This is a genomic window from Halohasta sp. A2 (genome assembly GCF_056175805.1).
Genome location: NZ_JAQFWV010000001.1, coordinates 109,733 through 161,618 on the forward strand (window position 1 = coordinate 109,733; position 51,886 = coordinate 161,618).

The 51,886-nt window shown below is 61.8% G+C and carries 50 protein-coding genes and 1 pseudogene (1 of these 51 only partly in view); 17 read left to right on the forward strand and 34 right to left on the reverse strand.

All coding sequences use genetic code 11. From position 1 onward, the window contains the following. Positions 1-1,103 carry the 5' portion of a monovalent cation/H+ antiporter subunit E gene (locus tag O2S87_RS00600; protein WP_475406851.1) on the reverse strand. 175 nt of this gene lie to the left of the window's left edge, so the window shows 1,103 of its 1,278 coding nt (coding positions 1-1,103); its start codon is at positions 1,101-1,103; the stop codon falls past the left edge of the window. 166 nt (positions 1,104-1,269) lie between these two features. Next, on the reverse strand, positions 1,270-2,451 hold the full coding sequence (coaBC, locus tag O2S87_RS00605; RefSeq protein WP_475406852.1) for a bifunctional phosphopantothenoylcysteine decarboxylase/phosphopantothenate--cysteine ligase CoaBC: 1,182 nt from the start codon (positions 2,449-2,451) through the stop codon (positions 1,270-1,272). Positions 2,452-2,555: 104 nt separating this feature from the next. On the opposite strand from coaBC, the gene rnhA reads away from it, so the two are divergent. Together rnhA and O2S87_RS00615 are read left to right on the forward strand one after the other, a co-directional pair. Continuing rightward, positions 2,556-3,146, forward strand: coding sequence for a ribonuclease HI (gene rnhA, locus O2S87_RS00610; protein ID WP_475406853.1), 591 nt, complete (start codon positions 2,556-2,558; stop codon positions 3,144-3,146). After that, positions 3,139-3,693 (forward strand): DUF7108 family protein, encoded by a 555-nt coding sequence (locus O2S87_RS00615; protein ID WP_475406854.1) that lies wholly within the window; start codon positions 3,139-3,141, stop codon positions 3,691-3,693. Before rnhA ends, O2S87_RS00615 begins: the two co-directional genes overlap by 8 nt. A gap of 2 nt (positions 3,694-3,695) precedes the next feature. On the opposite strand, the gene O2S87_RS00620 is transcribed toward O2S87_RS00615, so the two are convergent. After that, the gene (locus tag O2S87_RS00620; protein WP_475406855.1) at positions 3,696-4,055 is read right to left on the reverse strand and encodes a PadR family transcriptional regulator; all 360 of its coding nucleotides are present in this window, start codon (positions 4,053-4,055) and stop codon (positions 3,696-3,698) included. Between the two features lie 293 nt (positions 4,056-4,348). Here O2S87_RS00620 and O2S87_RS00625 point away from each other — a divergent pair, with 293 nt between their 5' ends. The 5 genes from O2S87_RS00625 (at position 4,349) to O2S87_RS00645 (ending at position 7,898) form a co-directional block, all read left to right on the forward strand. Beyond that, complete coding sequence (locus O2S87_RS00625; RefSeq protein WP_475406856.1) at positions 4,349-4,879, forward strand: inorganic diphosphatase; 531 nt, start codon at positions 4,349-4,351, stop codon at positions 4,877-4,879. Between the two features lie 148 nt (positions 4,880-5,027). Next, positions 5,028-5,177: a hypothetical protein gene (locus O2S87_RS00630; RefSeq protein WP_475406857.1), complete on the forward strand. Its 150-nt coding sequence runs from the start codon at positions 5,028-5,030 to the stop codon at positions 5,175-5,177. Positions 5,178-5,252: 75 nt separating this feature from the next. Beyond that, positions 5,253-6,173 carry a rhomboid family intramembrane serine protease gene (locus O2S87_RS00635; RefSeq protein WP_475406858.1) on the forward strand — a complete coding sequence of 307 codons (921 nt, stop codon included), beginning with the start codon at positions 5,253-5,255 and terminating at the stop codon, positions 6,171-6,173. Positions 6,174-6,176: 3 nt separating this feature from the next. Then, a complete protein-coding gene (locus tag O2S87_RS00640; protein WP_475406904.1) occupies positions 6,177-7,010 on the forward strand; it encodes an endonuclease V in 834 nt (277 codons plus the stop codon). 63 nt (positions 7,011-7,073) lie between these two features. Beyond that, positions 7,074-7,898, forward strand: coding sequence for an SDR family oxidoreductase (locus O2S87_RS00645; RefSeq protein WP_475406859.1), 825 nt, complete (start codon positions 7,074-7,076; stop codon positions 7,896-7,898). Between the two features lie 9 nt (positions 7,899-7,907). Here the strand turns inward: O2S87_RS00645 and O2S87_RS00650 are convergent, their stop codons facing one another. Together O2S87_RS00650 and O2S87_RS00655 are read right to left on the reverse strand one after the other, a co-directional pair. Next, positions 7,908-9,062, reverse strand: a complete 1,155-nt coding sequence (locus O2S87_RS00650; RefSeq protein ID WP_475406860.1) for an ArsA family ATPase — start codon at positions 9,060-9,062, stop codon at positions 7,908-7,910. A gap of 39 nt (positions 9,063-9,101) precedes the next feature. Next, positions 9,102-10,202, reverse strand: coding sequence for a pyridoxal phosphate-dependent aminotransferase (locus O2S87_RS00655; RefSeq protein ID WP_475406861.1), 1,101 nt, complete (start codon positions 10,200-10,202; stop codon positions 9,102-9,104). Between the two features lie 111 nt (positions 10,203-10,313). On the opposite strand from O2S87_RS00655, the gene O2S87_RS00660 reads away from it, so the two are divergent. Next, positions 10,314-10,805, forward strand: a complete 492-nt coding sequence (locus tag O2S87_RS00660; RefSeq protein WP_475406862.1) for a metal-dependent hydrolase — start codon at positions 10,314-10,316, stop codon at positions 10,803-10,805. A 33-nt stretch (positions 10,806-10,838) separates the two neighbouring features. On the opposite strand, the gene meaB is transcribed toward O2S87_RS00660, so the two are convergent. From meaB to O2S87_RS00700, 8 genes are all read right to left on the reverse strand, one after another. After that, complete coding sequence (meaB, locus tag O2S87_RS00665) at positions 10,839-11,930, reverse strand: methylmalonyl Co-A mutase-associated GTPase MeaB (RefSeq protein ID WP_475406863.1); 1,092 nt, start codon at positions 11,928-11,930, stop codon at positions 10,839-10,841. A 2-nt stretch (positions 11,931-11,932) separates the two neighbouring features. Further along, positions 11,933-12,352, reverse strand: coding sequence for a cobalamin B12-binding domain-containing protein (locus tag O2S87_RS00670; protein ID WP_475406864.1), 420 nt, complete (start codon positions 12,350-12,352; stop codon positions 11,933-11,935). Between the two features lie 46 nt (positions 12,353-12,398). Beyond that, entirely contained in the window at positions 12,399-13,058 is a 660-nt protein-coding gene (locus O2S87_RS00675) for a CAP domain-containing protein (RefSeq protein ID WP_475406865.1), read from the reverse strand. Between the two features lie 139 nt (positions 13,059-13,197). Continuing rightward, positions 13,198-13,347, reverse strand: a complete 150-nt coding sequence (locus O2S87_RS00680) for a hypothetical protein (RefSeq protein ID WP_475406866.1) — start codon at positions 13,345-13,347, stop codon at positions 13,198-13,200. Positions 13,348-13,442: 95 nt separating this feature from the next. After that, positions 13,443-13,637, reverse strand: a complete 195-nt coding sequence (locus O2S87_RS00685; RefSeq protein WP_475406867.1) for a cold-shock protein — start codon at positions 13,635-13,637, stop codon at positions 13,443-13,445. Between the two features lie 221 nt (positions 13,638-13,858). Next, positions 13,859-14,872 carry an amidohydrolase family protein gene (locus O2S87_RS00690; protein WP_475406868.1) on the reverse strand — a complete coding sequence of 338 codons (1,014 nt, stop codon included), beginning with the start codon at positions 14,870-14,872 and terminating at the stop codon, positions 13,859-13,861. A gap of 65 nt (positions 14,873-14,937) precedes the next feature. After that, a complete protein-coding gene (locus O2S87_RS00695; RefSeq protein ID WP_475406869.1) occupies positions 14,938-16,161 on the reverse strand; it encodes an HD domain-containing protein in 1,224 nt (407 codons plus the stop codon). 197 nt (positions 16,162-16,358) lie between these two features. After that, positions 16,359-18,167: an acetyl-CoA carboxylase biotin carboxylase subunit gene (locus tag O2S87_RS00700; protein ID WP_475406870.1), complete on the reverse strand. Its 1,809-nt coding sequence runs from the start codon at positions 18,165-18,167 to the stop codon at positions 16,359-16,361. 157 nt (positions 18,168-18,324) lie between these two features. Here O2S87_RS00700 and O2S87_RS00705 point away from each other — a divergent pair, with 157 nt between their 5' ends. Further along, complete coding sequence (locus O2S87_RS00705) at positions 18,325-18,546, forward strand: hypothetical protein (protein WP_475406871.1); 222 nt, start codon at positions 18,325-18,327, stop codon at positions 18,544-18,546. Between the two features lie 11 nt (positions 18,547-18,557). Here O2S87_RS00705 and O2S87_RS00710 read toward each other — a convergent pair whose 3' ends face one another. The 4 genes from O2S87_RS00710 to O2S87_RS00725 all read right to left on the reverse strand — a co-directional run bounded on the left by O2S87_RS00710 (position 18,558) and on the right by O2S87_RS00725 (position 23,486). After that, positions 18,558-19,496 carry a methyl-accepting chemotaxis protein gene (locus O2S87_RS00710; protein WP_475406872.1) on the reverse strand — a complete coding sequence of 313 codons (939 nt, stop codon included), beginning with the start codon at positions 19,494-19,496 and terminating at the stop codon, positions 18,558-18,560. A gap of 131 nt (positions 19,497-19,627) precedes the next feature. Continuing rightward, the gene (locus tag O2S87_RS00715) at positions 19,628-19,972 is read right to left on the reverse strand and encodes a DUF8022 family protein (RefSeq protein WP_475406873.1); all 345 of its coding nucleotides are present in this window, start codon (positions 19,970-19,972) and stop codon (positions 19,628-19,630) included. Position 19,973: 1 nt separating this feature from the next. After that, positions 19,974-21,518: an acyl-CoA carboxylase subunit beta gene (locus O2S87_RS00720; RefSeq protein ID WP_475406905.1), complete on the reverse strand. Its 1,545-nt coding sequence runs from the start codon at positions 21,516-21,518 to the stop codon at positions 19,974-19,976. Between the two features lie 156 nt (positions 21,519-21,674). Next, a complete protein-coding gene (locus tag O2S87_RS00725) occupies positions 21,675-23,486 on the reverse strand; it encodes a hybrid sensor histidine kinase/response regulator (RefSeq protein ID WP_475406874.1) in 1,812 nt (603 codons plus the stop codon). 158 nt (positions 23,487-23,644) lie between these two features. Between O2S87_RS00725 and O2S87_RS00730 the strand changes: the two genes are divergently transcribed. Next, positions 23,645-24,970: a sodium-dependent transporter gene (locus O2S87_RS00730; RefSeq protein ID WP_475406875.1), complete on the forward strand. Its 1,326-nt coding sequence runs from the start codon at positions 23,645-23,647 to the stop codon at positions 24,968-24,970. A 10-nt stretch (positions 24,971-24,980) separates the two neighbouring features. Here O2S87_RS00730 and O2S87_RS00735 read toward each other — a convergent pair whose 3' ends face one another. The 5 genes from O2S87_RS00735 to O2S87_RS00755 form a co-directional block, all read right to left on the reverse strand. Next, complete coding sequence (locus O2S87_RS00735; RefSeq protein ID WP_475406876.1) at positions 24,981-25,685, reverse strand: SDR family NAD(P)-dependent oxidoreductase; 705 nt, start codon at positions 25,683-25,685, stop codon at positions 24,981-24,983. 60 nt (positions 25,686-25,745) lie between these two features. Beyond that, positions 25,746-26,726 carry an NADPH:quinone reductase gene (locus O2S87_RS00740; protein ID WP_475406877.1) on the reverse strand — a complete coding sequence of 327 codons (981 nt, stop codon included), beginning with the start codon at positions 26,724-26,726 and terminating at the stop codon, positions 25,746-25,748. Between the two features lie 44 nt (positions 26,727-26,770). Beyond that, positions 26,771-27,220 (reverse strand): pyridoxamine 5'-phosphate oxidase family protein, encoded by a 450-nt coding sequence (locus O2S87_RS00745; RefSeq protein WP_475406906.1) that lies wholly within the window; start codon positions 27,218-27,220, stop codon positions 26,771-26,773. A gap of 62 nt (positions 27,221-27,282) precedes the next feature. Further along, entirely contained in the window at positions 27,283-29,223 is a 1,941-nt protein-coding gene (thrS, locus tag O2S87_RS00750; protein WP_475406878.1) for a threonine--tRNA ligase, read from the reverse strand. A 60-nt stretch (positions 29,224-29,283) separates the two neighbouring features. Further along, a complete protein-coding gene (locus tag O2S87_RS00755) occupies positions 29,284-29,466 on the reverse strand; it encodes a DUF5518 domain-containing protein (protein WP_475406879.1) in 183 nt (60 codons plus the stop codon). A 132-nt stretch (positions 29,467-29,598) separates the two neighbouring features. Between O2S87_RS00755 and O2S87_RS00760 the strand changes: the two genes are divergently transcribed. Continuing rightward, positions 29,599-31,605 carry a bacterio-opsin activator domain-containing protein gene (locus O2S87_RS00760; RefSeq protein WP_475406880.1) on the forward strand — a complete coding sequence of 669 codons (2,007 nt, stop codon included), beginning with the start codon at positions 29,599-29,601 and terminating at the stop codon, positions 31,603-31,605. A 23-nt stretch (positions 31,606-31,628) separates the two neighbouring features. Here the strand turns inward: O2S87_RS00760 and O2S87_RS00765 are convergent, their stop codons facing one another. Beyond that, positions 31,629-32,423: a lycopene cyclase domain-containing protein gene (locus tag O2S87_RS00765; protein WP_475406881.1), complete on the reverse strand. Its 795-nt coding sequence runs from the start codon at positions 32,421-32,423 to the stop codon at positions 31,629-31,631. A gap of 122 nt (positions 32,424-32,545) precedes the next feature. Beyond that, positions 32,546-33,298: a bacteriorhodopsin gene (locus O2S87_RS00770; protein WP_475406882.1), complete on the reverse strand. Its 753-nt coding sequence runs from the start codon at positions 33,296-33,298 to the stop codon at positions 32,546-32,548. 200 nt (positions 33,299-33,498) lie between these two features. On the opposite strand from O2S87_RS00770, the gene O2S87_RS00775 reads away from it, so the two are divergent. Further along, the gene (locus O2S87_RS00775) at positions 33,499-35,289 is read left to right on the forward strand and encodes an L-aspartate oxidase (RefSeq protein WP_475406883.1); all 1,791 of its coding nucleotides are present in this window, start codon (positions 33,499-33,501) and stop codon (positions 35,287-35,289) included. A 174-nt stretch (positions 35,290-35,463) separates the two neighbouring features. Here O2S87_RS00775 and O2S87_RS00780 read toward each other — a convergent pair whose 3' ends face one another. From O2S87_RS00780 to O2S87_RS00790, 3 genes are all read right to left on the reverse strand, one after another. Continuing rightward, positions 35,464-35,925 (reverse strand): hypothetical protein, encoded by a 462-nt coding sequence (locus O2S87_RS00780; protein ID WP_475406884.1) that lies wholly within the window; start codon positions 35,923-35,925, stop codon positions 35,464-35,466. Between the two features lie 94 nt (positions 35,926-36,019). Further along, the gene (locus O2S87_RS00785; RefSeq protein WP_475406885.1) at positions 36,020-36,784 is read right to left on the reverse strand and encodes a hypothetical protein; all 765 of its coding nucleotides are present in this window, start codon (positions 36,782-36,784) and stop codon (positions 36,020-36,022) included. Beyond that, positions 36,781-36,957, reverse strand: coding sequence for a hypothetical protein (locus tag O2S87_RS00790; protein ID WP_475406886.1), 177 nt, complete (start codon positions 36,955-36,957; stop codon positions 36,781-36,783). Before O2S87_RS00790 ends, O2S87_RS00785 begins: the two co-directional genes overlap by 4 nt. Positions 36,958-37,092: 135 nt before the next feature. Between O2S87_RS00790 and lpdA the strand changes: the two genes are divergently transcribed. Then, positions 37,093-38,493 (forward strand): dihydrolipoyl dehydrogenase, encoded by a 1,401-nt coding sequence (gene lpdA, locus O2S87_RS00795; RefSeq protein ID WP_475406887.1) that lies wholly within the window; start codon positions 37,093-37,095, stop codon positions 38,491-38,493. Between the two features lie 79 nt (positions 38,494-38,572). On the opposite strand, the gene O2S87_RS00800 is transcribed toward lpdA, so the two are convergent. Next, positions 38,573-39,640: a LolA family protein gene (locus O2S87_RS00800; RefSeq protein ID WP_475406888.1), complete on the reverse strand. Its 1,068-nt coding sequence runs from the start codon at positions 39,638-39,640 to the stop codon at positions 38,573-38,575. A 124-nt stretch (positions 39,641-39,764) separates the two neighbouring features. Between O2S87_RS00800 and O2S87_RS00805 the strand changes: the two genes are divergently transcribed. From O2S87_RS00805 to O2S87_RS00815, 3 genes are all read left to right on the forward strand, one after another. Beyond that, a complete protein-coding gene (locus O2S87_RS00805) occupies positions 39,765-40,538 on the forward strand; it encodes an ABC transporter ATP-binding protein (protein WP_475406889.1) in 774 nt (257 codons plus the stop codon). Next, positions 40,538-41,773 carry an ABC transporter permease gene (locus tag O2S87_RS00810; protein ID WP_475406890.1) on the forward strand — a complete coding sequence of 412 codons (1,236 nt, stop codon included), beginning with the start codon at positions 40,538-40,540 and terminating at the stop codon, positions 41,771-41,773. Before O2S87_RS00805 ends, O2S87_RS00810 begins: the two co-directional genes overlap by 1 nt. 70 nt (positions 41,774-41,843) lie before the next feature. Beyond that, the gene (locus O2S87_RS00815; protein WP_475406891.1) at positions 41,844-44,210 is read left to right on the forward strand and encodes a DEAD/DEAH box helicase; all 2,367 of its coding nucleotides are present in this window, start codon (positions 41,844-41,846) and stop codon (positions 44,208-44,210) included. Positions 44,211-44,232: 22 nt separating this feature from the next. Here the strand turns inward: O2S87_RS00815 and O2S87_RS00820 are convergent, their stop codons facing one another. The 5 genes from O2S87_RS00820 to O2S87_RS00840 all read right to left on the reverse strand — a co-directional run bounded on the left by O2S87_RS00820 (position 44,233) and on the right by O2S87_RS00840 (position 50,201). Next, positions 44,233-45,231 carry a PhoU domain-containing protein gene (locus tag O2S87_RS00820; RefSeq protein ID WP_475406892.1) on the reverse strand — a complete coding sequence of 333 codons (999 nt, stop codon included), beginning with the start codon at positions 45,229-45,231 and terminating at the stop codon, positions 44,233-44,235. Between the two features lie 368 nt (positions 45,232-45,599). Further along, the gene (pstB, locus tag O2S87_RS00825; RefSeq protein ID WP_475406893.1) at positions 45,600-46,526 is read right to left on the reverse strand and encodes a phosphate ABC transporter ATP-binding protein PstB; all 927 of its coding nucleotides are present in this window, start codon (positions 46,524-46,526) and stop codon (positions 45,600-45,602) included. Positions 46,527-46,531: 5 nt separating this feature from the next. After that, positions 46,532-48,166 (reverse strand): phosphate ABC transporter permease PstA, encoded by a 1,635-nt coding sequence (gene pstA, locus O2S87_RS00830; RefSeq protein WP_475406894.1) that lies wholly within the window; start codon positions 48,164-48,166, stop codon positions 46,532-46,534. 40 nt (positions 48,167-48,206) lie between these two features. Beyond that, a complete protein-coding gene (gene pstC / locus O2S87_RS00835; RefSeq protein ID WP_475406895.1) occupies positions 48,207-49,139 on the reverse strand; it encodes a phosphate ABC transporter permease subunit PstC in 933 nt (310 codons plus the stop codon). A gap of 78 nt (positions 49,140-49,217) precedes the next feature. After that, on the reverse strand, positions 49,218-50,201 hold the full coding sequence (locus O2S87_RS00840; protein WP_475406896.1) for a PstS family phosphate ABC transporter substrate-binding protein: 984 nt from the start codon (positions 50,199-50,201) through the stop codon (positions 49,218-49,220). Between the two features lie 419 nt (positions 50,202-50,620). Between O2S87_RS00840 and phoU the strand changes: the two genes are divergently transcribed. Continuing rightward, positions 50,621-51,292, forward strand: a complete 672-nt coding sequence (gene phoU / locus O2S87_RS00845; RefSeq protein WP_475406897.1) for a phosphate signaling complex protein PhoU — start codon at positions 50,621-50,623, stop codon at positions 51,290-51,292. Positions 51,293-51,695: 403 nt separating this feature from the next. On the opposite strand, the pseudogene O2S87_RS00850 reads toward phoU, so the two are convergent. Further along, positions 51,696-51,886, reverse strand: a pseudogene (locus O2S87_RS00850) (IS4 family transposase); the annotation flags it as partial.

Sequence of the window (51,886 nt, forward strand, 5' to 3'; positions counted from 1 at the left end):
ATCCAGCGTTCGAGCGAGCCGTCGAACAACCCCTCGCGGGCGAACGGCAACAGCGAGTGAACGTACAGGTCTTGGTTGCTTGCGGTTACCGTGAGCGTCCCCGGCGTCAGCGTGATACTGTTCGCAAGCGCTGTAAGCGGCGATCCCGAGCCAACCAGAACCCGGACTCTCGTCATCCGTGGATCGATCTCCATGGTAGGGTCCAAAATCACGCGGGCGACTACGAGGTTCGAGACGATGATCTCGTACAGCAGGTACGGCACGTACACCAATCCACGGAGGATTCGCTTGGGCGATTCGACGAGCGAGGGGTCGCGGTAGAAGCTCACTCCCGACAGCGTGAGCGCGACGACACCGGCCGATAGCAACCCCGTCACGAGGTCAAACGTCCCGCTAAACCCACCGAGAAGCTGATAGAAGACAAACGAGAGACCGAATATGGCCGAAAACCGCGTGAGGTTTGACTGACTCACCAGTCGACCGCGACGCGTCGGGCGTTCGACTGGGGCCTCTTCGATCCGGAGGTCGGTCTGTTCGAGTTCGAACTCCAGCGGTTGGAGCAGGGTCGTCTGGCCGACCAGCGAGTACTCGGGGTCGATCACGACGCGATGGAGGTCGTGTTCGGCGGCGTAGCTTGTTAGCAGATCGGCGTAGTCGGCGGGCGAAAAGAGGTAGGTATCGAGCCCGAGCAGGGCAGTCGTGACCGAGATCGAGTCGGGGTCGACGTCGGCGTCCTCACACTCGTAGCGCGCCCAGACCTCGATCTGTTCGAGCAGATCAGCCGCACGCTCGGTGTCGGCGGCCGTTCCCGGATCATCGTCGCGCCACGTCGCCAAAAACACGAAATGGACGGTCGGTTTTTCAGCAGCGTCGACCAGCACCCCATTGGCCGTCGCATCATTGACCATCTCCTCGTCGACCGTCGCACGGTCGGTTAGCGGTTCGTCGGCCGACGCTTCGTCAGCGTCAGCCTCAGTTTCCGCGTCTGTGGGAGGTTCAGCGAGGGCTTCGAGAAGCTCTTGGACGGCGTAGTCGACGGTCTGTCGGATCGTCGACGAGCGCTTGACAGGGACCAAGAGCCGCTCAGCGTCGTCACCCGCCATTGTCCTCCGACCCCGTGCGGTGGTTGGGTTCGCAGAGCGTCATAGAGATACTTAGTATATGAAACGAGGGCCGCCTCAAAACAATTCTTATCTGGGCTTCTCAGACTGTACTGGTTGGTATGTAAGGCTGGTTTCAGGATCCGAGTTGACACCTCGACGCCGCGAGTTATTCGGTCGACTCCGAGAGAAAGCGAGCCAGCCGACGGGCGATACGCTCGCCCAACAGCCCTTTCGACCCGTCGACGACCTCGCAGTCGGCGGGCGTCTCCGCGTCGTTGCTGACGAGCAGGGCGTGGGTTTCGTCGCTGCCCATCACGCTCGCGTCGTTGGCGACGACCAAGGCGAGATCGACGCGGTCTCGAAGTGCGACCGCGTGGTCGACGAGCGACTCGTCGTCGGCAGTCGTTTCGGCTTTGAACCCGACGAGTGCGAGACTCGGGTGGCCCTGTCGGATGGTGTCGAGCAGTTTTGGCGTTGGCTGGAGATCGAGCGTTCGGGGCTCGCCCGAGCGGATTTTGGCTGGCACCTCTTGGATCGTGAAATCCGAGATCGCCGCCGCCGAAATCAGGCCGTCGGCATCCGTGCAGGCTGCATCAGCGGCCGCCAGCATCTCGGCGGCGCTCTCGACGGCCACCGTGTCAGCGTAGTGGACGTCGGGACCGTCGTGGATCAGCGTCACCTCCGCGCCGCGGATGTGACAGGCGCGGGCAACCGCCCGGCCGGTCGACCCCGAGGCCCGGTTCGTGAGTACGCGAATTGGATCGATCGATTCACTGGTCGCCCCGCTGGTGACGACGACGTGTTTGCCAGCAAGCTCCTGGGGTGTCGACGCGCGTGCGAGGGCAGTGATGATAGCCTCCTCGGTCGCAATCTTGGCTTTTCGTTCTTCGATTCGGGGATCGACGAAGTCGACGCCCCACTGCTCGACGCGCTCGATCGCCTCGAGAACGCCGGGGTGGTCGTACATCGGTTCGTGCATCGCAGGGGCGATAACGACCGGAATTCCAGCACCGAGAGCGGTCGTGGCGGTGGTGGTGACGGGCGTGTCGTCGACCGCGGCGGCGATCTTCCCGACCGTGTTGGCGGTGGCGGGCGCAATCAAAAAGACGTCGGCCCACCCCTCCCGGCCACAGAGCTCGACGTGTTCGACGCGGCCGGTGATCTCTGTGATCACCTTGTGTTCGGTGGCGAACTCGACGGCCCATGGGTGGATGATGCCGCTGGCGCTGGGGCTCATCACGGCGCGAACGGTCGCGCCCTGTCGACGGAGTTCGTGGGCGAGTTCGACCGTTTTGACCGCGGCGATGCTTCCAGTGACGCCGAGTGCGACGTTCAGCCCCTCGAGCATTGGTTCGGAGTGAAGAGCGGCATATAAATAGTCGTTCGGGCTCGCTCTCGCCGAGAGTCGACCGGGAACGAACTACCTTTGAAGGCCGCCGACCGAGCGGTCGTATGCCAACAATCGAGTGTGATCCCGACCGCGCGGCCGACCAGCTTCGGGCCAAAGGGATCGAAATCGAGCCGGGCAACACCGCTCACGAGCAGTGGCGCGCCGAACGAAACGGGGCGGTCGCCGTTGCCTACGACGACAAGATCGTCGTTCAGGGCTCGGATCCGAGCTCGCTGACGCTGGTGCTCAAAGAGGGCGGTGGTCGCGCACACGTGTACTTCGACGGAGCCTCCCGCGGGAATCCCGGCCCGGCGGCGGTTGGGTGGGTGATCGTCACCAGCGACGGGATCGCCGCCGAAGGCAACGAGCGAATCGGCAATACCACGAACAACAAAGCCGAGTACCGGGCGTTGATTCGCGCGCTCGAGGCCGCCCGCGAGTACGGTATCGACGAGGTCGACCTCCGGGGTGACTCCCAGCTGATCGTCAAACAGGTCCGTGGTGAGTGGGACGCCAACGACCCCCAGCTTCGCGAGTACCGCGTCCGCGTTCACGAGCTGCTAGAGGCATTCGACCGCTGGTCGCTCGCCCACGTGCCCAGAGAAATAAACAGCCACGCCGACGAACTGGCAAACGAGGCACTCGATGAGTGAGCTCCCGACAGACGTCGTCGACGAGGCCGAACGACTGACGAAACTCGCCCGGAATGTTGGCGACGATGCCGAGGCCGAGCTGTACGCCGAGCGCCGCGACGAGACACTCGCCGACCACGGCTACACCGCGCGAGTCCGCGAGGAAGACGAGACGCTCGTGTTGTACCCCGACGAGTGGCTAGAGAATGGGACGGTCGTTCTCGACCGCATCGCCGACACCGACCGGGCGGTCGAGGTACCGCTGGCTGCCAGCGACGAGGGAACGTGGGAAGAGATCGAAGCCCACAACGCCGCGCTGGTCGTGGCGGTCGCCGAGGAGTATGGTGAGGTCCACGCCGCAAACGTGCGAGCGTTTGCGGATTTCATGGGGAATCACTATCTGGGGCGCGTCGACGCCGCGAGCGACGAACAGATCGAGGAGTTCACGAGCGAATACTTTCCGCGGAATGCGTGGCCCGATAAAAAACAGCAAGAGGTCGTCGAGACCTCCCTTCGATATCTGTGTACCGTATCCGATGCCGACTGCCCAAGTCAGCTATCAGAGTAGCCTTATTTGAGGGCGTCGACGAGGTCGTAGATGTCCTGTGCGCGGTCGTGGTTGGTCACGAACTTCGAGAGTTTCCACTCGAATTGACCGAGGATGGCTTCGTAGCCCTCGTGAGTCAGCTCGTACTGGTTCGTTCGTTTGTCGAGTTCGCTTTTGTCGACGAGATCCATCTCGACCAGATCGTCGAGGTTGGGATAGAGTCGACCGTGGTTGACTTCCGTCCCGTAGTAGGATTCGAGCTCGCGTTTGATTGCCAGCCCGTAGCGTGGCTCTTCGGCGAGGATCACGAGGATGTTCTGTTGGAACGCGGTCAGATCGCGTGCCAGGCCCGATTCGTCAGTAACTGATTGTGCCTCTGACATGGTTGGGTAAATGTCATCATGCTATTTAACACTTCGGAACTCGGAGGTTTTCTTGGGATTTTCTCGGACAGAGACACGCGTATTACCGGCTCAATCACCTGATTATCGCTTTTTTCGTTGCATTCGATGATATGCTGCCCATGGAATATGTCCGCTACGATATACCAACAGTAACCTTTCATAACAGTTGTCGGACAGTGTGGTCGACGAGCGGCCGCAAGTGTATGGCTATCATGCAGTGGTGATCGATTCCCGAAAGGACTTTTGCGTGGGTTTCAGAACGAGTAGATGTAATGACGAACCTCTGGAAAACGTTGGATGCGGGACCTGATGCGCCCGAGACGATTTACGCAGTTATCGAGTGTCTGAAAGGCGACCGGAACAAGTACGAGTACGACAAGGACATTCCGGCGGTCGTGTTGGATCGCGTGCTCCACTCGAACGTCCACTACCCATCGGACTACGGCTTTATCCCACAGACGTGGTACGACGACGATGATCCGCTCGATGTGCTCGTGTTGGTCGAAGACCAGACGTTCCCCGGCTGTGTGATCGAGGCCCGACCCATCGCACTCATGAAAATGGACGACGGTGGCGAACAGGACGACAAGGTCATTGCTGTCCCAACCGAGGACCCACGGTTCGACCACCTCGAAGACCTCTCGGACATCCCACAACAGCAACAAGACGAGATCACCGAGTTCTTCAACACGTACAAAAACCTCGAACCGGGCAAACAGGCCGAAATCCTCGGTTGGGAAAACAAAGCCGCTGCCGTCGACGCCATCGAACACAGCCAAGAACTCTACGAAGAGACGTTCTAACTGGTCGGTTGGAGCACCCATTTTCTGTACTGCAGTTGTTGTCGGCCGAAAGACGTCCAGCTATGTGTCTCGCGCATACTGGCACGGAACGTGATACGGTATGCGCATGAGTAATTATTTGCCCGTTTAGCCCGAAAGGAGAACTGTGATGGCTGTATCCCAATCAAGCTTCGGCATGCGTCATCCGACGGTTGTACCGACCAACTTCGATCCGTCGACCGATGCGGACGCAGATGACGAGGGCCAAGAATCCGAAACCGAGACCCCAACCGAGCTAGCGGCCGACGAGACGGGGTGAGGTCGACCCAAGAGGGCCAATGTTCGGCGCTGGGGAGCCAAACGCCTTTCAGCCCGCCACTGTTAGGTGTAGCTAATGGCGAAATGCGACGAGTGTGGTGCCAACGAAAACATGCCGTACCAGTGTCGACGCTGTGGGCAGACGTTCTGTGCGGACCATCGACTCCCGGAGAACCACAGCTGTCCGGGGCTCAACAGTTGGAACGACCCTGGCGGCGTTTTCGACAGCGGCTTCGACGAGTCGGTCGAGACTGGTGGCCGCAGATCGAAGGCCAAAGGGATGGTCGACAAGCTCACCGGAACTGGCGGACCACTGGGCTATTTCCGCGGGAACATGGCTTACACCATGTTGGGGCTGATGTGGATCACGTTCCTGCTCCAACTCATCGTCGCGGCGGTGTTCGGTGAAGCCGCCCAACGCGCCCTGTTTGCGATCTCCACGGAGAACCCCGAGTACGTCTGGACATGGATCACGTCGATTTTCGCCCACGGCGGGCTCTACCATCTGGCGGCCAACAGCATCGCGCTGTTCTTTTTCGGGCCGATCGTCGAGCGCTACACCGGATCGAAGAAGTTCGCACTCCTGTTCGTCGGTGCGGGGCTGGCCGCGGGACTCGGCCACACCGGCGTCGCGCTGCTCATGGGCGAACCCTCCGCGGTACTCGGAGCCAGCGGTGCGGTGTTCGCTATTTTGGGTGTGCTGACTGTGCTCAACCCAGACATGAAGGTGCTGCTGTTCTTCATCCTCCCGATCCCGCTCTACATTCTCACGTTCGGGTTTGCGATTCTTTCCGTCCTGTTTTTGGTCAGCCCGAGCGCCGCGGGTACCGCCGGCATGGCGAACGTCGCCCACTTCGCACACCTCGTCGGCTTGGTCATCGGACTGTGGTACGGTCGACAGCTCAAAGGCACCGTCCGCGTTCCGAACCAACTCCAGTTCGGCGGTCCCGGCGGCCCCGGTGGACCAGGTGGTCCCGGTGGCCGTCGACGGTTCTAAATGATGAACCCGGTTCACCCCGACCTACTCGCCGATCCAACACTTTCGCGTGCGGAAATGGAGTCACTTCAGCGCGAGATCGCCGCCGAAGCCGAGTTCACGGATCGACTGAGTTTCGATCCGACAACAATCACCGACCAGTTGGCGACATGGGAAAAATCGGCGGACGCAACGCAGTCGACACTGACCGGAACCGAGTCGACCGAGAGTACCGACCCACGTGAGTCACCGATCATCGCGGGTATCGACCAAGCCTTTGTCGACGGCCGGGCGATCAGTGCGATCGTCGCGCTCCGCAACGGCGAGGTGATCGAACGAACCCACGCGGCCACCGAACTCTCCGTTCCGTATATACCTGGCCTGCTGTCGTTTCGTGAGGGAGAGTCGATCGTCGACGCCTTCGCGACCCTCGACTGTGAGCCGGATCTCGTCTGTTTCGACGGCAGCGGTCGGATCCATTACCGCCAGGCCGGACTCGCTACCCACATGGGTGTCGTGTTCAACCTTCCGGCGATCGGCGTCGCCAAGAGCCTGTTGTGTGGCACACCCCGCGAGTCGGTCGACGACCGACCCGAAGGCTGGCGCACACCCATCGAGGCCACGAGTCGTGCCGACTGTCCCGATGGGACCGTGATCGGCTACGCCTACCAGTCGAGACAGTACGACTCCGGCAATCGGTATATAAATCCACTCTACGTGAGCCCCGGCCACCGAGTGAGTGCCGAGACCGCGGTCGACCTCGTGGCCGCCTGCTGTCAGGGATTCAAACTCCCCGAGCCGACACGGCTGGCCGACAGCTACGCTGACGAGGTGAAATCGACGGTACCAAGTGACTAACAAAGAGGGGAAGCCGGTCCAAAAAAGGCACATAATTAACACCCAGCGGACAGAATAGCCGGTGTGCAACCGAAGACGGTACTCATTACTGGCTGTTCGTCCGGCATCGGGCGGGCCACCGCCCTCGCGTTCGAAGCCGAGGGGTGGACGGTGTATGCGACCGCCCGCGACCCGAGTGATATCGAGGTGCTCGAAGACGCCGGCTGTCTGGTCGACCAACTCGACGTCACCAACCAAGCCGACATCGACCGCGTCGTCGACCGGATTCTCGACGAGAAGGGCGTGATCTCCTGTCTGGTCAACAACGCCGGTTTCGGCCAGTTCGGACCCATCGAGGATGTGCCGATCGAGCAGGTCGAAACACAGTACGAAGTGAACGTCTACGGCCCTCACCGACTCATCCGTGCCGTCTTGCCCCACATGCGACGCGAGGAGGCGGGGACGATCATCAACGTCTCCTCTGTCGCCGGGCGGGTCGCCTTTCCTGGCGGTGGCGTCTACTGCGGCTCGAAGTTCGCCCTCGAAGCGATGTCCGACGCCCTCCGCGCCGAGGTCGAACCGTTCGGGGTCGACGTCGTCGTGATTGAACCCGGTCCCGTCCAAACGAACTTCTCCGAACGGGCCACAAACGAGACCGACGGAAACGACCGCACCGAGGCCTACGATGACTTCTACAGCATTTTCGACGACACCGAAGCCATCGGTGGCGACGGCCCCGGCTCGGTCCCACCCCAGCGCGTGGCCGAGGACATCGTCAACGCCGCCAGCGCGACCAAACCGGTCGCCCGTGTCCCGGTCGGCACTGTCGCCCGCGTGAGTGTCCTTGCTCGATTTATACCGGATACACTCCGCGACCAACTCTGGTCGCTGGTCCGCCGGTTCACGTAGCTGTCCTTTTTAAGCCAAACAGGCTGCAACAACGCGGAGGGCTGCTTCGCCGCGCACCTCGTCGGCCAATAGCGGTACTCGTTTGACCTCGCGGCCGCGAAACAGATTGGTCGACTGCTGGAGCGCGTTTTGCTGGACCTGCCATCGACGCTGACAGAACTCACACTCGTCGAGATTCGGGGTGACGATCCAGTCGGAGTCGATCTCTTGGTCGGTGATATCGGCGAGATCCTCCATCACTCGATTGACGACGAGCGTCTGGACTGGAATCTCGAACGCGCTTAGTTGGTCGACCAGCCGTTCGGACTCAACGACGCTCATCTCCTCGGGAATCATCACTACTCGGAAGTCCGTCTGATCGGGATCACGAAGCACCGCCCGAAGCCGTTCGATTCGCTCGCGGAGCTGCTCCATATCCGCCATCGGATCGGTATTCTCGCTTCCGCCGCCGAACATCCCTTTAATACCATCAAACATCCCTTGCATTCGCTGGCGCAGCTTCATCACGCGGCCGACCATCGAATCCATCAGTTCGGGGAGTTCGAGCAGTCGAAGCGTGTGGCCTGTCGGCGCGGTGTCGACGATCACCCGGTCGAACCGTGGGTCGTCGAGATACTCCAGTAGCTGGCGCATCGCTGCCGCCTCGTCCGCGCCGGGCATCGAACCACCCATCCCCATCATCTCGGCCATCCCGCCCATCGCCTCATTCTCTCGACTCCCGCCGAACATATCGCCCATTTCACCCATCCCGCCGAGTGGGTCTTCGTCGGTGCCGAACATCCCCTCACCCATCGCTTCGTCGGGGTCGATTTCGGCGGCCCACAGCGGTAGGTCCTCGCGAATTCGAGTCGGTGTCGGCGGAATCGGTGTTTCAAGCGTATCCGACAGCGAGTGGGCCGGATCGGTCGAGACGACGAGCGTCGATACCCCACCAGCCGCACTCGACAGTGCGGTCGCGGCCGCCATCGTCGTCTTGCCGACGCCACCCTTGCCACCGTAGAGGACGTACTCGGGGGCGTCGACGCCCGCAGGCAGATCGGTTTTCGTCGCTGTGACCTCGACCGGCTGTGGACCGTCGCTTCGGACGTGGTCGTCCTCGGGCTCTGCAGCCTCCGACTCCTCGCCTTCGACCTCGTCGACGGCCTCGACATCGATCTCGCTCATACGGGAGGAGACAGCACCGGGGCTTGTGTACTCGTCGGTCTAGTTGAAGTAGTCGGCCAGCCGTTCGGCGGCCTCGGTCACCCGCGGCGTGACGAGCGCAAAGCGGAGCCAGTCGCCTCGCGCAGTCCCAAACGTCGCCCCCGGCATTCCGGCCACCCCAGCCTCGTCGATCAACGTTTTGACGTTGTCCATCGTCCCCGGAAAGTCGTCGAACCGCGCCATCACGTAAAATGCTCCGTCGGGGGTGGTGTATTCCGCACCCGCGGCATCGAGTGCAGTGGTAAACGCGTCGACGCGCTCTTTGAGGCGCTCGCGCGCGGCCGCATAGTAGTCGGGGCCTGTCTCGCGGTAGGCACTGTATACTGCCTGTTGGGCTGGTCGACTGGTTGCCACGTTGACCAGCATATGGCGGGTTTTGGCCGCCTGGATCTGTTCGGGTGGGAAGATCGCATAGCCCACACGGAAGCCAGTGATCGCCATCGATTTCGAGACGCCGCTGGTGACGATCACGTTCTCCGCGTCGAGTGTGAGTGCGCTCTCGAAGCTGCCAGAAAAATCGAAATGGTCGTAGACCTCGTCGACGACCACCAATGAATTGTGGTCGGCGGCAGTCTCGACGACCGCTCGAACCGAGTCGATGTCGTACACCGCGCCGGTGGGATTGTTCGGCGTGTTGAGCACGACGAGGGCAGTGTCAGGACCGATCGCCTCGCAGGTGGCCGCGGTGTCGAGGGTTCCATCATCGGCAGTCTCGACGAGTCGGCTCTCGCCGCCGAGCATCGAGACCTTGCCCGGATAGTAGGGGTACACTGGATCGATGAGTACGGCCTCGGTTCCGGCCTCGCGGTCGAGTGCACCCGCCATTCCGAGGTAGTTGGCTTCACCGGTGCCATTAGTGACGATGACGCGTGCGGTGTCGACGTTTCGGCGCTGGGCGATCTCCTCGCGGAGCGATGTGAGGCCGTCGCTCGGTGGATACTGAAACTCGCTAGCATCGCGGTCGGCGTACTTGCCCAGCCCCTCGCGGATCGCCACGGGTGGCTCCCAGTCGGGGTTGCCACTCACCATGTCGATGACGTCGCCGTCGGCAGCGGCCGCGTACTGCATCACGTGGAAGAACTGTGGCGTCTCGTAGTTCATAAGCGGTGATTCGACGCTGTTGCCCTCTTTCTTTCGCCATCGCCTGCTGGCGGTAGTCGATCCCTACTCGGAAACATACACATAGTTGGGCGGATACTCACGGAATAGAGAATGAACAAACGTGGGCACGTGATGAACGCGGTATTGCTGAGTATCGGGCTGGGGGCAGTGCTCCAGCCGACGTGGGATATAGCGACCGCCGAGATGATCCTCAAGCTCTCGGTGCCGGTTACGCTCGGGGCGCTGATGCCCGACGTCGACACCGCCTTCGGCAAACACAGAAAGACGTTCCACAACCTCCCGATGTTGGCGGTCTTCATGGCGTGGCCGCTCTACTTCGGGAACCTCCAGTACGTCTGGATCGGTGTGGCGACCCACTACATCCTGGATGTCGTCGGTAGCACCCGCGGGATCGCGCTGTGGTACCCCTTCTTGAGCCAGGAGTACAATCTTCCGGTCGGGATTCCGGTCTCTAGCAGCAAAGCCGATCTCGTGACGATTCTCGTCACCGGGTTGGAGATCGGTGCGTTCGCAGGTCTCCTCTATTACGTCTGGCCACAGGCACTCGTCTACGGGGACCAGGTCGTCGCAATGCTGCCGTGATTACAGGTCGACTACTCCGACAGTAACCACCGCCTATTTTTCAGTGTCGATAGGACCACGGTCTGTGGTCAGCGACGCTTCGACCGCCGATTCGAGCGGCTCTACGAGCTGTCCAACGACGGTGTAGGGATCTGTTTCTCGACTGGCAACTGAGTCGGCGAGCTGTTCGATCCCACCGTGGCTATCGAGTATGCGTTCGGCGATCTCCCCGAGGTCAGCCCGGAGAAGCCGTCGAATTTCGGTTTCGGCCCGCCGTCGACGCCGCCCCTCGCGTTCACCGGAATCATCGAGATACCGCCGGTGATCGTCGAGAGCCACCCGGAGCTCATCGACACCCTCGCTGGTGGTGGCTACGGTTTCGATCACCGGCGGCGTCCAGCCGCTGTCGTCGCCCGTGTCGCCTCCTTCGGGTTCGGAGCTTGCGGCGTCGGGGCCGTGGTGGCCGGTCGACAGCCCCGCCGCGGGCTTGGCATCCATGTGGATCATCGTTTCGAGATCAGCGACTGTGGCGGCCGTCTCGTCCATGTCGGCTTTATTTACGACGAACAGATCGCCGATTTCGAGGATTCCCGCCTTCAGCAGCTGGATGTCGTCACCCGAGCCGGGTTGGACCACGACGACGACCGTTTCGGCGGTTTCGACGATATCGACCTCGTTTTGGCCCGCGCCAACCGTTTCGACGATAATGCGATCCTTGCCGAACGCATCGAGCGCTTTGACCGCATCGGCGGTCGCCATCGACAGCCCGCCGAGTCGCCCGCGGGCGCTCATCGATCGAACGAAGACGTCCATATCGCCCGCAGTCGAGCCCATCCGGATTCGATCACCCAGTACCGAGCCGCCGGTGTAGGGAGAAGACGGGTCGACCGCGATGATGCCCACGGTCTCGCCGTGATCGCGGTACTGCTTGGTGAGCGCGTCGACCAGCGTCGACTTGCCGGTTCCGGGACTTCCCGTAATACCAACGACTGAGGCTGTGCCGGTTTCGGCGTGGAGTGCCGAGAGGAGTTGGCGGTACCCCGGCGTCCGATTCTCGATCCGTGTGATCACGCGAGCGAGTGCGCTGTGGTCACCTTCCAGAAGCGAGTCGTACAGGGCGGCGTTCTCGGCGCTGAGCTCAACCATTCTCACGCCTCGGTAGCGACGTGATCTCGGACGAACTCGACTGTCTCTCGAACCGACGTTCCGGGGCCGAACACCTCGTCGACACCCAACGCTTTGAGATCGGCGATATCGCCCTCTGGAACGATTCCGCCGACGATAATCAGCATCTCGTCGAAGGCGTCGTAGGATTTTAGCCCCTCGATGACTTTCGGCACGAGCGTGTTGTGTGCCCCCGAGAGAATCGAGATACCGAGCACGTCGACGTCCTCTTGGACCGCCGCTTGGACGATCTCTTCGGGCGCTCGGTGGAGTCCCGAGTAGATGACCTCGAAGCCCGCGTCTCGAAACGCGCGAGCGATAACGTGGGCTCCCCGGTCGTGGCCGTCGAGACCGACTTTCGCCACGAGACACCGGGTCGACCGCTGTGACTGATCCGCACTCATACCTGATTGTTTGTGAGAGATGGGTTTGATTGTACCGGAGCCATACTTACCGCAGCGTTCCGAACATCGAGCCTGCACAGAACTTCTGAGTCGCAAATACCTGGTTGTCCTCGGTTATCAGTACCCCGATGCCGCTTTCGGCGAACGAGTCACGCAAGATATTCTCGCGATGACCCGGCGAGTTCATCCACCCCTCGACGAGATGGGCCGCGAGCTCGTCTTCGGTTTCGACAGTGACCGTTTCGGAGCCCGTGTCGACGGGTTTGTCGAACCACGACTGGGCGACATTCTCACCGCCTGCCTGACAGCCCGCCTCCGCAAGCCGGTCTTTCGGTGTGATGCCATCTGGACTCTCGTGGCCAACGTAGCCGTCTTCGATCATATCGGCGCTGTGGCCGCGCGCAACGCGTTGGAGCTCCTCGTCAGTATCGAGTGGTTCGAGCCCTTCGGCAGCACGTTCGTCGTTAATCTCTTTGTGTATCAGCCGTTCGACCCGCTGTTCGTCAGCGACGGTTGCGTTCTGGTCGACGGTTTCGTCGTTGACCTCCGACGACTCAGAGTTCGATTCAGCCTCGCGGTCGACGAGTTCGTCGACCGACTCATCGGTGAGTGGGACGTCCTGACCGGCCAGTTCGTCGGCGAGCGGACCAACGCCGGCAAAACCACCGGTCGCGATGAGTCCGACGATGACGAGGTAGAACACCATCAAACGAACCACGATACGCAACAGCATGTCGACCAACCGAATCATCGTGCGTAATGCTGGCTATGGGGTGTGTCTGTCATTGGAGGGTGGTTCACTCGGTGAGTTGAGTGCGATACGTCTACTCGACGGCCAAGGCTCATTACTCTAATTCAGCACCCTTGAGACGTCCGTCTACGTACGTATCAGTGACGTCTGTATTCCAGTTCGTTATCTGTACGGTCGACAGCCGTGCTCGCGTCGACATCGTACGCGCGTCGACAACTGCAGCGTCGCTCTCGGGTTCAGTCATTCTCCCGGAGCACTACCGCTCAGGGCTCAAAAATCCGCAAAACGGATTTGCGTCGATACCGCGACGCGTCGTTTCCGCACAGTGGTCAAAACGCCTTATAGGCGTTCGACGTTGGCCGCTCGTGGACCCTTCGGGGACTGTTCGATGTCGAACTCGACGTCCTGACCCTCTTCGAGGTCCGGGCCGCCAACGTCTTCCATGTGGAAGAAGACGTCGTCGTCAGCATCGTCAGTGTCAATAAATCCGTAGCCGCCTGTGTCGTTGAAGAAATCAACGGTTCCTTTCGCCATTGCAAATAGACCATAACACCCCAGATTGATAAACCCCCCGTGAGATGCGATACCTTAGACCGCAAGCCGACTGTCGACCAGTAGTGACTGTCTACCGTTACGTGACTTCCTGAAAAGACGCCTAGTCACTCCAGTAGTCCGTCCCTACCGACGGTTTTCTGCCACTGACTGTTTACTGCCTTCCATCTACCGCCTACTGCCTGCTGGCCCTGGTCGACCGATCAGAGATGGACGCGTTTGATATCGGCGGGCCCTGCACGCCGAACCACCGCTCGAACGACGTCGTTGGCATAACAGAGGTTGTCCGAATCACCGTCGAGTACGAGCAGTTTGGCATCGCGACCCTCCTCGATGACGCCGCAGTTGAGCCCCGCGATTTTCGCGCCGTTGAGCGTCGCCATACGCAGGATCGTTTCGGCCGGTAGATCGGTCAGTTTGGCTGCAAACTCCATCTCGCGGAACATCGACGGGCTGTTTGTCATTACGTTATCCGTCCCCAACGCGACCGTCGTTCGCTCGGAGAGTTCGCGGATCGGCGGCACGCCGACGTTCGTGACGAGATTCGACCGTGGACAGACGACTGCTGGCGTTTGACTGTCTTCAATCCGGTCGAGGTGGAGCGTTTCGGCGTGGACGAGGTGGACGAGAAAATCCGGATCGAGGTCCAACGCAGGGTTGATATCCGTGGAATCACGCTCGCCAGCGTGTATCCCGAACAGTTTGTTGGCCCGCCGCGTGGCGTTTCGCATGGCATCGAAGTCGCCATCGCGCGCGCCCGACGCTCCAAACCCATCGCCAGCCTCCATGGCGGCTTCGGTCTCTCGGCCCAGGATCACGGGCTCGATCCGCCGACGTGCCAGCGCGTCCGTGATCATCTCGACGCCGTCGACACCACCCTCACGGAACTCGATGAAGGCGGCTGTCCCGGTTTCTTCCATCTGGTTCAGCGTGCGGGCCATCGCGTCGACGGTGGTCTCGCGGTCGGTACTGCGAAGCAGCCGGTGTTTGAGTCCGTCCGGCGGTGCAACGAGTTCGTCGAGCGAGAGGCCGCCACCGGCTTCTTTGGCGATCGAGTCGCCGATGTGGGTGTGGGCGTTGACGAACGCCGGAATCACGATCGAATCCGATCCCGTTTCGGTCTCCTCGATTGCCTGAATCTCGCCGTGTTCGACCAACACGCGGCCCGCAACCGGCTCGAACTCCGGGCCAACGAGGATGGTCCCCTCCACGTTCATAACCGTGGGTTTGGGGCCGGTGGCTTGAACCTCCCGAACTCAGGTGGCGACCGAACAGCAAACGCCTACTCGAAGTCGTCGAGCGTCGCATGGAGCCCGCGGCGGGTCTCGTGAATCAGCCCGTCGGGAAGTTCGAGACCGAGCTCCTCGGCGGCGAGTCGACCTACTCTTTCGGTGGCTTCCCGGCGCGTGTAGACGCCGAGCCGCCACTGGCCGCGCTGGGTGGTCCGTAAGGCACCGACTAACGGCGACTGATCGCCCAGATTTCGGATCTCGCCGTTGACGATCACGCGGCTCGTCGACTCCCGCATCGTCGGCTCGTCAGGTATTTCGACGATCACATCCGTTGTCGGGAGATACGCCCGGTTGGCAATAGTCGACTCCAGATCTCGAATCTTCTCGTGGTCAGCCTCGAGCAGCGAGTCAGGAACGTGCTGGAGTTCGGCCCACACCGCCCTTTTAAGTAGTTGCCGACTACCGTAGCGTTCGGCGAACCCCTCGGTCGCGGGTGTCTCACGGAGGACCGCGATGAGGTCATGGTCGTCCATCCGACGCAGGCGGTCGGCGTCGATGGCTGTCTCCTCAATGAGGCGCTCGCTTGCCCGACGCAACATTGCTTTGCTGATCCGGGCGACAGGGTGCATGTAGACGGTGGGGTTCATCAGGGCGCGCGCAAGCAGCAGGCTCTCGGCGGTTTGGACGTTCCCTTCGTCGAAGAGGAGTTCGCCGTCGACGAACGTCAACTCCCGAATGAGTCGCTCGGTATCGATCGTGCCGTAGGGGACGCCTGTGTGGTGGGCATCGCGGACGAGGTAGTCCATCCGGTCGACGTCGAGTTCGCCCGAAACGAGCTGGCCGAACTGCCCCTCGCCCGCGACGAGCCCTGCGATATGCGCGGGGTCGAGGTCGTGATCTCGGAGCGTCTCGCCGACTGCTCCGGCGGCGAGGAGTTCGCCGACGTCGTCGTGATACTTGCCGGTGTAGCGGGCGGTGAGTTCTTCGGTGTTGTGACTAAACGGGCCGTGGCCCACATCGTGGAGCAGCGCGGCCGCCCGGACGCGCTCGGCTTGAACGCCTTCGATACCGATCTCGTCTAGGGCTCGGTTAGCGAGGTGATACACGCCGAGGCTGTGTTCGAAGCGAGTGTGGTTGGCCGAGGGGTAGACCAGCTGGACCGTCCCCAACTGTTTGATATGCCGCAGCCGCTGGACGGTCGAGGTGTCGAGGAGATCCTCGGCGACGCCCTCGATCTCGATGTGGTCGTGGACGCTGTCCTTGATCGTGGCCATACGGTCGACTCGACGGCCAGCCTGAAAAACAGTTACTGCGAGGCAGAAGTGACTACTTCAAGAACTGCGAGGCAGAAGTGACTACTTCAAGAACTGCGAGGCAGAAGTGACTACTTCAAGAACTGCGAGGCAGAAGTGACTACTTCAAGAACTGCGAGGCAGAAGTGACTACTTCAAGAACTGCGAGGTGGAAGTGACTACTCCAAGACGACCAGCACGTCACCCATATCCACACTGTCACCTTCGCCGATCAGAATCTGGGACACGGTGCCGCCGCGTTCAGTCACCACGTCGTTTTCCATCTTCATCGCTTCGAGGACACAAACCACGTCATCTGGGGCAATCTCGTCGCCCACCGCGACGTCGACCGAGAGGATCGTGCCCTGCATCTCAGCAGTCACAGTGTCGCCACCTTCGACTGAAATCTCCTTGTCGCCTTCGTCCGCTTTGGCCTGTGGGGGTCGCTGCATTCCGCCGTTGTTCCCGCCTGGATTGGCTGATTCGACGGTGATCGGTGGTGCGCCACGTTCTTCCAGCGAGACGTCGAACCGTTTGCCGTTGACTTCGACCGTAAAGTCGCGCTCGGTCGACTCCTCGCTTTCGCCCTCGTCGCCCTCGTTGCCAGCGGTGGTCGGCCCCCACTGCGAGACCGCCTCCTCGATTCGACTGTGGTCGAGGACGTTGTCGAGATAGTTGGTCGTGTGCTCGCCGTTCGAAAACGCCTCATCGGTCAGCATCAGGCGGTGGAACGGAATAATGGTGTGAAAGCCGTCGATCTCGAACTCGGCGAGTGCGCGCTCCGAGCGAGTCAAACACTCCTCTCGATCACTGGCCGAGACGACCAGTTTGGCGATCATCGAGTCGTAGTCGCCGCCGATCTCGTCGCCCTGACGAATCGCATCGTCGATCCGAACGCCAATCCCGCCCGCCGGGTCGTAGGTTTCGAGCCTGCCAGAAGCGGGCTCGAACTCTTTGGCGGGGTTTTCGGCGTTGATCCGGAACTCCATGGCATGACCCTCGATCTCGACGTCTTCCTGGGCGAAGCTGAGTTCCTCGTCCGCGGCGATCCGTATTTGCCACTTGACGATGTCGAGGCCCGTGATCTGTTCGGTCACCGTGTGTTCGACCTGGATCCGCGTGTTGACCTCCATGAAGTAGAAGTTCCCGTCCTCGACGAGGAACTCGACGGTCCCGGCGTTGGTGTAGCCCGCGGCGTCGACGCCCCGTTTGGCGGCCTCGCCGATCTGCTCGCGGAGCTCGTCGGTGAGCGCGGGTGAAGGCGCTTCTTCAATGACTTTCTGGTGGCGGCGCTGCAGCGAGCAGTCGCGCTCGCCGAGATGTCGGACGTTGCCGTGATGATCGGCGATAATCTGGACCTCGATGTGGCGGGGGGCTTCGAGATACTTTTCGACGTAGACCGAATCGTTGTCGAAGTAGGCTTCGCCCTCGCGCTGGGCGGTCTCGAACTGTGATTCGACCTCGTCCTCGCTGTGGACGACCTTCAGACCGCGGCCGCCGCCGCCACCCTCAGCCTTGATCGCGACCGGATACCCGTACTCTTCGGCGACCGCTGTGATCTCCGCGACCGATTCGACTGGTTCGGTTGTTCCGGGGACTACCGGCACGTCGGCCTCCTGCATCAGCGAGCGGGCCTTGGTCTTCTCGCCGAGTGCTTCCATCGCCTCGGCGTCAGGACCGATCCACGTGAACCCGCGGTCGTCGACCTTGGCGGCGAACGTGGCGTTTTCGGCCAGAAAGCCGTAACCGGGGTGGATGGCGTCGGCACCGGCCTTTTCGGCGGCATCCAGAACGGCCTCGTGATCGAGATAGGAGTCGGCCGCGCGTGCGGGGCCGATGTTGTAGGCCTCGTCGGCATACCGGACGTGGCCGCTGTGCTTGTCGACATCGCTGTACACAGCGACCGTCCTGACTCCCAGCTCCTCGCAGGCGCGCATCACGCGAACCGCGATCTCTCCACGGTTGGCGACCAGAACCTTACTGAACATCTTTGCGAACTATTCGCCCATCGGCCACGTGATTCTATCGGTCGACGAACTCACCAAACCCGCCGTTTGGCCACGAATACTGATGCGTACTGACCGAATACCGGCCACCGGTCCTGTCGATCGGAACAGTCAGATACGTCGACTCGATTCGACTGGCATGGACCTCACGAAAAAGCAGGTACAGTGGACCGCGATCGTCGTCGGGGCGACGTGTTACTTCTTTCTGGGTGGATTGACCGACCTCGGCTTTCCGATCCAGCTCGGATCGTTCGTTGGCCTCGCAGTCGTCCTTCCGGCCATCGTGACGCGAACGGCCTCGTTCCAACGGCTCTTGACCGTCGACGGTTCTGGATCGTCGGACGACGAGTACCGGTTCTAGGTCGTTGGTAACTACTCGACTTCGTTGCGAAGCTGTTCGATCCGGTCGACCTGCGAACTCACGGAATCAGTAATCCGGTTGGCGGCGGTGTCGATCTCGTCGGCGTTGGTCGCCGTCTCATCGACCATCGACGCGACGGTGGTCGCACTCGCGGCCTGCTGGTCGGTGGCGGCGGCCACTTCGTCGACGCCCGCGGTGACCTCGCCGACCGCGTCGGTGATCTCGTCGAGACTCGACTGGGCCTCGTTGGCCCGGTTCATCCCGGTTTCGACCCTGGCGACGCTGGTTTCGAGGCTTCGAACCGCGCGCTCGGCGTCGGTGGTGATCCGCTCGACGGTGCTGTCGATTCCGGTGGCTTGCTCGCGGGACTCCTGGGCGAGTGATTTAATCTCGTCGGCGACGACCGCAAAGCCCGCGCCGGCTTCGCCAACTCGGGCGGCCTCGATCGAGGCGTTCAGCGCGAGCAGGTTGGTCTGGTCGGCGATCTCGTCGATCACGTCGGCCAGCTCGGTGATCTCCTCGATGCCCTCGCTAATCGTTCGGAGTTCGCCCATCGCCGCTTCGGTTACTGACTGGATCTCCTCCATCGCGTCGACGACCTCCTCGGTCGCCTCCTCGCCCTCGTTGGCGCGCTCGTCGGCCTGTTCGGCGGCGATGGCGACCTCCTCCGAGGAGGAGGCGATCTCCTCGACGGCGGCGCTCAGATCGGCGACCTCCGCCGAGACGTCGCGCATTCCGTTTGACTGCTCGTGCGCCCGGTTGGCGATCTCCTCGACGCCCTCGGCGATCTCGGCGGAGGTATCATATAGCGACGCCAGCGAGGAGGCGACGTCCGTGTTCTCGACGTTACCGAGATCCTCGCTGTCGACGTCTTCCAACTCCTCTGTATCGAGCGCCCCGACCTCTACCGGCTCCGTGGTTTCTGTCACAGCACCGTTGTTCGCGGTCATGATAACAATCCGGGAACCAGTTGTATATAACGAACGGACAAGTTATCATTTATGATAGTTGACACGCGTTACACGGGCGATGGCTTATAAATCAGCACCGAAGACGCGCTTTTCGACGCTGCGGTCGAGGGTTAAAATCGGTCGCTTCGACTGGCCGCCCGCCACGGGTCGGTCGGTGCGTTTGTGGGGGCTCTACGGGCTGGCTCGCCGATCGATTCGAGCCGGCCCGAAAACGCCCAGTTCCGGCGGCTTTTTTTCTCCTCGTCGACGGCTGCGGCCGCGGCGGCCTGGCGGTCTCGAAGGTGCGCGGCAATCGCCACCGCAATCGCCGCCGCCTCGCTGTCGTCGGCCATCGCGCGCCCACCGAGCGCGTCGACCGACACCGACGAGAGAGGGTCGTCGACGCTGGCTGGGTTGGCGTCTGTCGCGGTGGAATCGGTCGACGCCGCGTCGTCGACGGGGTGGTCGGTGGCCATCTCAGATCGGGATATTGCCGTGTTTCTTCGAGGGTTTGTCCTCGCGTTTCGACAGTAGCATCTCGAGGTCGTCGATCAGCCGCTGGCGTGTCTCACCGGGTTCGATCACGTCGTCGAGAAAGCCCCGGTCCGCAGCCGTGTACGGGTTGGCGAACTCCTCGCGGTACTCGTCGATGAGCTCCTGTCGACGGGCTTCGGGATCGTCGGTCTCGGCCAGCTCACGTCGATAGAGGATGTTCACCGCGCCTTTCGGTCCCATCACCGCAATCTCAGCGGTCGGCCACGCGTAGTTGACGTCACCGCCGATATGCTTCGAGGCCATCACACAGTACGCACCACCGTACGCTTTACGCGTGATGACCGTCAAAAGCGGAACGGTCGCCTCGGCGTAGGCGTACAGCAGTTTCGCGCCGTGGCGAATGATCCCGCCGTGTTCCTGATCGGTGCCGGGCATAAAGCCCGGAACGTCTTCGAGCGTCACGATGGGGATATTAAAGGCGTCACAGAACCGCACGAAGCGTGCGCCCTTCTCCGAGGCCGCGATATCGAGCGTTCCGGCGTTCACACGGGGCTGGTTCGCAACGATCCCCACCGAGTGGCCGTCCAAGCGTCCGAAGCCGACGACGATGTTTTTCGCAAAGCTCTCGTGGATCTCGAAAAACGAGCTTTCGTCGACGATCTCGTCGATCACCTGGGTCGCGTCGTACGGCTTTTTCGGGGCCTGGGGGACGATATTTTCCAGCTCGTCGGTCCGTCGCTCGGGGTCGTCCCACGGATCCATCCGTGGTGGGTCTTCGACATTGTTTTGCGGCAAATACGAAAGCAGGAGGGCGATCTCGTCGAGCGCCTGCTTTTCGGAGTCAACGGCGAAGTGGGCCGCCCCGGAGGTAGAGGCATGGGTGACCGCCCCGCCGAGTTCGTCGAAGCTGACCTCCTCGCCCGTGACGGTCTCGACGACATCGGGGCCGGTGATGAACATGTGACTCGTCTCTTTGACCATGAACACGAAATCCGTGATCGCGGGTGAGTAGACAGCCCCGCCCGCACACGGGCCGAAGATGCCCGAAATCTGGGGGATGACGCCGCTGGCATCGGTGTTGCGCTGAAAGATCTCGCCGAACCCGCCGAGCGAGCCGACGCCCTCCTGTATTCGGGCTCCTGCCGAGTCGTTCAGTCCGACGACCGGTGCGCCGACCTCCATCGCCTTGTCCATCACCTTGCAGATCTTTTCAGCAAAGACCTCGCCGAGTGAGCCGCCGAAAACCGTGAAATCGTGGGCGAACACGAAGACGGTTCGGCCGTTGACATCGCCATACCCCGTCACGACGCCGTCGGTCAGGAGCTGTTGTTCCTCCATGCCGAAGGTGTGGTTTCGGTGCGTGCGGAACTGATCGAACTCGTGGAACGTTCCGTCGTCAAGAAAGTAGTCGATCCGCTCTCTGGCGGTCATCTTTCCCTTCTCGTGTTGTTTGGCGATGCGGGCCTCGCCGCCGCCGCTGTTGGCTTCGGCTCGCTTTGCTCGAAGCTCCTCGATTCGGTCGTCCATCGTCATTTCGGACCACCAGTCATTGATCCATACCGACTACCAGCGGCTTCAAAAGGGTTCCGCAACAGCATACCTGACTGTCGACTATCTCTGGGTGATAACAGTGGGCGGCTGCGGCCACAGGCAGCGGTGATCGACGGTGGGCTGTGCGAGCCGTTACGCTGAGGCCGCTTTGAGGATGACCGCAACACACAACCCACCGGCTTCCGAGGAGCCGAGAGAAACCGACCCTCCGTACGTTTCGGCGATCTCGCTGACGAGATACAACCCGAGTCCGGTTCCGGCCGACTCGCCCTTCGAGACGCCCTGTTCGAGGAGCGCGTTGGCTTCGTCGGTTGGAAGTCCATCGCCGTCGTCAGCAACACAAACGACGAATTCGTCGTCCTCGCGTCGACAGCGGATTTCGATACGGTCCGCATTCGAGTGTTTCAACGCATTCGAGACGAGGTTCTCGAAGAGCGCCTCGAGCAGCGAGCCGCCGTAGACTACCCCGTTGCATCCATCGTACTCGAGTTCGACGCCCTCGGCTGTCGCCTGTGGCGAATAGCTGTCGACGACGTCCAAGAGCACCTCGTGAAGCTTACACCGTTCGGGGTCTTCCTGCGAAAGTCCACTCAGCATGCCGACGTTTTCGATTAACTCCAACGAGCCCGAAAGTGCACGGCCAGCAGTTTCCAAATGCGCTATCGCCTCCGGTGAACCGCCTTCATGGATGGCCAGTTCCATATAGCCGTCGGCGGTGTGGATCTTGTTTTTGACATCGTGACGAAGCAGTGATGACAGAAACAACTCGCGTTCTTGCATCCGTTTGCCTTTCGTGATATCCTTCGAGATAACGACGACACCGACATGTCCATCGGTCTCGGGGTCGGCGACCGGACTGTACGTTCGGTACGACCAGCGGTCTTCGGTCTGGAACTCGTACTCCTCGGTTTTCGGCTCTCCGCTTTCGATGATCACCTGAATAATCTCGGTGATACGTTTGGCTTCCGGCCCCGCGTGAATGTCGACGTACTTTCGGCCGACGACCTCGCGTTCGTCGGCCCGGGGAATCTTGCTGTCGGCTGCCAGCCGCGAGAGGTGTTCGGTGTTGGCGAACACGTACCGGCCGTCGGTATCGAGCATATAAATAGAGTCGTCGGAGCCCTCGACAGCCGTCGCGTACTGTTTGAGTGTGGACTCGCGACTGCGTGCGGCAGTAATATCGAGGATCATCGACATTACCTCGGCTACGCCAGTCTCCGAGCGTTCGAGCGGTGTGTTGTACCAGTGGCAGACGACGCGCTGACCGTCTTTGGTGACGGTTTCGAGGACTCGGTCAGTGGGAGCCCCGTCGGCCACCAGTGGTCCTGAGAACGCATCGAGTGTCTCTGTCGACTCCGGCGTGAACAACAGTTCGTCGAGGCGTCGGCCGCGAGCCTCCTCGGCCGACCACCCGTACAGCCGCTCGGCTCGGTCGTTCCAGTCGACGATCTCGCCGTCGGCGTTCCAGATGACCAGCGCGAGCGGGGCGTTTTCGTAAATACTGACGTACTTTTCACGGTTGCGTTCGAGCCCCGATCTCGTGTGTTCGTGCTCGATTTCGTTGAGAACGGCGTCCGCCAACAGAGTGTACTGGGCGTTGGGATCACCTCCCTTCTGCAGGTAGCGGTCGGCACCGAGATTGAGCGCCTCGATTGCGACCGCTTCGCGACCCTCGCCGGTGAACATAATAAATGGCGTCCGCTGGCCCTGTTCGTCACGGATCTCGGCAAGCAACTCCAAGCCGTTCAGCTTGGGCATCTGATAGTCAGAGATAACGGCGTCGTACGCAGTGGCCTCAATGGCGTCGGCTGCGGCCACAGGATCGGTCATCGTCTCGACGACCAGCCGGTCATCGTGGCCGCCCAGAAACTGCTCGGAGAGTGACAGCAGTTGTGGGTCGTCGTCGACGTGTAGGACAACGAACTCATCAGGACAACGACTCATTGGGGGTAGGATAAGATTAGAAGTGCTATATGTAAAGGTTACTGCCCGGATAACTTCGCTGGGCAGCACTGAATCACCCAGAATAATAATGTGGCCGGATATATAATTCAAATTTATCATCAGATGGATTTATTAGACTGAACAAAACACACGTTTGTATGAGTGTTAGAGAATCGTGGGCAACGCGTGTCGGATTCATCCTTGCGGCGACCGGAAGCGCCGTCGGGTTGGGAAACATCTGGCGGTTTCCGTTCCTGACGGCTGAGTCGGGGGGCGCAGCGTTCCTCGTCGCCTATCTACTGCTGGTGGTCGGCGTCGGGCTGCCACTGATGTTGGCGGAGTTCGTCATTGGTCGACGGGCAAAGCGGAACGTTATCAGTTCGTTCGGTGAACTCGGTCATTCGAACTGGAAGTTCGTCGGCGGGATCGGCGCGCTGGCGGGCTTTGTCATTCTCTCGTACTACAGTGTCGTCGGCGGCTGGGTGATTCAGTACATCATCGCCAGCGTAACCGGTGCATACGCGTCCGATCCGGCGGCCTACTTTGAGACCGCCGCCTCCGGCACCACCGCGGTTGCCTTTGACGCGCTGTTTATGGCGGTCGTCGCCGGTATCGTCGCCCTCGGGGTTCGCGACGGCCTCGAACGCGCCGCGAAGTTCATGGTGCCGAGCGTCGCCGTTTTGCTGGCCGTGCTGGCGGGCTACGGTGCGACCCTCGGCGGCGCGGGCGAGGGCTACGCCTTCTACCTCTCACCCGATCCAGCCACGCTACTCAGTGACGCATTCGGCCTGCTTCCCGACGCGGCCGGACAGGCCTTTTTCACCCTCTCGCTCGGGATGGGCGTGATGATCACCTACGGTTCGTATCTCGGTGAGGATCGTAGTCTCCTGAACGACAGTCTGCTCATTCTCGTCGTCGACACGTTCATCGCCTTGCTGGCCGGGTTGGCGATCTTCCCGTTCCTCTTCGCCGAAGGGGTCGACCCGGGCACCGGCGGGCCGGGTACCGTCTTCATCGCGCTCGGAACTGCGTTCGGCGAACTCCCGGCTGGCCAACTGGTCGGTACGGTGTTCTACATCGCGCTGTTCTTGGCCGCGCTCACCAGCGCGTTCAGCATTCTCGAAGTGATTGTCGCCTACGTCACCGAGACGTTCGATGTCGACCGGAAACCCGCGACGATCGGCATTGCAGGGATCATCTTCCTCATCGGCATCCCGACGGCACTCGATCTCGACGTGCTCGATGCATACGACGTGCTCGCAAACCAAGTGCTGCTCATCGGCGGCGGGCTCCTGTTGGCGATCTTCGTCGGCTGGGTCTTGTCGGGCGACGCGCTCGACGAGTTTACCGAGGGGATGGACGGCGGTGGTGCCATCAGTATCATCTGGATTTGGCTCCTCCGACTCCCCATCATCTTCGTGCTCCTGTACGTCCTTTACAACGGGATTTTGGCGACGAGCGAGGCTATCGCCGCGGTACTCTAACAAGGCCCTGTTAGGCTTCGCCGTAAACGGGCACCGCCGCGCCGCTGGTGACTTCGGCGGCATCTGAACAGAGAAACTGCATCACACGGGCGACCTGTGCGGGCTCGACCCACTCGTCTTTTGGTGTCATCATTTCACGGTTCATCGGCGTATCGAGGACGCTCGGCAGTACACAGTTGGCCCGAACCGTCCCGCGGTTCTCCTCGGCGATCGTTTCGGTCAGGATTTTTACGCTGGCTTTGGTCGACCGATAGATGCCGTCCCCCTCGCCGCCCTCAAGCCCCGACCGCGCAGAGACGCTGACGATGGAGCCTTCAGACTCCTGCAGGTGGGGCAGTGCGTGTTTCGAGGCCAGAAACATCGTCTTGAGATTGATATTAAACAGCATGTCGAACTGGCTGGCGTCGGTCTCCTCGATCGGGTTGCCGCCACGCCACGTCCCCGCGATATTCAAAAGGTAGTCGACTCGGCCGTGGTCGTCGACTACCTGCTCGATGGCCTCGGCGACGGCGTCCTCGTCGGTGAAGTCGGCCTGATAGAAGGTCACTTCGTCGCGCGGTTCGAGCAGGGAATCGTCGTTGTCGATGTCGACGATGTCGCAGGCGGCGACGGTCGCGCCCGCCTCGGCGAAGGCGTCGACGACGGCGCTGCCGAGTGCCCCGCAGCTTCCGGTTACCACGGCGACACGGTCCGTGAAGTCAAATTCGGCTGTCATATATGAGAGGTCGACGGCCGCGTTCATAAATCGATTGGCGTACCCGCCGACTAACCGACGTTACGGAGTGACTACGAGCTTCCCGAGGAAACTGTCTTCAAGCACTGCACGCTGAGCCTCGCCTGCTTCCTCTAACTCGTAGGTCTCGTCGACCTGGATTTCAATCCCACCGCTAGCCATCAGCGACGCCAGTTTCGACAGCCGAGGCCGGAAATCCGGCGTGTTGAACATGCTCATCATCGTCAAGTTGAGGTCCTTCCCTCGCGCTGCGGATGACTGCGTGAAGCCGACGTTCTGGTCCTTCTCGCCGATCCCGACGATCCGGCAGCCTGTCGCCGCGACATCCGCATCGAACTGGAGATATTCATGCATCCGGTGGTCGAGAATGGCGTCGACGCCGTCGGCCTGTCCGGCCACATCCTCGGCGGCGTCGACAACTGCCTCGGATAAGTCGTCCCGGTGATAGTCGAGGACCACATCCGCACCCAACTCGGCGAGCCGGTCGTGGTACTCCGGGCTAGCGGTCGTAATAACCTGTGCGCCAGCCGCGGCTGCAAGCTGGACCGCTGCATGGCCGACGCCACCGGAGCCGCCGTGAATCAGACACCGATCGCCCGCTTGGAGGGTGGCGTGGTCGACCAACGCCCGCCACGCCGTCACGGCCGCCACGCCAGCGCCGCCCGCGGCGACGGTGTCGACGCCCTCGGGGAGCCGAACGACCCGATCGGTCGGGACGGCGGCGAACTCGGCGTAGCCGCCGTAGTGGTCCTTGCCGATTCCCGTCCCGTAGACGGGGTCGCCCTCGCTGAACCCCTCGGCGTTCTCGCCGACCGCTGCCACCTCACCGGCAAAGTCGACGCCGGGGATCATCGGCATCGCAAACGGCTGGTATGAGCCCTCCCGGAAGTAGGTGTCGACGGGGTTGACGCCCGCGCCGTGGACCTCGACGAGGACCTCGTCATCGGCTGGTTCGGGGCGGTCGATCTCGTCGACCTGTAGTACGTCGGTGCCACCGTGGTCGTGGAATCTAACGGCGCGCATACTGGCGCAGACGAGTGGCTACTGAATAAAAGGGGATGGTGGGATTACGCTTCGCTGTCGACTTCCTTGCGGCCCGTGAGTTCGTCAGGAATCAGCCGAAAGGTCCGGTAGGGGATCTCCGAGGGCGGCCGTTCGAACACGTCGACCGTGGGGATGTCGACGGCCCACAACCCCTGGAGGGCCGTGGATTCGTAGGGTGCGTCGTCGACTTCTTCGAGGCGGCCGGTGGCGACGACGCTCCGCCAGCCCGCCTCGGTCTCGCGGTGGACGACGAAGGAGACCGGGTTGTCGACGAGGGTGGGCTTGCGGCTTCCTTCGGGCACCGAGAGCCGAAAGTAGATGCTGTCGGCGTCGGCGAAGTAGCCATACGAGACGGGGATCGACACCGGCGGCTCGTCTCGGGCGGTGGCGAACGACAGCACGCCAGTGCCGCCGGTATCGAGAAACTCATTGCGCTCGTCGTCGGTCAGTTGGACCCAGCGAAGCCCCTGCATGGTCGACCGTGCGTTCCCCTCGTACAAAATCGCTCACAGCCGTCGGAAAACAGGATAATCAGCTATTCTGATTCGTCGAGGAAATCCGGCTCCTCGCGCTTGTCGGCCCGCTCGTCGACGAGATGATTGAGGAACTCGTCGGGCTCTACGTCTTGGGCTTCGCGCTCTTTGCGGTCCCGCACGGAGATGGTTCCGGCTTCGACTTCGTCACCGCCGACGATCACCATATAGGGCACCCGGTCGGTCTGGGCCTCGCGGATCTTGCGGCCGAGCGTCCAGGATCGATCCTCGATGTCGACGCGGAAATCGTTGTCCTCCAGGTCGTTTTTGAGGCGGTGGGCGTAGCCCAGTTCGTCGTCGCTGATCGGCAGAATTCGGACCTGCTCGGGCGCGAGCCACAGCGGGAACTTGCCGTTGAAGTGCTCGATGAGCACCATGAAAAAGCGCTCGAAGCTGCCGTACAGCGCGCGGTGGATCATCACCGGGCGGTGGTCCTCGTTGTCCGCGCCCGTGTACGAGAGATCGAACCGCTCGGGCATATTGAAGTCGAGTTGAACGGTTGGGCCGTCCCATTTGCGTCCGAGGGCATCGGAGAAGGCGAAGTCGATTTTCGGGCCGTAGAAGGCTCCGTCACCCGCTTCGAGGTCGTACTCCATGTTGGATTTTTCGAGGACGGCTTCGAGCTGACGTTCGGCTTTCTCCCAGATCTCGTCGCTGCCGACCGATTTCTCGGGGCGAGTGGCGAGTTGGACCTCGTAGTCCAGATCGAAGGTGTCGAGGACTTCGAGGATCATCGACATGATGTCGTCGACCTCGCGTTCGATCTGTTCGGGGGTGCAAAACAGGTGGCCGTCGTCGATGGTGAAGGCCCAGACGCGAGAGAGCCCCGAGAGTTCGCCGCGCTGCTCCTTGCGGTAGACCTTCCCGTTTTCGGCGTAGCGCACGGGCAGATCGCGGTAGCTCCACGAGGCTTGATTGAAGATGGTCGCGTGGCCGGGACAGTTCATCGGTTTGAGGCCGTACTCCTCGTCGTTGACGTCAAGGAGGAACATGTCGTCGACGTAGTTGTCGTAGTGGCCCGATTTCTTCCAGAGCTCAGTGCGAAAGAGGTGCGGCGTCTCGACGTAGTCGTAGCCGTAGTCGTCGTTCATCGACTCGCCGTAGGCTTCGAGTTCGCGGAGGATCGCCTTCCCGTTGGGGTGGTACAGCGGGAGGCCTGGCCCCGTCACGGTGGGGATCGAAAACAGGTCGAGTTCCTGGCCGAGTTTGCGGTGGTCGCGTTCCTTTGCTTCCTCGCGCATATTGAGGAAGGATTCGAGTTGGGACTCCTTTTCGAAGGCCGTGCCGTGAACCCGCGTGAGGGTGTCGTTTTCCTCGTCGCCGCGCCAGTACGACGAGGAGATGTTGAGGAGTTTGAACGCGCCGATTTTGCCCGTCGACTCGACGTGCGGACCACGGCAGAGGTCTTCGAACTCGGCCTGCTGGTAGAAGGAGATTTCCTCCGAGTCGGCGGCCTCGTCGTCGAGGATTTCGAGTTTGTACTCGTTTTCGCCCTCGTACTTCGCAATGGCTTCCTCGCGGTCGTAGACCACGCGCTCGATGTCGTAGTCTTCGTCGACGATCTCGGCCATTTCGTCTTCGATCTCGTGGAGGTCCTCGGCGTCGAGGTCGACGCCCGTGATGTCGTAATAAAAGCCCTCGTCAGTCCACGGGCCGATAGTGAGTGTGGCGTCGTCGTACAGTCGCTGGAGAGCCTGGGCGAAGACGTGGGCCGCCGAGTGCCGGAGCACGTCGAGGTACTCGTCGCTCTGGTCGGTGACGATTTCGATGCGGTCGCCATCCGAGACGGGGGTGACTTTGTCGACGAGTTCTCCCTCGATCTTTCCGGCGACCGTGTCCTTGCCGAGTCCGGGTCCGATCTCGTAGGCGACGTCCTGTAGCGTCGATCCCTCCGGAACGGCGAGTTCCGTGCCGTCCGGCAGGATTACTGCGATTTCGCTCATGAATTTTGGGAGTCGACAAACGGGGATAAGTGTTGTTGGATGCGGTTGTGGATGGTGAGATTATTCCGAATCAATAATGAACAGAAAGGGGATGAAGGCGACAATCCCCGCAATGGTACCGACCTTTGCACCAGCGTTGGTATCGCCGCCTTCGAGGTAGCTGGCTACTGCACCGCTGATGACCGGCGAAAACGGGAGAAACGAAAGCACGACGCCAGCGATACCGCCAATAACGCCATTCAAGAGAGTGTTTGTGGTCCGTTCGCCACTGCTTGAATTGCTGGGCGTGGCTCCCTCCGTCTCAGGCAGTGATGCTGATGGTTCGGGGTCGACGTTTATGTTACCGGCAGACCTATTGGAATAAGTGTACCACGTATGACGCCAACGCGACCGAATCACGTGCTCGTGATCACAGCCGGGGGTACCGAGGACCTACTGATCGGTCTCGAACGCGATACACAACTCGTTGCGACAGTGATGAGACACAGTGACGGGCTTCAATCACAGTTCACCGACACTGACTGCGTCGTCGCTATTCACGGAGACGGTGTCGACGCGGTCGACGTTTTGCGATGCGTACGTGTACGTGACCCCGAACTGCCGGTCGTAGTCGGTGCCGACGACGTGACTGTTGCTGGCGATGCCGTCGCCGCGGGGGTCACGGAGTTCGTTCCCACTGGGAGCCTCGACGCCGCCGATCGGCTCCACGAGCGGGTGTCGGCAGCGCTGGCCGCGTTCTCGCCCAGCCGAGTAGACGAGGGTGATCGGATGCCCATCGAAGCCCTCGGTGTCGCAGCCAACCTCCAACTGAAACAGCGGGCCATCGATGAAGCGCCGGTCGGCATTACCATCGTCGACGCCGACCACCCCGACGAACCGATGATCTACATCAACGACTCGTTCGAGCGACTGACCGGCTACTCGAAAGCCCGTGCCGTCGGCCGGAACTGTCGGTTCCTCCAGGGCGATGAGACCGAGCCCGAAGCTGTCGCCGAGCTACGGGCGGCCGTCGACGCCGGGGAGTCGGCCTCCGTCGAGCTACTGAACTACCGGGCGGACGGCTCGCCGTTTTGGAACCGCGTCGACATCGCTCCGGTTCACGACGCCGACGGCGAGCTCACGCACTTCGTCGGGTTTCAGATGGATATTACCGACCGCGTGGAAGCCGAGATGCAGGTCGAACGCGAGCGGGAGGATCTCGAACACTTCCTGTTTCGGATAGGCGGCCTGCTCCAGAACGTGACCGAGGAACTCGTCAAGGCGGGGTCCCGGTCGACTGTAGAGGAGGCCGTCTGTGAACAGGTCGCAGCCGCCGAGACGTACGCCCTCGCGTGGATCAGTGTGCCGGATCGTGCTATCGACAGCCTCGTGGCGACAGTCTCTGCCGGTGAGTGGCCCGTCCCGACCGTCGACCTCGACATCGATCTCACGGCCGATAACGCGATGCCAGCCGCCGAAGCCTACCGGACGGGCGAACCATGCGTCGTCACCAATCCAACAGTGCTGTCGGCTATCGCCGCGGAATCGCCGTGGCTCGATACCGACGACCTTGTAGGGATCGCCGCCATCCCGCTCGTCTACGGCGAGACGACGTACGGTGTGTTGTCGGTGTGTACGACCGAGGTATCAACACTCAACACACACGAACAGGCCGTCCTCGGAGCGATCGGCCGCGCGACGGCAACGGCGATCAATGCCCTTGAACGCGGTCGGCTGATCGCCAGCGATAGCGTAACGCGGGTCGAGATCCGGACCGAAGACACCGGGCTGTTCTTCGTCGACCTCTCGGCGCGAACGGGCGCAACGCTTTCGTACAACGGTGCGGTCTACCGCGACGACGGCAGTGTCCTGCTGTTTTTCGAATCAAATGCCGCCGCCGATACGGTGTTCGAAGCCGCTGCAGAGTACGCCGAGATCGTCTCGGTCGACTCTCTGTACGAGTACGACGGCCAGACGCTGTTCGAGTTCGTCGTCACCGACGAGTCGCTTCCCGGTATGCTCGCCGAACGAGCTGTCCGAATCGATTCGATCAGCGTCGTCGACGGCGTGGCGCGTCTCGACCTCGAGCTGTCAAGGGAGATCGACGTTCGAGCGATCGTGGAGCTCCTCCAAGAGCGGTATCCGGAGACGGAAATCCTCGCCCAACAACGCCAGGAACGGCCACCGTCGACGCGACGCGCCTTCGTCGGCGAGGTGAAGTCTCGACTCACCGAGCGCCAATTAACAGCGCTCCAGAAGGCCCACGTCGGCGGTTTCTACGACCAGAACCGCACCGTCACCGGCGAGGCCCTCGCTGAGTCGATGGACATCGGTCGGGCGACCTACCACCAGCACCTCCGGGCAGCCGAGCGAAAGCTCGTCGACGCCTTTTTCGAACAGTAAGGGCGGCCGATCCGACAGGACGCCTACGTCCACTGGTCGGTGACCCACCGGAACAACACAAGCCCTTGGACGACGAAGAGGTTCGTGACGACGAAGAACAACGCCTCTTCGATCGGGAGTCCGAACAGGTCGATGCCGGTGGTATACACCGGCGAGATGTGCCAGATCCCGGTCGCCAACGCGATCCGGTCGATTACCCACAAATATAGTGTCGGTACCGCGACGCCGAGGGCGACCGTCCGCCGCTGGTAGATCAGCTGCGGTAGACCGACGACCCACTGGATGGCGAAGACGGGTGCGGCCCACGCGAGGATCGCACCGAGGTAGAGCGTCCGGTCGGTCCCGAACAGCAGGACGCCCGTGAGACCGATACCGACAGCGAGTCCACCGCCGAGGAGTCGTGGCAGCAGCCGGAGCCGCTCACGATCGAATCGACGGCTACCGTCTGCCCAGCCAAGCAGTCCCGTTTCGGGCCAGCCGTACCGAAGCGTTAGCTGACCGAGCCACAGCGCGGTCAAAAGCGGCTGGAGGATGAAAAAGACGTACTCGCCGAAGGGTGCCAGACCGAGGTGGGCGAACGTCTGTCCCTCGCCGTAGCCCCAGACGCCGCGGGCGATGAGGTAGTTGTCCCACGGTGTCGTGTACACCACGGCGATGAGTGTGATCGCGAGGACGCCGCTCCAGTAGACGGGTTTGCCGACCGACCACACGGTCGGTCGGTCTGTCCGCGTCCGTGTCACCGTCGCTACCGCCAGGAGGGCTGCGAGTAGGGGAACCAGGAACGCGAAATGGAACTGAAAGTACGTCGGACCGATCATCAGCGGCCCTCTCGGTCAGTACTCCGGCTGCCCATCTTCCCCTGTTTCGTCTGATTCATGAGTTGAAAGCTACCCGGGGCGGTCGTTCCGGGTGGTCGACAACGGTCGCAAGTATCGGCTGGTCAGTCGGAGGACTGTGCGGTAGTGCCGACGGCTGCACCGGCGGCATCGAGGACTTCACGGCTCGACAGCAGGATGATACCGAAGCCGACCTTCGCGACGAGGTCGAGCACCATGAAGCCGGCCGTCTCGGTGTAGAGGCTGAGTATCCCGAGCCCCTCGGTACCAAGAATCCACCACACCGGGTAGACCAGCCAGACGACGACGATGAGGGTTCTGAGCGTGTTGAACGTCGACTGGGCCTCGGCGGTGAGCTTCTTGGCCTCGTCGGCCAGCGCCCCATACAGGAAGTACAGCAGCACCAGTAGCAGGGCGGTGGAGACGCCCCACCAGACGAGGCGGTTACCGACCGGGCCGAGGAAGACGGCGGTCGTCGACAGCGTGGCGATCGCACCGGTGGCGATCATCAGCACGTCGAGACCGACGAGCGAGTAGATCTGGTTGCGGGTCGCCCCGGCGAGCAGTGCGAGGTCGAGCAACAGCAACGGCGTCGTGAACAGCCAGTCGGTGTAGCGTGCCCAGTAGATCGGTACCTCCTCGCCACCAAGTTCGATCACTGTCAGCCCGAAGCCGAGAGCCATCGCGAGATAGTTCACGAACGCGATGGCCGTGATGAATATCGTCACGATGTAGAACTCCTGTCGGCGTCTGTCCGTCTCGCCCCATCCACGGGCGATGAAGTACAGCATCCCGAGGAACATACCTACCGTCCCGAGCCATAGCCACAGTTGTTCGCTACCTGGTGTTGCAATCATGCATAACTAGTTAGACAACAATCAGCAATAAACAACTCACCATACTAGTAAGGGTGTTCTCTGCTGTGTTCTGGCTTCGGTAACCAGCCGAACGTGACAGACAGAGATATTTCGGTACGCCCGCACCTATTGATGAGAATTTTGGTGCATTACGCGTACGCGCGCGCAGGGCTCATAAGTCTCGAATCCCTACCAGTTGTATGGACGAACAGGAGGCTGTAGCGGCTGCCCGTTCGATAACGTACGATCAGATTGACGTTTCAGTGCTGGTCATTGGCGCTGGGGCTGCGGGGGCCCAGAGCGCAATCACGCTCGCCGAACAGGGCGTCGACGACGTCCTCGTGATCGGCAAGCGCAATCATGGTGACGCCCACACAACGTGGGCACGCGGGGGAATCAACGGCGCGCTTGGAACCCACGACCCCGAGGACAGCTGGGAGGTCCACGCTGCCGACACGCTCAACGAGGGCCACTTCCTCAACGACCCCGAGAAGGTCGAGACGGTCGCCAAACAGATGCCCGACCGACTCCGCCAACTCGACGACTGGGGAATGGCGTACTCCCGAACGGAAACCGGAGAGATCGATCAACGCTACTTCGGGGCCCAGTCGTTCCGTCGAACCGCCTTCGCTGGCGATCACACCGGCGAGTCGTTGCTCGATACGCTCGTCGACCGTGCCCAGGAGCTGGAGATCCCCTACCGGGAGAACGTGATGATCACGAAGCTCCTCTCGGACGGCTCGGAGGTTTCGGGCGCGATCGGCTTCGACATGGAGAGCGGTCGGTTCCTGCTGTTCAACGCCGGGAGCGTGATCCTCGCCGCGGGCGGCTACGCCGCGATTTACAACCGCCACACATCTCGTGACGATGAAAACAATGGTGACGGCCCGGCGCTGGCGTACGAGGCCGGAGCCTCGCTGATGGACATGGAGTTCGTCCAGTTCCATCCGACCGGAATGGCCGTCGACGAGAGCGACCCCGACTGGAAGCCGTGGAGCGGTCGGCTCGTCACCGAGGCCGTCCGCGGCGAGGGCGGGCGACTGTTCAACGACGAGGGCGAGCGGTTCATGGAGCGTTACTCGCCAGACCAGATGGAGCTCGACGCCCGCGACGTGGTCGCCCGTGCTATCGCCAAGGAGGTCGCTGAGGGTCGTGGCACCGACAACGGCGGCGTCTATCTCGACATCTCCCACCGCGATGCCGAGTTCATCAAAGAACGACTGCCCCGGATGTACGAACGGTTCGCCGACCTCGGCGTCGACATGGCGGCCGAACCGGTCGAAGTCGCCCCAACCTCCCATTACGGAATGGGTGGAGTCGCCGTGGACGACTACGGCGAAACCGACGTCGACGGCCTGTTCGCTATCGGCGAGACGATGGCCGGTGTCCACGGGGCCAACCGCCTCGGGGGGAACTCGCTGGCCGAGACGGTCGCTTTCGGCGTCGTCACGGGCAACCGGGTCGCCGACCGGGTCGACGGGCCGGGGTCGGTGGCCGACGAACTCGTCGATGAGGTCGCCGAACCACATTTCGCCGATCTCGCCGCGATGGCGTCGAGCGACGGCACCTACGACGTTGCGGAAGTCGTCGGCGAGCTGCAGACGCTGATGTGGGATCACGCCGGCATCCTCCGCGAGGCGACCTCGCTGGCGGCCGGGATCGACACACTCGCCGAAGTGCGTGCCAAAACCGCCGACATGGACGTCGGAGCGCTCACCAGCGAGTCGTTCGAGTTCGCGATCGATCTCGGCTTCATGCTCACGGCCGCCGAGGCAGTGCTCCGTGGGGCGGTCGACCGAACCGAGTCCCGCGGGGCCCACTTCCGGACGGACTATCCCGAGACCGACCCCGACTGGCTGCGCAACATCTACGCGATGGGTTCGGATATCGGCGGGATGCGCCTGGAAACCGAGCCAGTCGGCACACCCAGCGAGGCCGTCCAGGACGCCCTCGACAAGGGCTACGAGCTCGATTACCACCAACTGGAGTAATGCTGTAGCCGCGTTCGTGGCCTCGGGTAATCGGACACTGACCCGAAGCCCGCAGCCATCAGATCGCTATCCAAAATCGATTACGGTCGGCACTGACGGGGTCGAAATTTTCGCAACTCGCAGACCGCAAGCTCTGTTCGGGGCAGATTGTCGGTGTGAAATACCGGTGACAGATTACACTAGCCGGGAGCCGACAGTGACAACCGGGACTAACACGGCGAGATAGGCAGCCGCGGCCAGCGTCCAGTCCCGGCGGATCGCCCCGAGTCGACGGCGCTCGACCCGCGACCGCGGGAGAACGACGATCAGGAAAAAGCCCACCATCAGGACCAGCAGGACGACGGTCGCTGCGAGCGTCGAGACGAGCGAACGGCCGCCAAGCAGTCCCTCGCTCGCCAACAACAGCCAGACGAAAAGCGGGCCGGTCAGCAGGCCAGCGACGTAGTGGACGACCGCCGCCAGCCGACCGGGGGCCTCACCCGGCGGTCGGTCGGTCAACACCCCAGCGGCGATGTACATCGGGGTCTCCCCCTCGGGAAGCCGTGCCATGACGAGGTCCATACCCAGCGTCGCCACGATGCCCGCACCGACCCCGATGGCGAACAGAATCGGGACGGCCAGACTCACAGGATCCATACCGATCGGTCGGATGCAACCCATAATATCGCTTCGAAGCGACGCGATACCCGGATAGCAGCCGACTGAGATCGGTTGGAAAACCGCGGGTCGGCTACTGCTCCATCGGCGTCGAACACCGCAGGCAGAGAACGCTGTTGGCGGTCCAGTTCACGTCGCTCGATTCGCAGTTCGGACACTGGTACTGTTCGCTGTTGTACGCGGTCGTCCCCCTCGGTGCCGCCAGATACCCGCTGTCGACCAGTTGCTCAACGAACATCGGGAACCGTTGCTTTTTGTACCGCACCCGGTGTGCGAGAAATGCTCCCGGTTGGGCGGGATCGCTGCCGTGCAGATCTTCCCACTTGACGGCGATCTCCCCGTTTGCGTTCGACCGGGCGACCTGTTTGATCGGTGCGGCCGCGGCTTGGAACAGCGGCGTCGTGGCCCAGTACTGCGGCGAATCGATACCGTCACCAGCCGCCACATACGCCTCGGCCGCCTCGTCGTACGCCTCTCGGGCCCCGCTCAACCCACCGACAACCTGGAAGTCGGCGACGAACTCCGCCAGACACGCCTGCTGGACCGGTTCGGTGAGCACGTTGGTCAGATCCCGTGCGACTGCGACGCCCTCGACGGCGCGGTGTGTCCCGCGGTCGGCCCGCCCCGCGACCCGGTAGGCGACGGCCGCGACGGCAAGCGCGGCCAGTCCGCGGCCGACCCATCCCTTTTCATCCGGCTCGAACCCACTCCGCCCGTCGTGTGGTGCGATGAGCGTCTGCCAGCCAGCGCGGGTGTACTCGTCGCCCGCAGGCTCGTACGCCCGATCTGCGAGCGCAACGACGGCGTTGGCGTCGTACGCCTCGATCTCGCTGCTCACTGGCGCTCACCGACCGTCGCATGCGTGTGCTCTGTCTCCGAACTGTCCTGCGGCTCCGAACGTTTTCGCGTCTCTGAACTGTCCTGTGGCTCCGGACAGTGTTGTGTCTCCGAGCTGCCCCACGTTTCCGGACTGAGCCGAGTTTGCAGTAGCCGGTCGACGGTCGTGTCCATACCCGCCTATACGGCTGCGTAAGCAAAGCAAGGGTCGGTTCGAGTCGGATCGGCGGGCTGTGCGTACGGATCTCCCGGCCGCAGTAGACAGTCGAACCGAGGAAACACTATGAGGACACGCACCCAATTCGGCGTATGTCCCAAGACACGGACCTCGCGGTCATCGGAGGTGGTCCAGGTGGCTACACGGCGGCCATTCGTGGCGCACAGAAAGGGCTCAACGTCGTCCTCGTCGAGCGCGAGACCGTTGGCGGTGTCTGTCTCAACCACGGCTGCATTCCCGCCAAGGCGTTGATCCACGCCGCGGGCTTCCAGAAGGATATCGACCACTGGAACAGCCTCGGCATCGAGACCGGTCCCGTCGACGTCGACTTCCAAGCGATCCAGGAGTGGAAGGATTCGGTTATCGAGCGGCTCGATGGCCAGGTACTCGACAGCCTGGATCATTACGGCGTCGACCTGATCGAGGGCACCGCCAGCTTCGCCGACTCCACCACGCTCCACGTTGCGGCCGAAGGCGGCACCCAAACAGTCGACTTCGAGACGGCGATCATCGCCACCGGCTCTAGACCGATCGAAATCCCCGGTCTCGAATACGACCGCGAGGGCGTTATCTCCTCACGGGAGATCCTCCAGGTAGACGACGTGCCCGACGAGATCGTCGTTGTAGGCGGCGGCTACATCGGGATGGAGGCCGTAACGAAGTTCACCAAGTTCGGCGCACGCGTCAAGATCGTCGAGGCGCTCGACCGGGTGCTCAGCGAGTTCGAACAAGAGATCGTCGACTCGATCCAAGAAACCAGCGAGATGTACAGCGACGACATCTACACGTCGACGCTGGCTCAGGGCGTCGAGTACGATGACGAGGGAACTCCCGTTCTGGTCGCCGAGAAAGGCGGTGACGAGCTCCGGCTGTCGGGTGACTACATCGTCGTCGCTGCCGGTCGGGAGCCGAACTCGGCGTACGACGAGCTGGTGTTGGAGAACACGACCGTCGAACTCACCGACAACGGCTTTATGGCGGTCGACGATCAGCTCCGAACGACCGACGAGCATATTCTTGCCATTGGCGACGCTGCTGGCCCGCCGTATCTGGCCCACATCGCCTACCGGGACGGCAAGGTCGCCGCCGCGGTGGCTGCCGGCGAGGCGGCGAGCATCGACACCAACTGCATGCCGACGGTCATGTACACCGATCCCGAGGTGGCGGTGGTCGGCCTCTCCGAAGCCGAAGCCACAGAGCAGTACGACAACGTACTGGTCGGCCGGGTGCCGATGCACACGTCGGGTCGGGCACTCACGACCGACAAGACGGCGGGCTATCTCAAAGTCATCGCCGACGCCGACGAGCGGCTACTGGGCGTCCGTATCGTCGGCGCGCGAGCCTCTGATACGATCGCCGAGGCCACCCTCGCACTCGAGATGAACTGCTCGCTCGACGATCTGGCCTCGACGATGCACGCCCATCCGACGTTTCCCGAAACGCTCTCGGAGGCGGCCGAGGCCGCAAAAAACGAGTCGATCCACTGGCACTGAGCAGTCTGTGGGGCTACGCTCCAGTTGGTTTCAGCCACGGTCGACCACAGAGCGCATATAAAAACGGTCGTCGCGGTTGCTATCGAATCTCTTCGGCGATTTCGACGGCCTCGTCGACGTCACCCTCGACGATCACACCGGTCGTCGTCTCGTCGTTGGTCCAGAAGACGGTGGTTTCGTCCTCACGTTCGACGGCGGTCGCCTCCTCGTCGTCGACGGTCACGGTCGTTCCGTCCTCCATATCATCGAGATAGTTCGATGCACCGGTTGCGGTGATGATACTCACTGTTTGGTCATCAGCCGAGTACGCTTGAACGACGGCCTCGCCGTCGGCACTGCTGTACGAGCTGGCTTCTTCGAACTCACCGTCGTCGTACTCCGGCACGTCGAGGTCGGTTGACTCCTCGAGCTCATCGAACTCGTCGAACGTCTCGGTTTCGGTCACCTCGACGCGATCCTCTGGCGGCTCGAATGTACTGTCGTGGATGCTCTCGTCGAACGCTTGGTCGGTCACCTCGACGGTCGTCTCTGTGTCACCGTCGGTGACGCTCATCTGGAGCACGCGGTAGTCGTCGGTCGACACCCAGAGCGTCGACTCGACGTCCTCGTACTTCTCGTCGGCGTCGTCAGTCGGCGTCAGTTCGATGATGTATGCCTCCTCGCCGTCGATGTCGGTGGTCTCGACGAGTTCGGCCTCGACGTCTTCATCCGGTGCGAACTCGCCCGGGTGCTCGTACTCCTCGTGTTCCATGTCCGACGCGTACTCCTCGTGTTCTTTATCCGATGGAATCTCGCGTGCGAAGGCCGTGTCCTCGCCGACAGCCCAGAGGACCTCACCGTCCGAGCCGGTCTCGTAGGTCGAGTCCTCGGCCTCGACGACGAACCTAAACTTATCGGACTCGGCGAACGCGAAGTCGACGGTCGCCTCCGTGGTCTCGCTGTCGTTGGAAACAGTCACGTCTGCGGTTCCGGTCACGGTTTCGGCGTTCTCGTACCGCTCTTCGACGTTGTCGAGGACCTCGTCGCCGGATGGATCCTGGAGTTCGGCGACCGCCGGTAGCCCGACCGCCGCGCCAGCAGCCACCAGCCCGAGTACAACGACCGCCACGATGACGGCGACGCCACGATTCGAGTCGGATACTCTCATTATCAAACTATTGTGCTTGCAGCGTAAGTACATTACTCAGGGGAGACTGAATTAGCCGCTGACAGTCGACGCAGCCCACGACGCGGCGGCGAACGTTCATAGTTCGGGCCACCCAACAAGCGCTGTGAGCGAGACCGACCGCCCCCACCCAACTGAGGACACTGATGCAACAGTTGTCGTCGACGGCGTCAGCAAACAGTACACCGTCGGCAACACGGTCACGGCCCTCGATGACGTGAGCCTCGAACTCCCACGGGGCTCTTACACCGCGATCATGGGTCCCAGTGGCTCCGGTAAGAGCACACTCATGAATCTCATTGGCGGCCTCGATACGCCCTCTGAGGGCCACGTTACGCTCGACGGCCGGGACGTGTCGGCGGCCAGCGAGAACGACCGCGCCGCGATCCGAGGGACGGAGATCGGCTTCGTTTTTCAGACGTTCAACCTCATGCCGCGGCTCACCGCCGTCGAGAACGTCGCTCTCCCGCTCGTGTTCGACGGCTGGAAGCCCGAACCCCGCCGCGAGCGCGCCCACGAGTTGCTCGCCGAGGTCGGACTGGCCGACCGCACCGATCACCTCCCCTCGGAACTCAGCGGTGGCCAACGCCAGCGGGTCGCCATCGCCCGTGCGCTGGCTCCCGACCCCGCGCTCATCCTCGCCGACGAGCCGACTGGCAACGTCGACACCGACACCGGCGGGCGAATCTTGGATCTGTTCGACGAGCTGCACGCCGCTGGTAATACGCTGCTCGTGGTGACCCACGAACGCCACGTCGCCACCCGTGCCGACCGGATCGTCCACATCCGAGACGGCCGGATTCAGTCGATCGAGGACCTGACGGAGGCGAGCGGGGGAACGGACGACAGCGCGGCAGATAACGCGGAGGCGGTCGACTGATGGACGGCCGCGAGGGGGTTCGAATCGCCGTCCGGTCGGTCCGGGCCCACAAACTCCGGTCGGCGCTGACGGTGCTCGGCATCGTCATCGGCATCGCCTCGGTGATCACCTTCGCTACCTTTGGGGCCAGCGTCCAAGCCGAGATCGTCGGCGATATCAGCGACAGCAGCGCGGGCAACATCTACGTTTTCGGGACCCCTGAGGGCGAGCAGGGCTTCGACCAGGCACTCCAGCCGATCATCACCGAACACGACATCGACAGACTTCGGGAGATCGACGGCGTCGACGCGGTGCTTCCCCGAGGCATTATACAGGTCGAATCAGTGAGGCAGGGCAACGACACTCTCGCCAGCCAGCAGGTGACGGCGACGACGCCCGCCAGCATCACCGACGACTCGCTCGTTTCGGGCCGCGCGTTCGACTCCGGCGAAAACGAGGTCGTCGTCAACGAGCGAATGGCCGACTCCTTTTCGGAGAACTTCACTGCGGGGTCGACGCTGACGATGGTTCTGGCCGACGGCGAGGAGCGAACCGTCACCGTCGTCGGCATCGTCGACGGGACGCGCGGCGAACTCCCGGTCAACGACTTCGCCCGCCAGCCGCAGATCTACGCCCCCGTCGATCCCTTCTACGAGTCGGTCGTCGAGAGTCCAAACACGGGGGTACGACAGCAAGCCTATCCGCAGGTGACCGTCGTCGCCGATCCTCGCGAGATCCCCGGGACGAAGACCGCCATCGAGGCCTACCTCTCGGGGGACTCGGATGCCCGCCAGCTGTCGGCAGACGACACTGAGTTGGTCGCCCAGTCGGGCAGCGACTTCGTCGACTCGATTAGCGACGTAATCGAGCAGATCACCCGCTTCGTGACCGGGATCGGCGTTATCTCGCTGGTCGTCGGGGCCATCGGCATCGCCAACGTGATGCTGGTTAGCGTCACCGAACGGACCCGTGAGATCGGGATTATGAAAGCCGTCGGCGCGCGGAACCGCGACGTGATGGGGGTGTTCCTCGTCGAGGCCGCGCTGCTCGGCACGCTTGGCTCGATTCTCGGTGTTCCGCTGGGTATCCTCGTGGGGTTCGGGGCAACGCGATACGCCGAAGTGACCTTCGCGCTGGCTCCGGGCTGGATGGCGCTGGCGGTCATCGTCGGCATCGTCGTCGGTGTCGTCGCTGGGCTGTATCCGGCGTGGCGCGCGGCTCGTGTCGACCCTATCGACGCCTTGCGCCACGAGTGAGACTGCTGTCTCACGATCTAACTGGTGAACCGACCACAATCGGTATGGTTCCAGCCCGCCGAGACAGACTGTGAACGAGTTGGTCGACTGGCTTCGGGCTCGCCCCTATTACGACGGCCAGATCGCTGCCCACCGCACCCTCCCGCCCCGCGACTCTACGACCACCGACATCCCGCTCGAACCGCGGCTCGAATCGGCGCTCGCCGACCGCGGTGTCGACTCCCTTTATAAACACCAGGCCGAGGCTATCGAAGCGATCCGCGATGGCGAGAACGTCGTTGTCGCCACCGAGACTGCCAGCGGCAAGAGCCTGGCCTACACCGTCCCGGCGTTCGAGCGAGCGATGGATCACGGTGGCCGTACTCTCTACCTCGGCCCCCAAAACGCTCTCATCGCCGACCAGCAGGAATCGCTCACGGATCTTTCTCACGCCCTTGGCTTCGGGAGTCGCGTCTCGGTCGACCAGTACACCGGTCGGCTCTCGAAAACCGAAAAACGGGCTGTTCGCGACCGGATGCCGACGGTCCTGCTTTCGAACCCCGATATGCTCCACTACGCGCTGTTGCCCTATGCCGACCGGCTCTGGGACTGGTTTTTCAAGTCGCTCGAACTTGTCGTGATCGACGAAGTCCACAGCTACCGCGGCGTCTTCGGCACCCAGGTCGCGCTCGTCCTTCGTCGGCTTAACCGCATTTGTGAGCGCTACGACGCCGATCCGCAGTTCGTCTGCTGTTCGGCGACGATTGGGAACCCAATCGAACACGCCTCCAGGATCACCGGCCGCGAGGAATCCTCGTACCGGCTGGTCGACGACGACGCCAGTGCCCGCGGGCCACGCCACTGGCTGCTGTGGAACCCACCCGAGTACGACGACGGCTGGCAGTCACGGGGCTCGGGTCGACGCCGGTCGAGCCACACGGAGTCGAAACAGCTGTTCGTCGACCTCGTCTCGCGTGGCTCTCAGACGCTCGCCTTCACTCGTGCTCGACAAGCCGCCGAGCAGTACGCCACCGAGAGCGCACAGGAACTCCGCGAACGCGGCGAGAACGACCTCGCAGGCAAGGTTCGCGCCTACCAGGCCGCGCTCAAACACGGGACTCGTCGGGAGATAGAGGCCGACCTCCAGTCGGGCGACCTTCGGGGGATCTGGAGCACGAACGCCCTCGAACTCGGCGTCGACGTCGGCGGGCTCGACGCGGTCATTCTCGACGGCTACCCCGGCACCCGGATGTCGGCCAGCCAGCAGGCCGGGCGGGCGGGCCGCGGCACCGATCCCGCGCTGGTCGCCTTCGTCGGCGGCGAGGACCAGTTGGATCAGTACCTGATGAAACATCCCGACGAGTTTTTCGAGGCCGACCCCGAACGCGCCGTTTCGGACCCCGAGAACCGCGAACTCCTGCCGGACCACGTCGCCAGCGCGGCGATCGAAAACTGGCTGTCGACCGACGACGAACGGCACTTCGGCGGCGCGTTTCCCGATATCGTCGCGCAGCTGGAACGCGAGGGTCGACTCGAACGCCGCCAGACGAACGGGGGGATTCGGTGGACCTACAGCGGCGACGGCAGCCCCCAACACGAGATGAGCCTGCGGACCGTTGGCGATCGGGAGGTCGACCTGCTCGATGCCCGCTCGAACGACGTGATCGCCACCCTTGGTTTCGACGATGCCCTGCGTGACGCCCACCGCGGAGCCGTCTATCACCAGCAGGGCCAAACGTACGAGGTCAGCACCCTCGATCTAGACCGCGACGTGGCCGAACTCCAGCCGTCGTGGGCCGACTACTACACGCAAGTCCTCTCGGACAAATCGATCGTCGTTAACGAGGATCTCTCTGAAAAGGCACTGCCGTACGACGCAGGCGACGAGCGGTCGACGGTCCACTTCGCTGATGTCACGATGACCGAGCGAATCACCGGCTTCCAGCGAAAAGACCGCAAGACGGGTGATACGATCGGCGAGGAGGACCTCGATCTCCCGGAGACGACCCTTCGGACGAAGGCACTGTACTTCACGGTTCCACCCGCGGTCGAGGCCGACCTTCGCGCCGATCACACCGACGACGAATTTAATGGGGCCATCCACGCCGCCGAACACGGCATGATCTCTCTGTTTCCCTTCATGCTGCTTTGCGATCGTGGCGATATCGGTGGGATTTCGACGCCCTACCATCCCCACACCGAGCGGGCGACCGTGTTTATATACGACGGCTACCCCGGCGGCGTCGGCCTCACCGAGGCGGGCTTTTCGATCGTCGACGAACTCATGACGCGGACGGCCGACCTCATTTCGGACTGCGACTGCGCTGACGGCTGTCCGGCCTGCGTCCAATCCCCGCAGTGCGGCAACGGCAACGAGCCGCTGACGAAAGCGCCCGCAGTGACACTTCTACATAGGCTGGCCGATGCCGATCAGGACTCGAACGGCTCGTCGAGATAGATCTCGTCAAGGTCGACGACCGCTATGGGGTCGGCGCGGCCTTCTGGAGTGCGGTTTCGGCGATGTTGCCGCCGTAGTCGGCGGTTCGCGACACCGAGTCAACGATGAGTCCGACCAACTGGGCACGTGCCGGGTCGAGTTCACGGAGCAGCTCGTCGATACCGCGAGCGGTCGCGTCGACGTCTCGAACCCGTTTTCTGACGTCGTTTGCGAGTCGCGTCGCTTCCTCGCTGTCGTCGGTAAACAGCGCGTCCATCCCGCCGTCGATGACGGTGACGACCTCGGCGTGGAGCTCGTCGAGGGCATCCAGAACTTCCTCGGGAACCTCGCGTTCGATGTTGAGTGTGAGATGGGCGATCTTGGTCGCGTGGTCGCCGATCCGTTCGAGCTGGCGGGCGCTCGAATGGTAGTCGAAACAGACCTCTCGTGGAAGTCCGAGCTCCTCGCTGGCCTTCGGGGTGCGGAGGGTGGCCCGAAAGATCCGCGAGACGACCATCCACAGCCGGTCGACGTCGTCGTCGCGCTGGATGATGTCGGCGGCGAGATCGCGGTCGAGCTCCCGCAGTGCCAGGAGGGCGTCTTCGAGCATCGATGAGGCAATGAGTCGCATACGGGTGACGGCGTTGTGGATCGAAAGCTCCGAGGAGTCAAGCAGATCCCGGATCACGATCTCGGTTTTGGTCTCTTCGAGGACTTCGAGGCCAACGAGACTCTGGGTCGCCTCGCGGATCGTCCGGCGCTGGTCGTTGGTGATCCGGCCGCTTTCGAGTGTGATGATGTCGAAGCCGCTGACGTACATCGTCGTTACCGCGCGAATCAACTCGGTCCCCTCCAGCGAGGTGATATCGAGCGTTCCCTCGGTTCGTTCGTCGCCACCGGCGGGCGTCATGAACAACGAGTCACCCTCGGGGTAGAACTCGACAGTGCTTCCGGCGCTCACCCCGTTGTCGTTGGCCCACGTCTTGGGAATCGAGACGGTGTACGTCGACCCACCTGTCACTTGGACTTTCCGCGTCTCCATACTGAACTATCACGAGAGATACGTGATAAAGGTACCCATATATGTAGTTACAGTTGTGTCAACATAGTCTCGTATCAAGCCACAGAACGGGTTCAGAGCCAATCTATGTGTGTTTTACTGTAATAGTTGTCGTATGATAAACCGTGTCATATACAATACTATATAGTTTTATGAGAGGTATATTTTCGCGTATTCTCGGATTGGTTTCGACTCAGGAGTCGACCATCCAGCTGGTCGATCACTTGGGGTCGACGAGACGGTGTCGCGTGTTCACCGTCACGGAAGCGAGAACAGCCTTATAAATACGTCTCCAAAATCCACACTCACAAAAATCACAGCCACAAAACCCACCAGTCGTCGTCGACCGATCAGCCGAATTTGCCGGTGATGTAGTCTTCGACCCGCTGGTTGTCGGGGTTCTCGAAGATGTCCTTGGTGTCGCCGTACTCGACGAGTTCGCCGCCGGTGAGGAACACGGCGGTTTTGTCGGAGATGCGAGCGGCCTGCTGCATGTTGTGGGTAACGATAATGACCGTGTACTCTTCGGCGAGATCGGCGATCAGGTCCTCGATCTTCGAAGTCGCCACGGGGTCGAGCGCCGAGGCGGGTTCGTCCATCAAAATCACGTCTGGATCGGGTGCAATCGCCCGAGCGATACAGAGTCGCTGCTGTTGGCCGCCCGAGAGTTCGAGGCCGGATTCGTCGAGTCTGCCCTCGACTTCTTCGAGCAGGGCGGCTCGTTCGAGCGCTCGATGTACTTTTTCGTCAGTGACTGCTTTGTCCTGGACTTCGAGGCCGAATGCGACGTTGTCGTAGATGCTTTTCGGGAAGGGGTTGGGCTGTTGAAACACCATGCCGATCTTTCGCCGCAAGGCGACCGGATCGACGTCGTCGTCGTAGATGTTTTTCTCCTCGAAGCGAACGTCACCGTCGACGTGTGCGATATCAATGAGATCGTTCATCCGGTTGAGACACCGGAGGAACGTGGATTTGCCACAGCCCGAGGGGCCAATGAGTGCCGTCACGCGGCGTTCGGGAACCTCTATCGAAACCGACTGGAGTGCCTGCTCGTCGCCGTAGTACACGTCGAGATCACGCGTTTGGATGGCTGTTTCGGCCGCTCGCGTCCGTTCGTCGTCATCGTCCGAGACCGTGAACGACGACGACACGTCGACGAGTTTCTCCGTCTCGTTTTCGGCTTGTGTTTGGGTAGCATCATCGGTCGACGACGAGACGCCGCCGTCGGTTTCGATTCGCCTCGCGGGTCGGTCCGTCGGACTGTCAGTAGGGTTCATGAGTATCAGGTTCGTTGTGAGCGGTTTCGCAGCACGATCGCCGCGGCGTTCATCGTCAACAGCACGACCAGCAGCGTCACGACACCCGCCGCAAGCACACCGTAGCGGAACTCGGTCGAGACCTGTGTGGACCATGAGAAGATCTGCCTCGGCATCGCCCCGGTCCGGCTGAAAAACGAGTCCGGCGAGATGCGAACGGTCGAGGCGACACTGATCATCAGCAGTGGCGCGGTCTCGCCGATTGCCCGACCGAGCGCGAGGATCGTCCCGGTGAAGATCCCGGCCAGCGATTCGGGTAGCACGACGTTTCTGACCGTCTGCCACTTGGTCGCGCCCATCGCATAGGAGGCCTGTCGACGCGAGTCGGGCACCGCCCGAATCGCCTCCTGGGTCGAGATGATGACGATTGGGAGGATCAACAGGCCGACCGTAAAGCCAGCAACGACAGCGGTCCCGCGGCCCATCCCGATGAGGTTGATAAAGATCGCCAACCCGAGCACACCGTAGACGATCGACGGAACGCCGGCGAGGTTAGCGATGTTGACTTGAATCAGCTCGACGACTTTTCCGAAGCGACCCTGTGTGCTGGCGTACTCCTCGAGATACATGGCCGCACCGATTCCCACCGGGAACGCTGATAGCACGATCACGATGAGGATCAACACCGAACCGACGAGCGTCGGATAGATCCCGGCTTCGTACGGGTCGGTGCTGTGCGGGCTCGTCAGGAACTGCATGTTGAGCCACGCATCGGGGCCAGCGAAGCCGAGCAGGTCGGCCGCAGTCAGCCCGACGAAAATACCGGCGACGACGACCACGGGGAAGGCGAGCCCCGAGAGGCCCTTGTCGTTTCGGGCGACGTGGTCGACGTAGACGACGAGCGCGCCGACGATTGGCGTGATGAAGACGAACCAGGCTGTCGGATCGATCCCGACCAGTGGGCCGACACCCAACCCGGCGAGGCCACCGACGGCGGTGATTCCCGCGGCGATCGCACCGTCACGGTCGGCCTCTCGGACGGCTCGAACGCGCCACCCGACGACCGCCGCGATTGGCAGGACGAACGCGGCAATCAGCGAAATCAGATCGTTCGGTAACACCGGCAGCATGAACAGGAGGTCCCCGAGGCTTGGGACAACCGACGGCACTCCGACGACTACGAGCAGTGGTACGAGAACAGAGACAGCGGCTCGTTCGATGGCGGCGTCATGTCGCAGCCGCGAGTGGGCCGCAACGATGCCAGCCGCAACGACAATAGAGACGGTCAGAACGAACCACTCGCGTGGCGAGACGATATGGCTAAACAGCAGCCAGAGACCGCCGGAGACAAGCCCGACGAGCACGGGCAGCCCGAGCGCCGTGTAGGCGACCTGTCCGGCCGACCGATCCCGTCGATAGTAGTAGCCCGCCAGCAGGACAATAGGGGCGACGACGGTCAGACCCATCGTTGCGAGCCATCCCGGATCGGCCGACAGCGGGTTGAACGCGTCGTTGGCGACGTACAGCAGGAAGACGAGCATCAGCGCCAGCGTGACCACGGTCGCCCCGAGACAGGTCCATTTAAAAACCCGGCCGCGGAGTCGACCGACCATCTCCGAGGAGCCAAACCACGTCTCTGTGGCCGGTGTTTCGCTGGCCATTATCGGCTCACCTCACTGTGCTGTCGAACGTGTTGGTCGTTCATTGGTACACCTCACGGTAGCGGGCAGCGATGCGGTTGCTTGCGAGATTCATCAGAAACGTGATTGCGAACAGCGTCAGGCCGATAGCGAACATACTGTAGTATTCTGGTGAGCCACCGGTGGCGTCACTCGTGACGGCGTTGACCATCGCAGCGGTCATCGTCCGGCCCGACTCGGTCAAACTCCCGAACGGATTGGCCGGATCAAACAGATTCGTCTGAAGCCCACCGGCCATGACGACGATCATCGTCTCGCCGATCGCTCGCGAAAGCGCGAGAATGTACGACGAAAAAACCCCCGAGACGGCCGCCGGAATGACGATCCGCGTCGACACTTCGTACTTGGTCGCACCGAGTCCGTAGCCCGCCTGTCGGAGCGAGTCGGGCACCGCGCTCATCGCGTCTTCGGAGAGCGACGAGACCATCGGGACGATGAGGATGCCGACCATGATCGACGCACTGAGGAGATTAAAGCTCCCGAGCGGGAGGCCCAGATCACGAAGCCACGGCGTCAGGTACACCAAGGCGAGATAGCCGTAGACGACCGTCGGGATGCCCGCGAGGATTTCGAGGGCGGGTTTGATCACCGAGCGCATCTTCGGGCTGGCGTACTCCGAGAGGTAGACTGCCGCCGCCGTCCCGATTGGGATCGCCACCAGTGCGGAGACGACGGTGACGATCAGCGTCGAACTCACCAGCGGCCAGACGCCGTACATCCCGCTTCTCGGTTCCCATTCGAGTTCTGTTAGAAACCCGACGACCGACGTTTCTTCGAACCCGAAGAACGTGATCGTGTCGTAGGCAAGCGTAAACAGAATGCTTGCGGTCACAAATATGGTCAGTGCGGCACAAGAAAACAACAACACACCGACCAGCTTTTCTTTGACATCGCGGTCGGTCGCCCCGCGCGTCAACGCTGATTCGCCATTCATTGGTGATTCATAGATTCTGTGTGGTAGGCTTAATTCATTCGTGATTCGACAGCGGGGTTCACAACGGACGCAAGCCGATTAGGCGTACTCTTCGAGCTCTGAGAGGTTGTCGTCGACTTGTTCTTGATTCGACTGAACGTAGCCGATCTCATCGGCAATGAAGTCCGCACTGGAGTTTTCGAGGTAGTACTCGGTGAAGTTGTACACCTGTTCTTTCTCCGACAACGAGTCTGCGCTCGCGTAAATGAACAGCGGCCGGGCCATCGGGTAGCTGCCCTCAGAGGCGGCCTCCAGGCTCGGTTCAGTAGGCTCGTCATCCTCGCTTTCGGCGATCGCGAGCGCCTTGAGGTCGTCTTCGTTTTCCTGGTAGTACGCATAGCCGAAGTAACCGATCGAATACTCGTTGTTCGAGATTCCCGTGACAATCGTGTTGTCGTCTTCGGTCGGCTCGTAGTCGCCGCGGTGGTTTCCAGATTCGCCGATGACGTTCTCGGTGAACCAGTCGAACGTTCCCGAAGTGTCGTCGGGGCCGAACAGTTCGAACTCCTCGTCGGGCCACTCGGAGTTGACGTCGGCCCACGTCTCGGCGCGGTCGTCGTCGCCGGTCCAGATCTGGGCCAGCTCGTCGAACGTCATGCTGTCGACCCAGTCGTTGTCGGGGCTAACCGCCATCACGACCGCGTCACCCGCGATCTCGAACTCGACGGGTTCGATATCGTTTCCGTCACAGTCTTCGATCTCTTCGTCCTGAATCGGACGGGAGGCACCGTTGATGTCCGAATCGCCGGGGCAGAAGTCGTTGGCGAAGCCGCCACCGCTGCCGGTCGAGTCGGCCGAAACGCTGACGCCATCGTTTTCATCCATATACCGCTCGGCCATCTCGTCGGAGATGGGGTAGACTGTACTCGAGCCAGTGACGATGACTTCCTCGACCCCATCGTCGTCGTCGGAGCCGGTGCTGGTACATCCGGCGATACCAACGGCACCGACCGAGCCAGCGCCGACAAGGAACTTACGTCGTGATACTGAACCGAGAGAACGGCTGTGGTCCTTTCCTGCCATCACTCCACTGTTTGGATACGGAACTAAAATACGATGCTATGAGTAGTATATACCCTCACAAGAACAATATAGAACTATATATTTTATTTATATTTTACGTGGACTCAGACCATCGAACCTATTGTCGACTCCATACACCACAGTAGTCCACTTAGCAGCCCCTTTAGTGGGCCTTGCGGTAGTGATTCTCGACGAACAGGTGCCCGTTCGTATTGACTGCCGAACGTCGCGGCGAGCGCTCATCCTCACCACAGAGATCACGTATGGAAACCCAACAGTCCGACTCACTCATCACGGGGGGCTTGGCGAGTAGTGCCACTGGCCACCCCAGCGTCGCTAACAACACAGGACGGTCGTCGACCGGTCTCGACGTGCTCTCAATGCGTCTCGAACACCCTAGTACGGGTGTCTGCGGGTAGATGTCCCGCAGCGAGTACACCGAGCAACTGACCTGGCTCACCACCGAAATCGTCCTCCTGGGCGAACTGGTCGTCGACCGCTACGACAACGCCTGTAGAGCCGCCGCGACCGGCGACCGCTGGCTCGCCGAGTCGGTGGTCTCCGGAGACGATGAGATCAACGAGCGGTATCTCGAACTCGAAGCCCAGTGTACCGATCTGATCGCGCTCCAACAACCGGTTGCGGGCGACCTGCGGCTCGTTACGGCCTCGTTCAAGATCCTCACTGCTCTCGAACGAATCGGTGATCTCGCCACGAACCTCGCCGCCCACACCCGCCCTGGACACCAGGGAATTCATCCCGCCGTCGATATCGCGGCCCTCGGCGGGCAGGCCGGTGAGATGGTCGAAGCATCGATCAAAGCCTACGAGTCGACCGATCCCGAGGCGTGCCGGGCGGTCGCCGCCCGCGACGACGCGCTCGATGCGGACTGCGAGCGGACCACCGAGCGGATCATTCGGTCGCTTCTGACCGACGACGCGGCGGTCCCCGGCGGCCGCGAGGCCGCCAGCACGGCCGCTTCTCGTGGCTTGCTGACGGTTCGGGACATCGAACGCGTCGGCGACCACGCGGTCAACATCGCCGCGCGGAGTTTATATATGGTCGACGGCGACGATGGGCTGCTCTACTGAGAGTCCGAGCCTGTCACCAGCATCCGCGCGAGCGGCGCGAGCGCGGTTCCCCGAGGGCGAGGCCGAAGGCCAAGCCGTCCGCGTTTTTCATCGAAGTGTTTGCGCCGAGTGGTTCGCCGGGGCGAACCCGAGGCGGAAAAAGTTCGGCGCTTGCAGTCTTGCACTCAAGCGATATTTGATTTATGAGTGACATCCTCCCCGTCGTAAACGACTGTCTCTTACCCATAATTCAGTGACAGAATCTAAAACTAACTAAATAAGGTCTGAAAATAAATAATTGGTCAAAATTAGTATATTATTCCGACGGCCTCCGATAGGACTGGATTATACTCAGAAGTCTACCAATGAAATAATAGAATCAAATCCATTCTACGGTGGATGTCGCTGAATGAGCGGCCAGCGCTCATTCAGCACCAAGTTCGTAACCCTCTGCCCACATGCGAAGCTTTTGCAGTCCCTTCCACATCGTCTGCCAGCCTGGCGGTGGATCCGATCCACGGTCTAAGTATCCACCAAGTTTCGCTACGTGTATTGCATACGCTTTACCGTTCTTCCCGCTCAGTTCTGGAAATTTCGTTTCCAGAACTGCGCGTT

Excerpts from the sequence above, each read along its gene's own strand:
- O2S87_RS00810 (WP_475406890.1), top strand. The coding sequence starts at position 40,538 with ATGGACGGCCGCGAGGGGGTTCGAATCGCCGTCCGGTCGGTCCGGGCC.
- O2S87_RS00760 (WP_475406880.1), top strand. The coding sequence starts at position 29,599 with ATGACGCCAACGCGACCGAATCACGTGCTCGTGATCACAGCCGGGGGT.
- O2S87_RS00680 (WP_475406866.1), bottom strand. The coding sequence starts at position 13,347 with ATGACTGAACCCGAGAGCGACGCTGCAGTTGTCGACGCGCGTACGATG.
- O2S87_RS00720 (WP_475406905.1), bottom strand. The coding sequence starts at position 21,518 with ATGGACGACCGAATCGAGGAGCTTCGAGCAAAGCGAGCCGAAGCCAAC.
- O2S87_RS00660 (WP_475406862.1), top strand. The coding sequence starts at position 10,314 with ATGAACAAACGTGGGCACGTGATGAACGCGGTATTGCTGAGTATCGGG.
- O2S87_RS00700 (WP_475406870.1), bottom strand. The coding sequence starts at position 18,167 with ATGTTCAGTAAGGTTCTGGTCGCCAACCGTGGAGAGATCGCGGTTCGC.
- O2S87_RS00640 (WP_475406904.1), top strand. The coding sequence starts at position 6,177 with ATGAACCCGGTTCACCCCGACCTACTCGCCGATCCAACACTTTCGCGT.
- O2S87_RS00655 (WP_475406861.1), bottom strand. The coding sequence starts at position 10,202 with ATGAACTACGAGACGCCACAGTTCTTCCACGTGATGCAGTACGCGGCC.
- O2S87_RS00630 (WP_475406857.1), top strand. The coding sequence starts at position 5,028 with ATGGCTGTATCCCAATCAAGCTTCGGCATGCGTCATCCGACGGTTGTA.
- O2S87_RS00840 (WP_475406896.1), bottom strand. The coding sequence starts at position 50,201 with ATGGCAGGAAAGGACCACAGCCGTTCTCTCGGTTCAGTATCACGACGT.
- rnhA (WP_475406853.1), top strand. The coding sequence starts at position 2,556 with ATGCCAACAATCGAGTGTGATCCCGACCGCGCGGCCGACCAGCTTCGG.
- O2S87_RS00615 (WP_475406854.1), top strand. The coding sequence starts at position 3,139 with ATGAGTGAGCTCCCGACAGACGTCGTCGACGAGGCCGAACGACTGACG.
- O2S87_RS00775 (WP_475406883.1), top strand. The coding sequence starts at position 33,499 with ATGGACGAACAGGAGGCTGTAGCGGCTGCCCGTTCGATAACGTACGAT.
- O2S87_RS00715 (WP_475406873.1), bottom strand. The coding sequence starts at position 19,972 with ATGGCCACCGACCACCCCGTCGACGACGCGGCGTCGACCGATTCCACC.
- pstA (WP_475406894.1), bottom strand. The coding sequence starts at position 48,166 with ATGGCCAGCGAAACACCGGCCACAGAGACGTGGTTTGGCTCCTCGGAG.
- O2S87_RS00765 (WP_475406881.1), bottom strand. The coding sequence starts at position 32,423 with ATGATCGGTCCGACGTACTTTCAGTTCCATTTCGCGTTCCTGGTTCCC.
- O2S87_RS00735 (WP_475406876.1), bottom strand. The coding sequence starts at position 25,685 with ATGACAGCCGAATTTGACTTCACGGACCGTGTCGCCGTGGTAACCGGA.
- O2S87_RS00820 (WP_475406892.1), bottom strand. The coding sequence starts at position 45,231 with ATGGAGACGCGGAAAGTCCAAGTGACAGGTGGGTCGACGTACACCGTC.
- O2S87_RS00740 (WP_475406877.1), bottom strand. The coding sequence starts at position 26,726 with ATGCGCGCCGTTAGATTCCACGACCACGGTGGCACCGACGTACTACAG.
- O2S87_RS00710 (WP_475406872.1), bottom strand. The coding sequence starts at position 19,496 with ATGACCGCGAACAACGGTGCTGTGACAGAAACCACGGAGCCGGTAGAG.
- phoU (WP_475406897.1), top strand. The coding sequence starts at position 50,621 with ATGTCCCGCAGCGAGTACACCGAGCAACTGACCTGGCTCACCACCGAA.
- O2S87_RS00690 (WP_475406868.1), bottom strand. The coding sequence starts at position 14,872 with ATGAACGTGGAGGGGACCATCCTCGTTGGCCCGGAGTTCGAGCCGGTT.
- O2S87_RS00725 (WP_475406874.1), bottom strand. The coding sequence starts at position 23,486 with ATGAGTCGTTGTCCTGATGAGTTCGTTGTCCTACACGTCGACGACGAC.
- lpdA (WP_475406887.1), top strand. The coding sequence starts at position 37,093 with ATGTCCCAAGACACGGACCTCGCGGTCATCGGAGGTGGTCCAGGTGGC.
- O2S87_RS00730 (WP_475406875.1), top strand. The coding sequence starts at position 23,645 with ATGAGTGTTAGAGAATCGTGGGCAACGCGTGTCGGATTCATCCTTGCG.
- O2S87_RS00625 (WP_475406856.1), top strand. The coding sequence starts at position 4,349 with ATGACGAACCTCTGGAAAACGTTGGATGCGGGACCTGATGCGCCCGAG.
- pstC (WP_475406895.1), bottom strand. The coding sequence starts at position 49,139 with ATGAATGGCGAATCAGCGTTGACGCGCGGGGCGACCGACCGCGATGTC.
- O2S87_RS00650 (WP_475406860.1), bottom strand. The coding sequence starts at position 9,062 with ATGAGCGAGATCGATGTCGAGGCCGTCGACGAGGTCGAAGGCGAGGAG.
- pstB (WP_475406893.1), bottom strand. The coding sequence starts at position 46,526 with ATGAACCCTACTGACAGTCCGACGGACCGACCCGCGAGGCGAATCGAA.
- O2S87_RS00695 (WP_475406869.1), bottom strand. The coding sequence starts at position 16,161 with ATGGCCACGATCAAGGACAGCGTCCACGACCACATCGAGATCGAGGGC.
- O2S87_RS00705 (WP_475406871.1), top strand. The coding sequence starts at position 18,325 with ATGGACCTCACGAAAAAGCAGGTACAGTGGACCGCGATCGTCGTCGGG.
- O2S87_RS00745 (WP_475406906.1), bottom strand. The coding sequence starts at position 27,220 with ATGCAGGGGCTTCGCTGGGTCCAACTGACCGACGACGAGCGCAATGAG.
- O2S87_RS00685 (WP_475406867.1), bottom strand. The coding sequence starts at position 13,637 with ATGGCGAAAGGAACCGTTGATTTCTTCAACGACACAGGCGGCTACGGA.
- O2S87_RS00620 (WP_475406855.1), bottom strand. The coding sequence starts at position 4,055 with ATGTCAGAGGCACAATCAGTTACTGACGAATCGGGCCTGGCACGCGAT.
- O2S87_RS00635 (WP_475406858.1), top strand. The coding sequence starts at position 5,253 with ATGGCGAAATGCGACGAGTGTGGTGCCAACGAAAACATGCCGTACCAG.
- O2S87_RS00790 (WP_475406886.1), bottom strand. The coding sequence starts at position 36,957 with ATGGACACGACCGTCGACCGGCTACTGCAAACTCGGCTCAGTCCGGAA.
- O2S87_RS00800 (WP_475406888.1), bottom strand. The coding sequence starts at position 39,640 with ATGAGAGTATCCGACTCGAATCGTGGCGTCGCCGTCATCGTGGCGGTC.
- thrS (WP_475406878.1), bottom strand. The coding sequence starts at position 29,223 with ATGAGCGAAATCGCAGTAATCCTGCCGGACGGCACGGAACTCGCCGTT.
- O2S87_RS00670 (WP_475406864.1), bottom strand. The coding sequence starts at position 12,352 with ATGAGTGCGGATCAGTCACAGCGGTCGACCCGGTGTCTCGTGGCGAAA.
- meaB (WP_475406863.1), bottom strand. The coding sequence starts at position 11,930 with ATGGTTGAGCTCAGCGCCGAGAACGCCGCCCTGTACGACTCGCTTCTG.
- O2S87_RS00770 (WP_475406882.1), bottom strand. The coding sequence starts at position 33,298 with ATGATTGCAACACCAGGTAGCGAACAACTGTGGCTATGGCTCGGGACG.
- O2S87_RS00780 (WP_475406884.1), bottom strand. The coding sequence starts at position 35,925 with ATGGATCCTGTGAGTCTGGCCGTCCCGATTCTGTTCGCCATCGGGGTC.
- coaBC (WP_475406852.1), bottom strand. The coding sequence starts at position 2,451 with ATGCTCGAGGGGCTGAACGTCGCACTCGGCGTCACTGGAAGCATCGCC.
- O2S87_RS00675 (WP_475406865.1), bottom strand. The coding sequence starts at position 13,058 with ATGGTGTTCTACCTCGTCATCGTCGGACTCATCGCGACCGGTGGTTTT.